Origin of the sequence: Novosphingobium sp. fls2-241-R2A-195 (assembly GCF_030209485.1) — a bacterium.
Taxonomy (GTDB): Bacteria; Pseudomonadota; Alphaproteobacteria; order Sphingomonadales; family Sphingomonadaceae; genus Novosphingobium; species Novosphingobium resinovorum.
Genome location: NZ_JARVRY010000021.1, coordinates 1 through 57671 on the forward strand (window position 1 = coordinate 1; position 57671 = coordinate 57671).

Sequence of the window (57671 nt, forward strand, 5' to 3'; positions counted from 1 at the left end):
CGGGCACCTGACCCTTTCGGACCAGACCGGCACCGTCGCGCTGATCGCCGCGAATACCTACGTCGTGTTCTTCAACGTCAGCTGGGGCCCGGTCATGTGGGTGATGCTGGGGGAGATGTTCCCCAACCAGATTCGCGGCTCGGCCCTGGCCGTCTCGGGCTTCGCGCAGTGGATCGCCAACTTCGGCATCTCGGTCAGCTTCCCGGCGATGGCTGCCGGGCTCGGCCTGCCGCTGACGTACGGGTTCTATGCGCTCAGCGCCTTCCTCTCGTTCTTCTTCGTGCGCGCCATGGTGACCGAGACGCGCGGCCGCACGCTTGAGGAGATGGCGGCTTGATCCAGCTGCGTTCGGGCAGCAGCGAAGCCACGCTGCTGCCGCATCTGGGCGGGTCCATCGGTTCGTTCGCGGTCGGCGGCAGGGACATCCTGCGCCCGACACCGGTGGACGCCGCGAGCCCGCTGGACGCCGCCTGCTTTCCGATGGTTCCTTACGCCAACCGCATTGCCGATGGGCGCTTCTCCTTCGCGGGAAAGGACTATGCCCTCCCCCGCAACGTCGCGGGCTTCGAGCATCCGCTCCATGGCCTCGGCTGGATCATGCCGTGGATGGTGAAAGACGAGCAGGCCGACCGCGCGGTCCTCACCTGCATGCATTCGGCGGACGCGCACTGGCCGTGGGACTGGTCCGCCACGCAGACTTTCGTGCTGGAAGACGGCGCGCTGCAGGTGACGCTGGAGGCCACCAACCGGTCCGACCGCGCCATGCCCTGCGCGCTGGGCCAACACCCCTACTTCGTGCGCGAACCCGATGCGCGGGTGACGTTCGCCGCCGACGGCGTCTGGCTCAGCGACGCCCGGATGATCCCGAGCGAGGCCGCGCTTGCGGATACCTTCGGAGACTTCGCGCGAGGGGCCGTGCCCGACCCGATGACTCTGACCGACAACTGCTGGTTCGGCTGGCAGGGCGAGGCACGGCTTGGGACAGTCAGCGTGACGTCGCCCGAGGCCGGGTTCTTGCACCTCTATGCCCCGCCCGGCGAGGACTTCCTCTGCCTTGAGCCTACGACGGCGATGCCCGATGCGTTCGGACGGGTCAGCAGCGGCATGACGGCACTGGAGCCGGGTGAGACACAGGCGTTACCGATGGTGGTGCGGGCCTGATCCCGGTCAATTACTCCCCCGTCATTCCCGCGAAGGCGGTAACCCATCTCATGTTCCGTCGTGTTGCACGGGCATCAGTTGGGTCCCCGCCTTCGCGGGGATGACGGGGAGCGTTTCAATCACGCCAGGGCGGGCATCGATAGCGCTTCCGGCAAGGCGCCCCGCGGATTTCAAGGCCGTTCGCGGCCAGCGGTCCCGGACAAGTCCGGGACGACGGCTTATCCGAACCCGACCGTCCGCGCCCAAGCGCGCCACATCTCGGGCCAGATCTCGACCGGCTTGCCGATGGCGCGGCGCAGGCCGAAACCGTGGCCGCCATTGGCGAAAAAGTGCGCCTCGACCGGCACCTTGCGGGCTTTCAGCGCCGCGCGCAGGCGTGCGGTGTTCTCCGCCGGAACGACGTCGTCGTCCTCGGCATGAACGAGGAAATGCGGCGGCGCATCGACCGGAACCACGCGGTCGGGCGAATGCGCGGCCTCAAGCTCCGGCGTCGGCGAAGGGCCGAGCAGCAAATTACGCGATCCGGGATGCGCGATGCCTGCGTCCATGCTCACCACCGGATAGATCGGCGCGGCGCAGAATGGCTTTGCGGAGAGCCTGTCCGCCGCGTCCACGGGCTCGTAGACTTTGGCCGCGAAGCGCGCGCCAAGATCGGCGCAAAGGTGTCCTCCGGCAGAGAAGCCCATCGCCGCGACCCGCTCGGGATCGAGGGCGAAGTCCTTCGCGCGGTGGCGGATCAGGCGCATGGCGCGCTGCGCGTCGGCAAGCGGGGTGTCGGGGCCGCTCGACCAGCCCTCGCCCGGCAGGCGATAGAACAGCACGAAGGCGGTGAAGCCGCGCGCCGTCAGCCAGCGGGCGATCTCGTAGCCTTCCTTGTCGACGACGATCCAGCGGTAACCGCCACCCGGCGTGATCATCACCGCCGCGCCGTTGGGCCGGTCGGGACGGAACACCGCCATGCGCGGACGGGTCACGCCGTAGACCGCGCGGTCGGTGACGAGGGCATCGGTGGACCGCTCGTCCACCGTCTCGGTCAGCGGCGCCTTGAGACGTGCGGGCGGCCCCTTGGGCCAGAGGTCGATGGTCTCGGTCGGCTGCGGCAGGCCGGGCGGGAGCGCTTTGGAGGCAGCGGGAGGCGGTGTCTGCGCATTGGCAGGACTTGGGGCCCTTCCGGCCAGTCCCGCAGCGGCAAGAGAGCCTGCGATCAGGGTTCTGCGATCGAAATCCACACCGGGCTCCCTTGGAAAACAAAAAGGAGCGGGGTCCACGAGCCGAAGCCCGCGAACCCCGCGTCAGGGGAGGAGATCAGATCTTCGCGCGCGCGCCGAACAGGATCGTGCGCCCGAAGTGGTTGTTCTCGTAGTTACGGGTCGCGTAGACGTCGTTGAAGCGATAGCGATACTCGTCCGTCAGGTTGTTGCCGTCGATCGACAGCTCCAGCCATTCGGTCGCCTTGTAGCGGATCGCCGCATCGAAGCTGGTGTACGAACCGTACCCTTCGAAGATGTTGTTCGTTGCACTGGCGCCATCCACGAACGGGCCGCGATAGCTCACCGAGCCGCGGATGCTAAACTTGCCGTCGTCATAGTACAGCGTCGCGTTCCACGCGCGCTTCGACACGCCGAACAGGGTATTAGTGTAGGTATCCGGAACACCGACGAGGGAGCAGGCGGTCGTCACACGGGTACAGGCCGTAACCGCTGGACCAGTGATCGTGTAGTCCGCCTTACTCTGGATGAACGTGGCGTTGCCCTGGAAGCCGGTGTGGCTCAGGATGCCCGGCAGGAAGGTGAAGGGCAGCTGCAGCGCCACTTCCACGCCCTTGAGCGTCGCACCCTCACCATTGACCTGCGCCGACACCACGTACTCCTGATTGGGGTCGTAGTTGATGTAGGCAGGCGTGCTGGTGCCCAGGACATCGCGGCCCAGGCCAAGCTGCGGCAGGGTGGCGGTGTACTGCCCGGCGACCGGGAAGCTCTCGATTTTCTTGATGAAGCCCGCCACCGAAAGCAGCGCCTGCGGGGCGAAATACCATTCGATCGATGCGTCGAAATTGGTGGCGCGATAGGGATCGAGGAACGGGTTGCCGAAATTCACACGGTAGTTGAACCCGTCGACCGAGCCGCCCGGATTGAGGTTGCTCAGCGCGGGCCGGGTGATGACCTTGGCGATCGCACCGCGCACGATCACGTCGTGACGCGGGTAGAACGCAAGGTTCATCGACGGCAGCCAATCGTCATACGTGCGCTGCACGGTCGCGGCGACGCCTGCGGAGTAGCCGGTCGACTTCTGGTCGGTATGGGCATAGCGGATACCCGCATTGCCTGCATATTCGAGGCCGAAGAGTTCGCCCTTGACGTCGAACTGCAAATATCCGCCCGAGGTGGTTTCCTGCACGCGGCGGTTGTTGCCGAAGTCCTCCTTGGCGGTGCGGCCATAGAGGTTGGTGTAGTCCGCCGCGTTCGCGATATCGGCGACGATCCACTGGCTCGTGGAGCCGCCGGGCTGGCCGGCATCGCCCAGATCGACGAGCTGCGAGATGCCCGAGGTCACCGGCAAACCGTAGACGCTGGACGAACAGGTCACGGTGCCGAGGATCAGGTCCTGCGTGCCGTTGGCCCCGCATGCGGCGGTATCGCGCATGAACAGCTGGGTCTGGAAGTTGTAGCGCCGCCACACCGCACCGGCCTTGACGGTGAAGCCGTCGGTCAGGTCCCATTCGGTGCGCAGCTGCGCGGTCTTGAACTTGTTCTTCACGTAGGACGGGCGATCGCGGATTTCGGCGAGCTGGAAGTTGGCCGGGTCGGTGACGTCCATGCCATAGCTGAGCACCGGCGACTTCATGTCCGAGTAGTCGTAACTGAAGCCGTCGGCGTTCTTGTTGTCGTAGGCGATCGTGGTTTCGACCGGGATGTCGGCGTTTGACTGCGACATGCCGCCCAGCAGCGTGAAGCGCAGGGTGTCGCTGACGTCCTGGTCCCAGGTCGCGCCGACTTGCCAGAAATCGGTCTTCGACTTGCGCAAGTAGCTTTCGGTGCGGACGTAGGCGTTGTTGAAGGTCGCGCTGACCATGTTGCCCTTGTCGTCGTAGACCGGATCGACGACGTCGAAGCGGCGCTCGTTCGAACGGGCGAGCACTTCGAGCCACTGCTCGGCGCGGGTTTCCTTGAACGACGAATAGAGCCCGTCGATCGAGAACTTGGTCTTGTCGGTGGGTTCGAACTGGATCGAGCCGGTCAGGCCGAGGCGCTTGCGGTCATGCTCGACCACGCCGTAGCGCGGGATACGCGGGTGGAACGCGAGGCTGGCGGCGTCGCACGCCGCCGAGGGGCGATAGCCGCCGCCCGAGCTTACCGGCACGCCGCCGGTCGGCCCGACGTCCGAGTAGTAGCAGGGCGTTCCGTCCACCGAGTTGAAGTAGGCCTGCGCCCAGCGTACGGTGTTGTTGCCGTTCTCGATCGTGTCGGTGTGCGAATAGGCGGCCGAGAGGTTGACGCCGAACGTGCCCGCATCGTTACGCCAGGACAGCAGCCCGGCCATGCGCGGGCCAACGTTCTTCGACAGGTCGTTGTAAGAACCCTGAACGTTGAGCACGCCGGTCAGGCCCGCCTTGGCCGCCAGCGGATTGCCGGTGTTGAGATCGACCACCGCGCCCAGCGAACCTTCGTCGAGGCTTGCTTCGGCGGTCTTGTGGACGACGAGGCTGCTGAACAGCTCCGAAGCGAAGACGTTGAAGTCGAACGAGCGGTCGCGGTTGGCGGAGGCGCCGTCCGAGCTGGTGGCGATCGTCTCCAGCCCGTTGACGCGGACGCGGGTGAACTGCGCGCTGAGGCCGCGCACGGTGATCGCACGGCCTTCGCCGCCGTCCTTCTGGATCGAGATGCCGGGGATGCGCTGCAGCGACTCGGCAAGGTTCTGGTCGGGGAACTTGGCCATGTCCTCGGCCACGACCGCATCGACCGCCGAGATCGATTCGCGCTTCACGTTGAGCGCAGCCTGCAGAGACTGGCGGAAGCCGGTGACGATGATGTCGCCCGCAGTCGCGGTCTCGTCCGCAGGAGCTGCGGTATCCGCCGCGTCCTGCGGCGCGGGCGCCGCGTCCTGCGCCATCGCAGCCGACGACACGAGAGCGCTGCCCGCGCACAGGGCAGCCTTCAAAAGCGAAATTCCGGTAACATGCTGGCGCATGACAACATCCCCTCACGACCCTTGCGGGTCAAAAATGATACCGGTGTCAGAAGGAAGCGCGGCTAACGCGCGCATTGTTCCGGCACCTCTACTCCCGCCCCTTTCGGAGCACCTCGGGCGACCTCCAAAATCGCCCCACCCGTTCCGAAGATCATCCTTGCGATCCTTGGTAACCGGTGTCATCAATATGTGACGCAGGGAGAACGCCCTGTCAATACTCGGAGTCTACAAGCTCCGCCAATGGGAGATCGATAGTGAAAATCCGCAGGCTCGCGAGCCAGATTGTCCTTCCGATTCTGATGGTTGCTTCGACCCCGGCGCTGCTGCACGCAGCCCCGCTAGAGCCCACCCGCGGCGGCGAAGGCGGCCGCATCATCCGCGTCACGACTCTCGCGAAGGACGGTCCCGGATCGCTGAAGGCCGCGGTCGAGGCGAAGGGCAAGCGCATCATCGTCTTCGAGGTCGGCGGGGTCATCGACCTTCAGCGCACGATCCTGAACATCGACGAGCCTTTCCTGACGATCGCCGGGCAGACCGCGCCTTCGCCGGGCATCACGATCGTGCGCGGCGGCATCGATCTCAAGGGCCACGACGTCAAGATCAGCCACATCCGCGTGATGACCGGGGTGGACGGCCAGGCCAAGCTCTCTGGCTGGGAGGCGGATGCCTTCTCCACCGTCGCCGCGCACAACGTGATCGTCGAGCACTGCAGCTTCTTCTGGGCGATCGACGAAAACATGTCGACCTCCGGCCCCCGTTTCAACGGCAAGACCGTCAAGGAATGGCGCGCCGCCACCAGCCACGACGTGCTGTTCCGCGAGAACCTCGCCGCCGAGGGCCTCGCCGACGCCAGCCATCCCAAGGGTGAGCACTCCAAGGGCACGCTGATCCACGACAACGCCACTGCCATCACGCTCTACCGCAACGTCTACGCCCACAACATGGAGCGTTCGCCGCTGGTGAAGGGCGGCGCGCAAGTGCTGATGGTCAACAACATGATCTACGACCCCGGCCACCGTGCAGTGCACTACAACCTGATGAACCTGGAGTGGGCCGGCCACGACTACGTCACCGGCGAGATCACCGCCGTGGGCAACGTCATGCGCGCGGGCAATTCGACCGCGCCCGGGCTGCCGTTCCTGACGCTGGGCGGCGACGGCGATCTTGCGTGGTATTCCAAGGACAACATCAACGTCGATCGCTGGGGCAACCCGGCGCCGATGTTCGGCCGCTACGGCGTGACCAAGGCGAAGCTGATCGAGAAGGATTCGCCGATGGCCAGCCTGGGCGGCCTCGACGTGATGCCCGCCAAGGATCTGGAAACCAGCCTGCTCGCCTCGGTCGGCGCGCGTCCGTGGGACCGTGCGCCCGATGATATCCGCGTACTGTTCTTCGTCGCCGAGGGGCGCGGCGAGATCATCGACGACGAAAAGGTCGTCGGCGGCTACCCGCACCCCAACCCGACCGCCGCGCCGTTCGTGGACAAGGACTGGAACCTCAAGACCATGGAGCCGAAATCCGGCGTTTATCCGGGCCAGAAGGGCGGCGCGCAGGAGAAACTCTCCGCCCGCGACGAAGCCATGCGCGAGAACGCGAAGTGATCGGGGCGGCGCTCCTGCTGCTGGCGGCGGCTCCGGCGATGGCCGTCATCGACGAGCGTGACACCGTGCGCGAGGAAGCCCCTCCGCACGGCGCCATCGGCATGAGCACCGCCTATCGCATTTCCGACGCAGCGCCAGCGCCGCGCACGATGGAATTCCGCCGCCGCGTCCTCCACAAGGGCGCGGCGATCGGCGAGCATCCCATCGCGCACGATGAGGTCTACTACGTGCTCTCGGGCGAGGGCGAAGTGGTCTCGGACGGCAAGCGCGCGCAGCTCACGCCGGGAATGACCGCCTATCTCTACGACGGCGCCGTGGTCGGCATCTGGCAGCGGGGCGAGGAACCGCTTTCGCTGGTAATCGCCTATCCCAACCCGCCCGCCGCCAAGTAGGTTTCGGCACGACGAATTCTGCAAATTCCTCCCCGAGACAAGCTCGGGGAGGAATTTGCGTCACACCCCCGGCTGGACGTAGGGCGCCCTCGCCCACAATTCGCGCTGCCAGCGGCGCGGATCGTTCTCCACGCGCACGGTATCGCCGAACACCATCGTCGCGCGCGCGGGCAGGCGGTACGGCGACCACTCCGCCAGCCCCGGTCGCCTGGTCTTGGCCAGACCGGTGAAGGCGCGCATCATCGCTCCGCTCAGCCTGCGAGCCCCGTCGTCGGTGCCCGAATAGCTGCCCGGCGCGTCCAGCGTGCCGAAGACATAGGGAATGTCGTCCGTATGTGCCGCCCCGCGCAAGGGGTCCGTCGGCGAGGGACGGTCGAGTTGGTACACCCACGTCGATCCCGCCCCGGCCGCCGCCCGCGCATCCGCCTCGATCACTTGCCCCGGCCATGACCGGCCCGCCGTGGTGGCTGCGTAATAGACTTGCTCGGGCGTCCAGCCGGGTTCATGGGCGCGGTACTGCTCGACGACCCAGACAGGGTCGAGGTCGATCTTGATCTCGGGCACGATGCGCGCGGCAAGGTTCTCCCACGACAGCCCCTGCAGCTTCGCCCCGCGCGGATCGAGGAAGGCGCGCGTCTCCTCGCGCACGTTGCCAAGGATCATCGGCACGCCCAGCGACTGCGGCGCGGCATCGGGCCAGAACGGATGCCGCGGCAGGTTGGTCATGTCGAGCACGGGGCCGAAGTAGACCCCGCCGCCCATGATGGGATCAGTGGTGGCAAGACCCTCGACCAGCCGTTCGATCTGCATCGTTCGCAGGCCCTCGACGTCGCCAAGGGCGAGCTTCAGCGCCGCCATAAACGCCTGCGTGCGCGCCCAGGCATGGGCCGGGCCGCTGGCCTGCACCTGCTGCCCGCTCATCGTCGCGGCGACGTGGAACAGGCCCTTCGCGGCGGGCATCGCCATGAGCGTCGCGATCTTGGCGCCGCCGCCCGACTGGCCGAAGACCATGACGCGCGCCGGATCGCCGCCGAACTTGGCGATGTGCTCGCGCACCCATTGCAGTGCAAGGATCAGATCGAGCTGGCCGAGATTGCCGCTATCGGCATAACGCGCACCGAAGGGCCCCAGCCAGGCATAGCCCAGCGCGTTGAGCCGGTGGTTGACGGTGACGACCACGACATCGCCGTCGGCGGCCAGCTTCGCGCCGTGGGTCAGCGGATCGGTGACCGAGCCAGTGGTGTAGGCGCCACCGTGGAAGTAGACCATGACCGCCCGCTTCGCGCGCGGGTCCGCCTCGGGAGTCCAGACGTTGAGGAACAGGCAGTCCTCGGACTGCGCCTCGCCCGCCATGGCGCGCTGCGGGCAGATGGGGCCGAACTTCGCGGCGGTGATCGCGGGGCCTTCGAGCGGCTCGGCGATGGGACGGGCAAAGCGTTCGGCCCGGCCGTAGCGGATGCCCTTGAAGACATGGACGCCGCTTTCCGGGACGGCGGTGTAACGGCCGATGCGGGGCGTCTTCGCTCTACGGGCGAGAGAGGGGAGCGGAACCGTAGCGGCCAACGCCGCTGCCGATTTCACGAGGGTGCGGCGTGAAAGATCGGTCATGTTGCTCTCCCAAGCTGAGGTATGCACTGCCTGCCCCACCCCGCCGAGACTAGGTCGTAAACGACCAAGTCTCGCTCCCCTCCCGCATGCGGGAGGGGCTGGGGGGGTGGGCCTTCTTCTCTTAACGCCTGACGTCGCCGCCGCTGGCCGAGAACGCCTCAAGCTCACCCTGTCCGACCAGACACATGTCGCCCGGCACGGTATGCTTAAGCACGGTGTAGGCCAGCCCCGCCTGCGCGGTGGCGACGAGGTCCGCGCCCTGCAGCCACTTGTGCAACACGCCCGCCGCAAAGGCGTCGCCGGTGCCGATGCGGTCGACGATGCCGGTGACATCGACCTCGCTCGTCTGGTGCGCCGCGTCTCGCGCATCGAGACGCGCGGCGATACGGTGATGGCCGGAGTTCACCACATGCCGCGCGGTCGAGGCGATCAGCTGCAGCTTCGGAAACGCCTCGAAGGCGGCCAGCGCGGCCTCGCGCCGACGGTCGGAGCCATCGCCGGAGAACGCCTTGCCCAGCAGCAACGAAATATCCCGGTGGTTGCCGATCATGACCGTCGCCGACTGCATCAGGTCGGTCAGGATCGCGCGCGGATCGCTGTCCCAAGCATCCCACAGCAGTGCGCGGTAATTGCCGTCGAAACAGACAGGCACGCCGGCGCTGTTGGCCGCGGCGACGGCGGCTTGCGCAAGCGCGACGCCTCCGGGGCCGAGCGCCGGCGTGATGCCCGACAGGTGGAGCAGTCGGGCGCCCTCGAGCGCGGAGGCGAAGTCGAACTGGTCCGCCTTGGAGGTTGCGAACACGGAACCCGCGCGATCGTAAGTGATCGACGAGGGCCTCAGGCCTGCTCCGCTCTCGAGGAAGTAGAGGCCCATGCGGCCGGTATCGCGCCCGACGTGGGCGGTATCGATCCCGGCGGCGGCGAGGGCTGCGCGCGCCTTGTCGCCCAAGGGACTGGACGGCAGGCGCGTCAGCATCTTCACGTCATGGCCCAGTGAGGCGAGCCCCGCCGCGACATTGGCCTCGGCCCCGCCGACGACCATGTCCAGCGCATCGCACTGCACCGTCAGCCGCGCGGCCGGGGTGGCGAAGCGCAGCAGCACTTCGCCGAAACACAGGACATGACCGCTCATCTACCCACCCCTCTCACATTTCCATTCGTCGCCGCAGCGGCTTAGCGAGCCAGCCAGCCGCCGTCGACAGCAAGAATGTGACCGGTAACATAATCCGAGGCTGGAGAGGCCAGGAACACGGCGGCGCCCGCGATATCCTCCGGCTTGCCCCAGCGGCCTGTCGGGATGCGTTCGAGGATCTGGCGGTTGCGCGTCTCGTCGGCGGAAAGCGCGGCAGTGTTGTTGGTGGTGATGTAGCCCGGCGCGATCGCGTTGACCTGCACGCCCTTGGGCGCCAGTTCGTTCGCCATCGCCTTAGTGACGCCCGATACGCCGGACTTCGCCGCCGCATAGCTCGGCACGCGGATGCCGCCCTGGAAGGTCAGCAGCGAGGCGATGTTGACGATCTTGCCGCCGGTTCCCCGCTCGACCATGTCCTTCGCGGCCGCCTGGCTGAGGAAGAACAGGGTCTTGAGGTTGGTGTCGATCACCGCGTCCCAGTCCTCTTCTGAGAACTGCAGCAGGTCGTCGCGGCGGATGATACCGGCGTTGTTGACGAGGATGTCCACCTTGCCCAGCCCTGCCACCGCCTCGTCGATGACGCGCTGCACCGGCTCGATGCTCGACAGGTCGGCCTTGATGTTGACCGCCTTTCGGCCCGTCGCGGCGATCAGCGCCAGCGTCTCGGTCGGCTCCGAGCGGCCCGCGACGGCGACATCGGAGCCCGCCTGTGCCAGCGCGACGGCGATGGCCTGGCCGATGCCGGTGTTGGCGCCGGTGACGAGCGCGGTCTTGCCCGTCAGGTCGAAGGAAATTGCCATGATACCCTCTCTCGTCATTGCGAGCGCAGCGACGCAACCCAAGGCGGTTGCGACGCTGGCTCGATGGATTGCTTCGTCGCTGCGCTCCTCGCAATGACGAGCGTAGGGGGTAAGCGAAGGCTTACTGGAGCTGGCAGATGTCCAGCACGTTCATGTCGGTGTAGTCGAGGTTCTCGCCGCCCATCGCCCAGATGAAGGCGTACTTCTTGGTGCCCGAACCCATGTGGATCGACCACGGCGGGCTGATGACGGCCTCTTCGTTGGCGATGACGATGTGACGCATCTGGTCCGGCTCGCCCATGTAGTGGAAGATGCGGTCGTTCTCTTCGGGCAGCTCGAAATACAGGTAGATTTCCGAGCGGCGGTCGTGGAGGTGCGGCGGCATCGTGTTCCAGACCGAGCCTTCTTCCAGCACGGTCAAGCCGAGCAGCAGCTGCGCGCTCTCGCACACGCCGGGGATCACGAGCTGGTAGATCGTGCGCTGGTTCGAGTTGGCGAGGTCGCCGCGCGCCAGCGGGTTGGCCTGATCGAGCGTGATATGCTTGATCGGCAGCGCCTTGTGAGCGGGAACCGAGGCGATGTAGAAGCGCGCGCCCTCACCCTCGAAGATCACCTCGTTCGTGCCCATGGGGACGTAGAGGCATTCCTTGTTCTTCATCTCGAAGCGCTGGCCGTCGACGGTGATCGCGCCCGGTCCGCCGATGTTGGTGATGCCGGCCTCGCGCCGCTCGAAGAAGGACTTGCCCTCTGCGCTCTTGGGCACGGTCTGCAGCGGCAGGGCAAGCGGCTCAGCGCCCGGAACCGCGCCGCCGATGATGAAGCGCTCGTTGTGCGAGTAGTTGAGGTTGACCTCGCCGGCCTTGAACATGCCGGTGACCAGGTAGCGGTCGCGCAGTTCTTCATTGGAGACACACTCCATCATGTCCGGATGGGTGGCGTGGTACGTCTTGCAGAACACTGTGAACTCTCCCGTTCAGGTCTTGGCGGCATTCGTATCCGCTTTAGGTAACCGGTGTCAACGGGATTGGCGAGCGTTGTAATCATCCCTCACCACATCCCGTCATTGCGAGCGAAGCGAAGCAATCCAAGGCGGCTTGCGTAACCCTGGATTGCTTCGCTGCGCTCGCAATGACGATGTCAGGGTGTCGGGTAGGGCACCGCCGAAGCCCGCCGGATCAGGTCCGAGAGGAAGAACGAAGGCTCCGACGCCGCCGAGGCCGGGCGGATCAGCTTCGCCGCCGCCGTGCTCGCCATCGTGCGGATCGGCCAGCGCACCGTCGTCAGCGGCGGCCAGATGTGCGCGGCGGTGGCGGTATCGTCGAAGCCGATGATCGACAGGTCTTCGGGCACGTTCAGCCCCCGCTCGCGCGCGGCGTGGAGGATGCCCGCCGCCATCTCGTCGTTGCTGGAGAACACGGCGGTGGGCGGCTCGGCGGCCGAGAGCAGCTTTTCGCCCGCCGCCTTGCCCGATTCGAAGCGGTAGGTGCCGCGCGCCGCGATCGCCGGGTCGAGCGTCAGGCCCGCCGCCTCGAGGCCGTCGAGGAAGCCTTGTTCACGCTCATTGGCGGAGCGGAAGCCCTCCGGCCCTGCAACGAAGCCGATTCGCGTGTGGCCCAGTTCCACGAGCCACGCGACCGCCTCGCTCACCGCCTGCCGGTCGTTCGAGGCGACGAGATGTTCGTCGTCGTCGAGCCTCGCCGAGCCCATGCGCACGAGCGTGCAGCCGAGATCGCGGCACAATTCCGCCAAGTCGTCGCGCTCCGACAGCGGTGGCAGGAGCATCACGCCGTAAAGCCGCTGCTGCTCGATGAAGCGGCGGATATCGTCGGCCAGCGTCGGCGAATGGCGGTTCACCGGATGGACGACGAGCGCGAACTCGGTGTCGCGAATGGTGTCGAGAATGCCCTCCTGCACCCCCAGCACCATCTGCGCGTTCGGGTTGTCGTGAATCAGGCCGATCAGGAAATTGCGCCCCATCGCCAGCGCCCGGGCCTGAAGGTTCGGGACGAAACCCAGTTCGGCGATCACCGCCTCCACCTTCTTTCGCGTCGCCTCGCCCAGCAGCGGCGACTTGTTGATGACGCGGCTCACCGTCTTCTTGGACACGCCGGAAATGCGCGCAACGTCGTTGATCGTGGGTTTCTGGCCTTCTGCCATGCGGCGTCCTTATGGTCTTGCGTCGGCGCGTTGGTCGATGGGCCGAATTTTTCCGGCTTGCCTTCAAGCGGGACGAAAGGCAAGATGACACCGGTTACCATTCCATCGCCTGTGCATTTGCATAGGATGGAAAGATGCCGGCACGCTCGCAGGGCGTATCGGCGGGTGACCAATCCGACAGAGCGGACACTCTGTACAGACGGGTCAGGATGGGCGTTTGGATGACACCGGTGTCGCCGGGGATCCAGCGCCGAACTGGCCGAAGCACGGTATTCTTGGGTGTGGGGATTGTTTTGACAGACACGGCAAAGGCAGTCGCCGAAGCATTCGTGACGGCGCGGCGCGAGAAGCGCGCATTGGATTCCTATCCCGGACAAGCCCCCACCGACCTCGGCGGCGGCTATGCGATCCAGGATTTCGCCCTCGCCTTCGACGGGCGCGAGGTCGCCGGTTGGAAGGTCGGCAAGATCAACCCGCCGCTTGACGGACAACTGGGCGCGAACCGTCTGGCCGGGCCGATCTTCACCGACAGCGTGGTGACGGTGGCAGCGGGCGAATCGCCCGAGATGCCCGTCTTCGCCGACGGTTTCGCGGCGGGCGAGGCGGAGTTCCTGCTTCACGTCGCGGCAGGCTGGGACGGCACGGTGCCGCAGGACGACGCGGCCACCCGCGCGGTCCTCGACGCGGTGCACATCGGCATCGAGGTCGCCAGTTCGCCTTACCCGCGCATCAACGCGGACGGGCCGCCGGTGACCGTCTCCGACTACGGCAACAATTACGGCATGGTCATCGGGCCGGTGCTCGAAGGCTGGGAGACGATCGACTTCAACGCGATCACCGTCCGCCTCGACATCGACGGCGAGACGGCGGGCGAGGCCACCACGGCGACGATGCTCGACGGCCCGCTGGGCGCGGTGCGCTTCCTGCTCGGCAACCTTGCCGCGCGCGGGATCGACTGCAGCGGCGGCACCTGGGTCTCGACCGGCGCTGTCACCGGGGTTCACGAGGTCGTGCCCGGCCAGCAGGTACTGGCGACTTTCGCGGGCCACGGTACGGTAGCCTGCGGCATCGTCGCGGCGAAACCCGCCTGACAGAACCAATTAGAGCGGCACACGAACAAGACGGTCGCAAGGGAGTAGGGAAATGGATGCAGGAACCGGCGGTACGGTAGGCCAGACGGCGAAAGTCGGGCGCTATCGCTGGGTCGTGGTGGCGCTGCTGTTCGCGGCAACCGCCATCAACTACGTCGACCGTCAGATGATCGGGGTGCTCAAGCCGACGCTGTCGGCGGAGTTCCACTGGTCCGAGTCCGACTTCGCGGGGATCGTGTTCTGGTTCCAGCTGGCCTACGCGGTCGGCTACCTGTCGTTCGGCAAGATCGTCGACACGCTCGGCGCGCGCCTCGGTTACACCGTCGCCATCGTCATCTGGACGGTGAGCCACATGGCGCACGGCTTCGCCACCGGGCTGTCCTCGTTCGCGATGGCGCGCTTCGGCCTCGGCGTCGGCGAATCGGGCAACTTCCCCGCCGGCATCCGCGCCGTGACCGACTGGTTCCCCCAGAAGGAGCGCGCCTTCGCGATCGGCGTGTTCAACGCGGGCGCCAACGTCGGCGCGATCGTCACCCCGCTGCTCGTGCCGCTGCTGGTACTGTGGTTCGACTGGCGCATGGCGTTCTTCGTCACCGGCCTGTTCGGCATCATCTGGCTCGCCGTGTGGTGGGCGGTCTACCGCCACCCGGACGAGCATCCGCGCGTCACCGCGGCCGAACTCGCCTACATCAAGCAGGACCCCGCCGACCCGGTCGAGAAGATCGGCTGGAGCCGCCTGCTGGTGGTCAAGGAGACCTGGGCCTATGCTCTGGGCAAGTTCCTGATCGACCCGATCTGGTGGTTCTTCCTGTTCTGGCTGCCCGGCTACCTGTTCGAGCGCTACGACCTCGACCTCAAGACCTTCGGCCTGCCGCTCGCCGCGATCTACCTGATCTCGGACGTAGGCAGCATCGCGGGCGGCTGGATGTCCTCGAAGCTCATCAAGGCAGGCCGTACCCCCAACTTCTCGCGTAAGGCGACCATGCTGCTCTCGGCGCTGTGCGTGCTGCCGATCTGGTTCGTGCAGGGCGTCGACAACGTGTGGGTCGCGGTGCTGGTGATCGGCCTTGCCACGGCGGCGCACCAGGCGTTCTCGGCCAACCTCTACACCCTGCCGTCCGACGTGTTCCCGCGCGGCGCGGTGGGCTCGGTGGTCGGCATCGGCGGCACCGTGGGCGCCTTCGGCGGCATGGGCATGGCGCTGTTCGCGGGCTACATCCTCGACGCCACGCACAGCTACGAGGTGCTCTTCGCGATCTGCGCGAGCGCCTACCTGATCGCGCTGCTGGCGGTCCACGTCCTCAGCCCGCGTCTGGCGCAGGCACGGGTCTGACCATGGAAATCGACCGCAGGGCTCTGTTCGCCGGAGCCCTCGCGGCTTCGGTGATCCGCACGATACCGGCGGCGGGGGCGGCAACGCCCCCGCCGCGTCCGTTTCATGAAACCGGCGAGGTCATCGACCTCTGGCCCGGCACCCCGCCGGGAGCACCCTCCCCGCTGCCGGTGGAGATCGCGACCGAGCGCTCCGCCAACCCCGCCCAGCCCGACCGCGTGATCGCGGGGATCGCCCGGCCGCGCATCACTGCTTTCCGCCCGAAGTATCCCAACGGCGCGGCGCTGCTGGTGATCCCCGGCGGCGGCTACCGCGAGGAATCGCTCGACAAGGGCGGCATCCAGGTCGCGCAGTGGCTGACCGAGCACGGCTACACCGCATTCGTTCTCACCTACCGCCTGCCCGGCGAGGGCTGGAAGGATCGGTCCAACACTCCGCTCGCCGATGCCCAGCGCGCCATGCGGTTGATCCGCGCGAAGGCGGCGACTTACGGGATCGTGCCGGAGCGGGTGGCGGTGATGGGATCGTCGGCGGGCGGGCATTTGTGCGCCGACCTCGCCAGCCGGTTTGCGTTTCCCGCTTATGCTCCGGTGGATGCAGCGGACAAGCTCTCCGCCCGGCCTTTCTGCGCCGCGCCGCTCTATCCGGTGGTGAGCATGGACCCGGCCATCACACACGCCGGATCGCGCGAGAAGCTGCTCGGCCCGAACCCGACGCCCGCGCTCGAGGCGGCGCATTCGGTGGATCGCAACGTGACGCCCGAAAGCCCGCCGCACTTCATCGTCCATGCCGAGGACGATGCCACCGTACCGGTCGAGAACTCGCTGCGGCTGCGCGCGGCGCTGAGAAAGGCGGGGGTGAGCGTGGACCTGCACCTCTTCGCCGAGGGCGGGCACGGGTTCAACTTGTGGAACATCGCGGGCAAGCCGGTGGCCGCATGGCCGGGCCTCTGGCTCGACTGGGCGAGCCGCGTGGGGCTGGGCTGACGCTATCCCTTCGTCATTGCGAGCGTAGCGAAGCAATCCAGGGCAGAGCAAACCGCCCTGGATTGCTTCGCTACGCTCGCAATGACGAAGTCTGATGAAGAATGACGCGGGCTTGGGACAAAAAAACAGGGATGAACCGGCTCCCGGAGGGGTGGGAGCGAGTTCATCCCTGCGTCACGGCGCGGGCGTTTGGAGCCACCCGCGCCCTGTATCAGCACATCAGGGGGTGAGTACCGTCAGGCCGTCTCGCGCAGCGAGGCCTGGGCCTTCTCGACGAGCGCGGCGAGCATCGCCTGCTCTTCTGCGGAGAGATCGGTCAGCGGCGAGCGGACCGGACCCGCCGGGCGGCCGATCACGTTCATGCCCGCCTTGACGATCGACACCGCATAGCCGGTGCCGCGGTTGCGGATGGCGATGTAGGGCAGCACGAAGTCGGTCAGGCCCGCCAGGATCGCCGCCTTGTCGCGCGCGCGGACCGACTTGTAGAAAGCCAGCGCCCATTCCGGCATGAAGTTGAAGATCGCCGAGGAATACGTCGTCACGCCCATCTCCAGATAGGCGGGGGCGAAGGTCTCGGCGGTGGGCAGACCGCCGATGTAGGTCAGGCGGTCACCCAGCTTCGCGTAGATGCGCATCATCAGTTCGACGTCGCCGACGCCGTCCTTGTAGCCGATGAGATTGGGGTTGCGCTCGGCAAGACCGGCCAGCGTGTCCTCGGTGACGATCGCGTTGTCGCGGTTGTAGACGATGACGCCCAGCGAAGTCGCCTTGCACACCGCCTCGATGTGGGCGGCAAGGCCCTCCTGAGTCGAATTGACGAGGTAGGGCGGCAGCAGCAACAGCCCGTTGGCGCCCGCCTTCTCTACGTTCTGCGCCATTTCCACCGCGATCGCGGTGCCGTAGCCGCAGCCCGAGAGCACGGGCACCTTGCCCGCCGCTTCCTCGACCGCCGCCTTGACGATTCCCGGGACTTCAGCCGGGGTAAGCGAGAAGAACTCGCCGGTGCCGCCCGCCGCGAACAGGCCGGCCACGTCGTAGTCCGACAGCCAGCCGAGATGGTCGCGATAGGCCGCCTCGTCGAACTTCAGGTCGGCGTCGAAATGCGTGACCGGAAACGAGAGGAGACCCCCGCCGATACGGGCGGCCAAATCCTGAGGCGACATCGCTTAATGCTCCAATTGATCCTGTAGAGCCTTTGCTACCTGCGCGGGGCGGCCGCGCCCATCGCTGGGACTGGATCGATTTATGTCGCAGCGGCATCGATCAGCGCCCATCGATGCATCGCGCGCTTTTCCTCCGGCCTCATGCGCGGTAGGCATGGACGATGTTCGAACTCACGCACTTGCGCTGCTTCGTCGTCCTCGCCGAGGAACTGCACTTCGGCCGCGCCGCCGAGCGGCTGCACATGACCCAGTCGCCGCTCAGCCGCCAGATCCAGGTGCTCGAACGCATCCTCGGCGTCGAGCTGTTCAACCGCACCAGCCGCCGGGTGACGCTGACGCTGGCGGGCGAGACCTTCCTTCACGAAGCGCGGCGCATCGTGCGCCTGTCCGAAAGCGCGGCGCTGGCGGCGCGGCGGGTGTGGAAGGGGGAGACCGGGCGCATCTCGATCGGCTTTACGGCGGTCTCGGGCTATGTCCTGCTGCCGCGCATCGTCAAGCGCGCGGCGGTGGAACTGCCGGGGCTGGAACTGCAATTGCACGAACTGGTCTCGGGCGATCAGTTCGAGGCGCTGCATACGGGCATGATCGACCTCGCGCTGGTGCGCCCGCCGGTGGACAAGGTGCAGTTCGATTCGGCGCCGCTGCTGCTGGAAAGCCTGCTGGTGGCGCTGCACGAGGACGATCCGCGCGCGGGGCAGGAGCGTTTCGCGCCGGGGGATTTCGACGGGCAGGATCTCGTCATGTATGCCCAGCGCGGGGCCGGGTACTTCAACCTGCTGCTGTCCAGCCTGTTCGAGCGGGCCGGGGCAGCGCCCAGCTACGTGCAGTACGTGACGCAGATCCACTCACTGCTGGGGCTGGTCGGCGCGGGGCTCGCGCCGGGGATCGTGCCAGAGGCGGCGGCGGGGCTGCACCCGCGCGGGGTGGTGTTCCGGCCCTTCGAGAGCGAGCCCGCCGCGCCGGTGGAACTGCATCTGGCGTGGCGGCGGGAGAGCGAGAACCCGGCGCTGCCGGCGTTCAGGGAACTGTGTCTGAAGGCGATGACGGAAGGCTGAAACCCCCGATCGTCATTGCGAGCGCAGCGAAGCAATCCAGGGCGGTTCTACGCTGCCCTGGATTGCTTCGCTGCGCTCGCAATGACGAACGATGGGTGCCGGAACCGGCTCACCCCATCTGCGGCCACGCCAGCGTCGGCGGCTGACTGAACCGGCTCATCTCCAGCACAACCCTTGCGCCCGCGCCCGGCTCCAGCCTGACCGCCACGTCGCGATCGCCAACCGCCATGCGCCTGTCGCCGATCCGCACGGCCTCGATGCGGTGCTCGCCATAGCCGCCGCCGCGGATCACCAGCCGCCGCGCCAGCGCAGGGTTGAGGTTCACCAGCGAGAGCGTCGTCGTGCCCGCGTCCATCTTCTCGACCAGCGCCGCCACGTCTTCGGGCAGGCCCGGACGCTTGCGGTCGGCGTCGAAGTGCCGCAGCCGCGCGAAGAGCAGCGTGCCGCCCTGGTTGGGAGAGGTCTTCGACCATGGCGGCCGCGCGACGTGGATCGCGCCCATGGTCTGGTGCAGCAGCGCCGTCACCGAGACCGGATTACGCTCGATCGGGTTGTCGGCGAGGCGGGTCGCAGCAGTCGTCCTGTCCTCGTGGACGCGGACCATCTGGGTGCGTACGCGCTCCATGTCGTCGAGCAGCGCCTGTTCGGCCCAGCCGTCCTGCTTGCCCTCAAGGAACTGCGTCCACGGTGTCGGCTCCATCGCCGCGCGATCGGCCTCGCGTTGGGAGAGATACCAGATCTCGCCGGTGTTGAAGCGGTAGGGACCGGGCTTGAAGCTGTACCACCCCTGCGCGCCGTGCATCGTAGGCGCGGAGAGCACCCCGTCCACCTTGCGCGCATGTGCGTTGATCGCCGCGTTCTGGTCGCGCCAGACCTGCAGGTAGCGGTCGTCGCCGGTCGCCATGTAGGCGTTCATGAAGCCCATGATCGCGCGCGGGATGCGGTTGCGGTCCTCGCGCTTGCCGGTGACGGGGTTGATCGGGCTGAACCCCCAGCCGTAGGTGCCGCCCCACCAGTGACCGCCCGCGCCGCCGCCGACCTTGCCGTCCGGCCCGATATTGCTGGGCAGGATGCCGTGGTTGGCCTTTGCCCGCGCCGCCCATGCCTCGACATACTCCAGCATCCAGTCGCGGAAGCGCGCCTCGCCGGTCAGCATCCAGGCGTTGAAGCCCAGCGCGGTCGAATGCAGGTTCAGCGGGTTGTCGCCAACCGTCTCGGTATATTCGCGGTAGTGCTCCAGCGTGTCCTTGTAGCTCGATTCGCCGTGGACCATCTCGAACGGCGCGGTGTCGAAGGGGTCGCCCGCCCAGTCGAGCATCGTCGCCGGGCGCATCAGCGGGCCGATGCTGCCGTTGAACATCGAACGGATGAGCCTCAGCTTCGGATCGTAGTTGCGCGCGATGGGATCGCGGCCGGTGTAGAAATCGGCGAAGCGGCGGGCGCGCTCGATCAGCTTGCGGTCGTCCGGGTTGCACAGGCCGAGCTGGTTGAAGGTCGTCAGGCCCTCGCTGATGTGTTGCCAGTCCATCTGCGGCGGGAATTCGCGCACGTACATGCCGTTCCGGCCCATCAGCACGTCTTTGGTGCGGGCGCGGGAGTATTGCGCGAAGTGGGCTTCCTGCACCTTTTGTGCGAGGTCGAGCAGGCCCGCCTCGCCGCCGATAAGGTAGAGGTAGGGCCAGTCGTTGATCGCCTCGATGGCGTCGTCGGGGCCGTCGTTGGCGCCCCAGCGCAGGAACGCCTCGATCTCGTGCTTCGCGTTGAAGTAGCGGTCGTGGAAGGCGCGGGCGGCGTCGCCCTGCATGGCGATGAGGTGGCGCTGGAGCACCGCCCAGCGCGGCGCGGCCATCGGCGTGTCGATGGCGATCTCGGCCGATCCGGCGCGGGCTATGGCCGGAACCAGCATCAACGCGCCGGTGGCCAGCAGTACGGTACGACGGTCGAGATTCATGCGGCAAGCTCCAGTCGCTCGAGCTTCTGCACGACGACGAAATAGGCAACGATGGTCAAGAGGCAATGCGCGCCGACGAAGACGAGCGCGGTGTCGAACGATCCCGCCTGCGCGACGAGGATGCCCACGACGATGGGCGTGACGATCCCGGCGGCATTGCCGAAGGTGTTGAACACGCCGCCCGCCAGACCCGCCAGCTTGCGCGGCGCCACGTCGGACATCACCGCCCAGCCGAGCGAGGCGACGCCCTTGCCGAAGAACGCGACCGACATCAGCAGCACCACGCCGACCTGGCTCTCCACTTTGGCGGCGACCATGATGAGGCTGGCGAGCAGCATCCCCGCCAGCAGCGGCGCCTTGCGCGCCAGCGTGATCGAGCCGGTGCGCGCCAATAGCATGTCCGACATCACGCCGCCCGCCACGCCACCGACGAAGCCGCACAGCGCGGGCAACGCGGCGACGAAGCCGGCCTCCATGATGTTGAAGCCGCGATCCTTGACCAGATAGATCGGGAACCACGTCACGAAGAAATAGGTCAGCACGTTGATGCAGTACTGGCCGAGGTAGACGCCGATCATCATGCGGCTGGTCAGCAGCTGGCGCACGTTGCTCCAGGTGAAGGTCGGTTCGGCGCTCTTGTCCTTGCGGCCTTCCGGTTCGACAAGGCCGCCGCCTTCGCGGATCAGTTCGACTTCGGCGGCGTTGGCCCACTTGTGGCGGGTCGGCTCGCGGATGAAGGCGGCGAAGGCGCACATCGCCATCAGGCCCAGCGCGCCCATCACGAAGAACACCGCGCGCCAGCCGAATTCATGGACCACCCAGCCCATCAGCGGCGCGAAGGCGACCAGCGAGAAATACTGCGCCGAATTGAAGATCGCCGAGGCCGTCCCGCGCTCGCGCGCCGGGAACCATGCGGCGACGATGCGCGCATTGCCGGGGAACGAGGGCGCCTCGCACAAGCCTACGAGGAAGCGCAGCAGGAACAGCTGCGTCACCACCGTCGCGCCGAGGATGAAGCCCGCGAAGCCCTGCAGCACGGTAAAGAACGACCATGTCCCGATCGCGGCGATATAGATCGGCCGCGTCCCGAACCGGTCGAGCAGCGCGCCGCCGGGGATCTGCGCCAGCGAATAGGCCCAGGCGAAGGCGGAGAGGATGAACCCGGTCTGCACCGCATCCAGCCCCAGCTCCGCCGAGGCCGAAGCCCCCGCGATCGAGAAGGTAGAACGGTCCGCATAGTTCAGCGAGGTGATGACGAAGATCAGCGCGATGATGAGAAAACGCACCTTCGTCGGGCGCGTACCCGTCGGGGTGGCCGCTTCTATCGAACCTGACAAATCCATCTCTCCATCGCCCCACATCCGCCGCACTGGTTTGCGGCTTTTTCCGTGCCTTCAGACTTACGCGCGCGGCGTCCACTCCATCCATGCCGCTGTGCAGCTTGATCGATGTGCGCTGTGCATCGGCGCCGTCACTTCGTCATTGCGAGCGTAGCGAAGCAATCCAGGGCGGGGTGGAATTGCCCTGGATTGCTTCGCTACGCTCGCAATGACGGGACGGAGGTTCGGCATTCGACAATCCCGCTTTCTCCCCGAACCGATGCACCGACTGCATCGATCAAGCCCCTTTTCGCGCACGAAGCAATGAAGCGCCGGGCGTATCAATCTGCGTGTTGTTCGTAGTCTCTGACACCGGTATCAAGCTCGACCATAAAAGGGAGGCTGGGCCGGTCAAGGCGAGGACGGGAAAGTCCCGCGTCGCCGGTCTACAAATGGGGAGGAAATCAGGGTGCGCAGTTCCGCAATTCTTCGTCGTCGCCTGGTGCGCGGTGCGTCCGCGACCGTTCTGGCCGTCGCCTGCATCTCGCCGGTCTATGCGCAGGACGCGCAGACTTCCGAGATCGATGGCGCGACGCCCGCCGACATCATCGTCACCGGCTTCCGCAACTCGGTGCAGACCGCGCAGGCCGAAAAGCGCCAGTCCACCGCAGCGGTAGACGTGATCAAGGCCGAGGACGTCGCCAAGTTCCCCGACAACAACCTGGCGGAATCGCTCCAGCGCATTCCCGGCGTCGCGATCAGCCGCGAAGGCGGTGAAGGGCGCGCGATCTCGGTGCGCGGCCTCGGCCCCGAATATACCCGCGTGCGCATCAACGGCATGGAAGCGGTGGCGACCACCGGCGGTTCGGATGCAGGCGGCGGCGTCAACCGCGGCCGCGGTTTCGACTTCAACATCTTCGCCTCGGAACTGTTCAACTCGCTGACCGTGCGCAAGACCGCCTCGGCCTCGGTCGAGGAAGGCTCGCTCGGCGCCACGGTGGACCTGCAGGCCGCCCGCCCGCTGGACTTCAAGGACAACTTCGTCGTCGCCGGGTCCGCCCGCGCAGGCTACAACGACCTGTCGAAGGCATGGGACCCGCGCCTTGCGGGCCTCGTCAGCTGGCAGAACGATTCGGGCACCTTCGGCGTCCTCGCCTCGGCCGCTTATTCCACCCGCACCATCGAGGAGGAAGGCCACTCGACCGTGCGCTGGAGCCCGGCGGGCGTGAACGGCGGCTTCAACGCGGCCTCCACCCTGCCCGGCTACACCGCCGCCCAGATCAACCAGGCCCCCGCCGCCGACGGTTCGAACTGGGGCGACCTGATCTATCACCCGCGCATTCCCCGCTACGACACCTGGAAGAACGACATCAAGCGCTTGGGTCTCACCGGCGCCGTCCAGTGGAAGCCCTCGGATCGCACCGAAATCGTCGTCGAGGGGCTCTATGCGAAGTCCAAGACACAGCGCTGGGAAAACTACATCGAGGCACTCTCGTTCAGCCGCTCGGGCGGCTCGGGCAAGTCGCAGACGATCATCCGCGACGGCGTGGTCGATGCCAACAACTCGCTGGTCTACGGCGTATTCGACGACGTCGACATGCGCATCGAATCGCGCCACGACCGCTTCAGCACCACCTTCTATCAGTACAACACCGTGGTGAAGCAGGAGCTGAGCGATACCTTCCGCCTCAACGGCTACGCGGGCTACTCCAAGTCCAAGTTCGACAGCCCCGAGCAGACCACCGTGGTCCTCGACCGCGCCAACTCGGACGGCTTCTCGTGGGACTACCGCGACAACAGCCGTGCGCCGACCATCAACTGGGGCTTCGATCCCAGCGACCCGGCCAGCTGGTCGTTCACCAACGGCACCTCGGACGTGCGCATCCGCAGGAACGAGGTCACCAACGACTATCTCTCGACCAAGCTGGGCGCGGAGTGGGACGTGGCCGACGGCTTCAAGCTGTCGTTCGGCGGCGAATACCGCCGCTTCCGCTACGAGACTTTCGAGAGCCGCCGCTTCGTCGCCGAAACCTCCTCGGGCACGCTCACCCCGGCGCAGATCGCCGCGCTGACCAAGCCGCTGAACGGCAAGACCGGCGACCCGAACTATTCGGGCTACGTGATCCCCGACCTGCAGGGCTTCGTCGATACGCTCGACATCTACTGCAACTGCGTGACCACCATCAACGGGCAGCAGGTGGACTTCCGCGTCAACGGACGTGACGTGGCGGGCACCAACCCCAACGCGACGGCGGCCAGCAACACCGGCTCGATCAAGGAAGTCGACAAGGCGGCGTGGTTCCAGATCGATTTCGAGCGCGAGATCGGCGGCATCATGTTCCGCGGCGATGCGGGCGTGCGCTATGTCCGCACCGGCCAGACCTCGTTCGGCTACGGCCTCGCCAGCGGCGTCGCCACCCCGATCACCGTCAAGCGCAGCTACGAGAACTGGCTGCCTTCGATGAACCTCGTCGCCGAGATCACCCCCGACTTCCTGCTGCGCTTCGGCGCCGCGCAAGTGATCACCCGTCCGGGCCTCGGCTCGCTGTCGCCGGGCGGCAGCCTGACGCTGCAGCAGGCGAACCAGGTGTTCAACCAGGGCAACCCGTACCTGAACCCCACCGAAGCCTTCAACCTCGACTTCTCGGCCGAGTGGTACTTCGCACCGGGCTCGCTGCTGGGCGTCAGCCTGTTCCAGAAGGACATCGGCTCGCTCTCGGGCACGCAGATCTCGACGCTGGTGCCGTTCGACCAGCTGGGCTTCCCGCTCAACCTCGCGACCGATCAGGGCCTGCCCGCCAACGTGCCCGTCACCGTGCGCCGCACGATCAACGGCGACGGCGGCAAGCTGCGCGGCTTCGAGCTGAACTACCAGCACCAGCTGGACTTCCTGCCGGGCTTCCTCAGCAACCTCGGCGTCCTGGCGAACTACACCTACGTCAAGGCGGACCTCAAGTACCCCGGCCCCGGCGGCATCGGCACCGTGGTCGGCCCGCTGACCAACCTGTCGAAGCACACCGCCAACGGCACCCTGTTCTACGAGGACAAGCTGCTCTCCCTGCGCGGCTCGGTGTCCTACCGTTCGGGCTACGTCGAAGCGTTCGGCGGCGGCGCGCGGGAACAGAGCACGCAGGAAGGCGTCAACAGCGCGATCAACGTCGATGCCTCGATCGGCGTCAACCTGACCGACAAGATCACCCTCACCATCGAGGGCAACAACCTGACGAACGAGGTCAAGGACATGTACATCGGCGATGCCGACCGCGTCGTCCTCAACCACAGCTTCGGCCGCCAGTTCTACTTCGGCGTCCGCTTCAAGTACTGACGACCTGTCCCGGCCCCCGCATTGCGCGAGGGCCGGGATTTTTTCGTTCGGGACATCGGACAATGACCAAAAACCCCTTCGTCATTGCGAGCGTAGCGAAGCAATCCAGGGCGACGTTCAACTGCCCTGGATTGCTTCGCTACGCTCGCAATGACGAACCGTTGGGGGAACGAACCGATGGAGAGAAATGACGTGACCAAGGGCTTCGAACTGAGCCGCCGCGCGGTGGTTGCCGGCAGCCTCGCACTGCTGGGCACGCGCCCCTCGCCCGGCCTTGCCGCCGAGCCGCCGAAGCGCCCGCCCTTCCCGGTCGAGGACGACAACGGCCGTCCGATCGCCCCACCGCCTGCGGGCTACTACGACGTCGCCACGCGCAGCGGTCCCGGCCTTCCGGTCACTCCCGAAACCGAGCGCGGCGGCTGGGTCACCAGCGAGGCGGCGGTGGACCGCAAGGGCGTGCGCTTCAAAGGCCCCGGCGCGCCGCCGAAGAACGCGCTGCCGTGGAACGATTCCGACTCCGGCCGCGTCGTCACGCAGGGCCTGATCCCGCCGGTGAAGCCGCTGATCCACGTCCACTTGCGCGACACCATCGTATGCCTCGGCGGTGACGGTTTCTACTACATGACCGGCTCCACCGGCGACGACATCTGGAAGGCCAACGACGGCGTCGAACTCTGGCGCTCGGCCGACCTTGAACAGTGGGACTACCTCGGCCTCGTCTGGAGCATCGAGAAGGACGGCGGCTGGGAAAAGCAGTGGACCGTGCGCAAGGGCGACTACTTCCGCGCGATCTGGGCGCCGGAGATCCACTACATCAACGGCAACTACTACATCTGCCATTCGGTCAGCCGCTCCGGCATCGCGGTGCTGCGCAGCACCACCGGCAAGGCGACCGGCCCTTACGTCCACGCCTTCTCGCCCGACAAGCCGCTGCGCAACGGCATCGACGCCACCCTGTTCGGCGACGACGACGGCGCGGTCTACCTGACCTACGGCGGCGCCTTCGAAATGGTGCGCCTGAAGCCCGACCTCTCCGGCTACGACGGCGAATGGACCCCGATCACGCTGGAAACGCCCGATCCCGACCCGCTGCACCACAATAAAAAGTGCGTCCACCGCGGCTTCAAGGACATCGGCTTCGAGGGCGCGACGATGTTCAAGCATGACGGCAAATACTACCTCGGCGCCGTCGATCGCTTCCACCCCAACCGCTATTCCTTCGCGCTGGCGACCTCGGACACGCCGTTCGGCCCGTACCGCGATCGCTACGAGAGCGTGCCCTGCGGCGGTGGCGGCAACATCTTCAAGGACAAGGAAGGCCGCTGGTGGTGCACCATCTTCGGCAACGACGACGAAGCGCCGTTCCGCGAGAAGCCGGGCATCGTACCGGCGCGGATGGACGAGAAGGGCCATCTGGTGCCGGACTTCACGCCGCGCGCCTGAGGCTCGGCTCCGACCCCTTCGCTAACCCACCACACTTCGTCATTGCGAGCGCAGCGAAGCAATCCAGGGCCGCGTAAACCGCCCTGGATTGCTTCGCTGCGCTCGCAATGACGAACGGGTGCGGCTGGATTTTACTGCACCGAGGGATGCGGGTCCATTTCCAGCCGCCCCCCCGGCAGCGCCGTGTCGGGCGTGATCCCTCCCTGCTCCAGAACGTGCCGCAGATAACGCGCGTATTCCGACTTGCCGAGCCGCGAAATAGCGCGTTCCAGCCCCGCCTCGCTGATGAAGCCCCGGCGATAGGCGACTTCCTCGGGGCTGGCGATCTTGGTGCTCTGCCGCTTCTCGAGGATGCGCACGAATTCAGCTGCGTCCATCAGGCTGTCGGGCGTCCCGGTATCGAGCCAGGCATAGCCGCGCCCCATCATCTCCACCGACAGTTGCCCGCGCTCCAGATAGGCGCGGTTGACGTCGGTGATCTCCAGTTCGCCGCGCGGCGAAGGAGCGAGGTTGGCGGCGATCTCCACCACTTGCGCGTCGTAGAAGTAGAGCCCGGTCACCGCCCAGTTGGAACGCGGCAGGCTCGGCTTCTCCTCGATCGAGATGGCGCGCGCCCGACTGTCGAACTCGACCACGCCGTAACGCTCGGGGTCCTGCACGTGATAGGCGAAGACGCTCGCCCCGCGCTTGCGCTCCCCCGCGCGGGCGAGCAGGTCGGGCAGGCCGTGGCCGTGGAAGATGTTGTCGCCCAGGATCAGCGCCGATGGCTGAGAGCCCACGAAATCCGCACCGATCACGTAAGCCTGCGCCAGCCCGTCCGGGCGCGGCTGGGCCGCGTACTCCAGTTCGAGCCCCCATTGCGATCCGTCACCCAGCAGCTCGCGGAAGGAAGGAAGGTCGCGCGGGGTGGAGATGATCAGGATCTGCCGGATGCCCGCAAGCATCAGGGTACTGAGCGGATAATAGATCATCGGCTTGTCGTAGACCGGCATCAGCTGCTTGGAAGTCGATAGCGTCATCGGATAAAGCCGGGTACCGCTGCCTCCAGCAAGAATGATACCCTTCATGCGCGGACTCCCGAAGACTGGTTCACGGATTGGTGCCGGGCGATGGCCCGGTCGTGGGCATTCTCCCCGCAGCTGCGGACAGGCGAACCGATCAGGCGCATTCGGCAAGCTCCTCGAAGATGAAATGGGCAGGCCGCTCGCAGACCAGCGGCTGCGCGCGGTCCTTGGGCGAGAGGCTCGCCGGATTGACAAGCTCGGGCCAGGCGATCGCCAGCACCGGATCGTTCCAGCGCATGCCAAGGTCGCACTCGGCGCAGTGATAGTCCGTGACCTTGCAGGCGACCACGGTGTCGGGAAGCAATGTGCAGAAGCCATGCGCGAAGCCGGGCGGTATCCAGAGCTGCGTGCCGTTGTCAGGCGTCAGCGTCTCCGCGATCCAGTGCCCATAGGTGGGCGAGCCTGCACGGATGTCGACCGCCACGTCGAGAATCGCCCCGGCAGTGCAGCGCACCAGCTTGCCCTGCGCATGCGGCGGGCGCTGATAGTGCAGGCCCCGCACGGTGCCGACGGCCAAGCTGCGGGATTCGTTGTCCTGCACGAAGATCGCCTCCCCGCAGTACCTTGCGAACAGGTCATGTCGGAAAGTCTCGGCGCACCAGCCGCGCATGTCTGCAATCCGACTGGGCACGAAGGCGCAGGGGCCGGCTATTTCATACGACTTGACGATCATTATCGAGGCTCCCGCTCCTCCTGCCGGGCGAGAAATGTCTTCATTCGCGTATTCGCATGAACGCACGACCGGCAGGCCCCGCTAGAGACAGGAAGCCAGTTTTGCCGGGAACCTGCTATTCGGCGATGACCGGCCCGAGTATCCTATTCCGACTTGGGCCCTATGAATTTTACGTATCCCAAAAGAGTCGAACGCACATCTGGCGACCTTTCGACGATACGATGAAATGAAGACCGGGATGATAACTTCTCAGAAACACCGCCGATCATTAATAATGACCATGTGACTTGAGCCTATGTTGCAACATATCAGCAACAATCCTTACTCTTCTGAGCACTGATTTTTACGGCATTGTCAAACTATTAATCATCATCCATGGTGCCCGCCACGCATGGGGGCGAAAATGCGAAGAGGGGCATACGAACCGACATGCCGGCATCCATTTCCATTGCGATCACGAACTCGATCATCCGCGAAGGCCTTCGACGCATCTTCACCGATGCGTCTTTCGAGGTGGCGGAATCGGTATCCGCGCTCGAAGAACTGACCCTTGGGGGCCATGCTGAAGACATTCAGCAGATCATCGTCGTCGAGCGCGAATTGCTGCAGGACAACTGTACCCACACCATCGAGACCATGCAGCGCGATGATCCGGACATGCGGATCATCGTCCTCACCGGTGCTTTCGACTTCGACGAGATGGTCGCGCTCTATGCGGCGGGAGCCTATGCCTATTTTCCCGACAACGTGCCTTATCTTTCGCTGGTCGCGATCCTGCAGATGGTCTCGAACGGGCAGAAAGTGGCGCCCCCGGAAGTGATCGACTTCCTCGTCAGCCTGCCTGCAGCCACCCGCCATGCCGCCCCCGCCCCGGCGATCGAGGCGTTCGGATTCCGCGACAGGGAAGTCCGGGTGCTGGAACATCTGGCGCTCGGCCAGCCGAACAAGGCGATCTCACGCGAGATGGGGATCAACGAGACCGCAGTAAAAGCCGCAGTTAAGGCCATCCTGCGCAAACTTGGCGTCGAAAACCGCACCCAGGCCGCGGTGATGGCTCGCGAATTAATTAACCGTCCATCCAGCCTCGTCGGACAGGAGGCCGTGGAGGGAAACGTCGAGGTTCCCCAGACGAGCCATCCGCCGCTAGCGAGTCGGTTCGATCTTGGTTCGATCTCTTCCGATTCAAGCATTAGGCATTTTTCCGGTCCCCGCCTGCCTGAAACGACTCTTGCACCCAAGAGCAGGAACACGTTGTTGCAATAGGTGATTTAGAGTCATCTAACTGCATTTGTTAGGCGATCGCGTTCCAGATGACGTACCTATCCTGAATTTTCAGAGTCCCATTGTAGTACTGATTAGTGCCTCAAGAGGATGATGAAGTAGGTATATTCCCCCAAAATATTGCGTGACTCTCCGGAAGAGCGATGCGACATTGGGTTTATGGGGTTAACTGACTCCATTTGAATCAACGGGGGTTTAAATGTACAGAATTGAAGGAACCGAGAACGTCCAGCTCACTTCGCGCGAACTCGACGTACTGCAGTTTGTCGCCATGGGACGTTCGGCGAAAGAAACCGCGATCGAACTCAACATCGCACCCTGCACCGTCGAGCGCCACGTGGAAAACGTGCGCCTCAAGACCCGCACGCGCAACCGCGCGCACATGATCGCCTACGTCATCCGCGAAGGCCTTCTTCAGTCGCAGGCTAACTAAGAGCAGAGAAAAGCAAGAATGTCGGTTAGTACCAGGGAACTAACACTGGCCTCGTACGGCCCAAGACATCAGCACACCGCCCTTCGGGTCGACAACATCGCTTTCCACCACTTCTCCATCGACAAGCACGTTCCTCGGGCCGCAGCCCACTCCGCACTCGAACGATGACGGGGCAATCGAAAGACCCCTCCCGAGTGCCTTCGAACACGCTTCCTTCCTGACCCAGACCGTCAGGAATTCATGGTCGGAAAACGCACCCGGCCCTTCATTCAGCTGCATTAATTCGCGATCGGTATAGTACATCGCAGCCAGTCCGGCCGCGTCATCGACAGGGCGCACCCGCTCAAGGTCGATGCCGATCTCCACGCCCCGCGCCAGGGCGACCATCGCGAAATCGCCGCTGTAACTCACATTGCACTGCACATCCGGCTCATCGAGCAGATGCGGCTTGCCGAATTCATTGGCTCCGTAGCGCTGCCGCGCCGCCGCGATTCCGAACTCCGCCTCGACCAGCAGCCGCAGCGCGCCATGCGCCGCCCGGTAACGCCGCGCGAGAGCGTCGATCCTGAACCGCCCCGCCCGCTCTGCCTCCGCATCGCTCAGGAGCGCCGACACTGCGGCCTGGTCGCCCGTGTCAGGGCGCACCAGCCAGAGCACGAACGGCGCCGCGATCCGCTCGCCGATAATCCCGTGGCGGGCCAGCGTGGCGATGAAGTCCTCTCCCATGGCCTTCATCGCCTCAACGCCGTTCGGGTGCGAGCATCCCGAACCAGACGAAATCGCTCAGCAGCCGCGGCGGGTCTTCGCGCGGCTTGCGGCGCAGCTGCTGCTTGACGAGGTGGAGACAGTGCCCCGCCACCCAGGCAAGATCGGCCGCCAGCGCATAAGCCCAGCCGTGGTTCTTGCGAAAGTAGCGCCTCCGCGAGGCGAACCAGTATTGCGGCACCCGCCGCGCATGAGCATCCGCGGCGGTAAGTCCGGTGCTTTGGCCCGCGACGTGCAGCACGGTCGGCCGGGGCGCATACCAGCACTGCCACCCGCGTGCCTTGGCTTCGCGGCAGAAGTCGGTCTCCTCATAATAGAGGAAGTAGTCCTCGTCGAACCGCAGCCCCTGCTGCAAGGCCTCGCGACGCACGGCCATGCTGGCGCCGGAGACCCAGTCCATCTGCTGCGCGCGCCCGTCCATCCGCCGCGCGGTCATGTGCCCGGCCAGCAGGCGTGTGGCGGGCCCCCAGCGCAAGGCGCGCTCCAGTTCGCCGAGCACGGTGGGAAAGCGGAAGGCGTAAGGCCATGGCGACCCGTCGCCCAGCAGCAATGCGGTGCCGACGATCCCGGCGCGCGGCGTCGCCGCCATGAAGCTCGCCAGCGCATTGACGGCACCGGGCATCACCCGCGTATCGGGATTGAGCAGCCAGACACCCCGCGCCTCGCTGTCACGTAGGGCATGCTCGATGCCGATGTTGCAGCCGGTGCCGAACCCGCCGTTGGTCGGCGAGCGCACCAGCGTCGTCCAGTCCCAGCCCTCGCGCGCGATCGTCGCCTGCAGCAGTTCGGCCGAACCGTCGCGCGAATCGTTGTCGACCACGATCGCCCGCAGCCGCGCGCCCGAGCGGCGCTCGGCATCGAGGCTGGACAGGCACTCGACCACCAGCGGCCCGGTCCGGTAATTGACGATGACCACGTCGATCGGGAAATCCGGCTCCCTGCGGAAATTGCGCCCGCTGATCCCCCCGCTCATGGCCTCTGTCATGCCTCCGCTCATTCTGCGGCCTCCTCGAAGAAGTCGATCGGTTCTCCGTGCGCCGTCGCCGGGCGGCTCCACGGACCATGCTCGGACACGGCATCGTCGAGGGCGTTCTGGAACAGCGGCGCCAACGTGGCGACGTGCGGCTCCTGCAGGTTCGACATGTGGCCGCCGGGAATGTCGAGGATCACGATGTCCTCGCGCACCCGCTTGCCCCAGCCGAGCGCATAGTCGCGATAGACCGCGCGGTAGGGGGTATCGTCGGCAAGGTCGGTATCGTCGCTGGCCTTGAACAGCGCCACGCTGGTCGATTGCAGGATGCCGATCGGGCGGTGCTCCTTGTGCGCCGCTTCGTAGAGCCTGAGGAACGGGATCGCGGGGGAGCCCGCCTCCTCCATCCTGGCGCCCGCATCGGCGGTGCGCAGGGCATCGACGGTGCGGCGGTCCTCGGCCCGTCGCATCCGCGATTCGACCTCCCAGCGCGCGAGGTTCCAGGCGCGGCGGCCGAGGTCGGGCAAGATCTGCAGCGGATTGCCGGACTTCAGCACGCCCAGCACGCGGCCAAGGCGGGCGCGGCTCTCGCCGAAGCGGTGCTTGCGCGCCTCGACGTCGGCGGCGTCGATCACGCCGACGAAGGCCACCTGCTCGCCCATCCCCTGAAGCTGCTGCGCCATCTCGAAGGCGATCACGCCCCCGGCGCAGAGCCCGGCGAGGAGGTACGGGCCTTGCGGCTGAACGCTGCGCACCTTGCCGATGTAGTACGTCGCCATCTCGTCGATGCGGGTGTGGGCATAGTTGCCGTCCGCCTTGCGCAGCGGCTCGATCCCCAGCACCGGCCGCGCGCCATCCAGTCGCAGCGCCAGGCCGCGATAGAGCAGCGTCTCGCCGAGCCCGTCGTGGATCAGGAACAGTGGCGTGGCCGGGCCGCCCTTGCGGATGGTGACGATGCCCTGAGCCAAGCCAAGACCCGGTGCATCCGCCTCGGCGGCGGCGGGCATATCGGGCGCGCGGCTGTCCGGGTCGATCACGGCGGCAAGCCCCGCGACGGTCGGCTGGCCGAGCATCGCCGCGAGCGGCAGGGTGCGGCCGGTCTTCTTGCGCAGCCGGTTGGTGAACTGCACCGCCAGCAGCGAATGGCCGCCGAGGTCGAAGAAGTTGTCGTGCCGCCCGACCGCCTCCATGCCCAGCAGGTCGCACCACAAGTCGGCGATGACCTGTTCGGCCGGGGTCGCGGGCAGGTCCGCCGGATCGCCGCTCGCCGCCTCGCGGCGGCTGGCGCGCGGCGGGCTGCGCAGGCGCGCGAGCACCGGCGCGAGGTCGTAGGGCGAGATCACCGTATGCGGGCGGCACCGGCCCGAGAGCAGGCGCGCGATCACTTCGGTGCCCTCTTCGGGCAGGATGCCCTCGGAGCTTGCCGCGATCTCGCCGGTGGCGGCCTTCGCGGCGCGCGGCGGCGTCGCGGAGGCGCGGGCGAGCAGCGCCGCGTCGCCCATGTGCATCATCGTGAATTCGCGCACTTCGGCGACGACGAGGCCGTCGGCGTCGGTGATCGTCACGTTGAATACCGCCGTCTGGCCATCGGAGGAGACCAGCCGGATGTGGCTCCACGCGAGCGCGGGCAGCGGGGCGTGGAGCAGGAAGCGGCGATAGGTGAACGGCGCGTAGAAATCACGGCTCCGGTCGCGCCCGGGAATCAGCGTCTGTGCGCCCGCCGTCGCGAAGTCGAGTAGCGCCGGGTGCAGGCCCATCGCCACGGCCTCGGCGGCGTAGGGCGCGGGGAGTTCCAGCTGGAGCAGCGCCTCGCCGTGAGGGGACGCAAGCGCCTGCACGAGCGTATCCCAGCGGGGGCCGAAGTTCATCATCGGCTGGTCGGCGCCGCCGCAGATCGCGGGGCTGCAGCGCTCGGCGATGGCGCCGAGGTCAAGCGTGGAGCGCAGCGGCGTCAGCGTGTGCGGGCGCACCACGCCGTGTGCGTGCTCGGTCCATTCGCCGCCCTGTTCGGGGCGGCCGAGGATGGTGACCTTCCACCCGCTCGCGCCCCGCCGACGGACATGGACCCGCAGCGCGCGCGCCTCTCCATCCGGCACCGCGAAGGGCTTGAGGAAGGTGAAGTCGGACAGTTCCAGCGCGCCCTGGTGGACCAGCGCAACTGCTGCCCGAGACATCTCCAGGAAAGATGTCCCAGGCAACAGCGCACCGGCATCAACGACTCGGTGCTCGTCGAGCACCCAATGCCGCACGGGGGTTAGGATGCCGGTGACCACAAACTCATCGTCGGAAATGGTGCAGAGCCGTTCGAGGAAGGGATGCTCGATCGCCTTCCCTGCCCCGAGGTCGTCGGGCAGCGCGCCCATCCCTCCTTCAGGCGCTCCGCCCTCGCGCCCGCCGAGCGCGGCGGCCATGCCGACTTCGGCCCACTGGCTCCAGCCGACCGACTGCACCCGCGTGCGCGGATCGCTGCGCCGCGATTGCGCATAGGCGTCGAGGAAGGCGTTGGCGGCGGCGTAGTCCACCTGCCCCGGCAGCCCTGCGAAGGCGCTGACCGAGGAAAACAGCAGCAGGAAGCCCGGCGCCTGGCCCTTGAGCGCCTCCTCCAGTGCAAGGGTGCCCGCGATCTTGGGTCGCAGCACGGCGTCCACCGCCTTGCGGCTACGGGTCTCGATCAGCCCGTCGTCGAGCGCACCGGCGGCATGGAACACCCCGTCGATCGGGCCGAAGCGGGAGACCGCCTTGCGCACGCCCTTCGCCAACGCCTTCGCATCGGCGACGTCGGCGACGATCAGCTCCACGTCCGCCCCCGCCGCTTCGAGCGCGAGCAGCTTGCGCACTTTGTCCTCGACGCCCAGCGGCAGGTCGCCGCTTGCGAGGCGCTGCGCCCACTCCCCGCGCGGCGGCAAGGCGCTGCGCCCGACGAGAGCGAGGCGCGCCTTGTATCCGCGCGCAAGGTGGTCGGCGATGGACAGGCCCAGCCCGCCCAGCCCGCCGGTGACGAGATAGACACCGCCCTCGCGCAGCCATGTCGGCTGTCCCTCGGCCAGCGGCTCGCGCGCGTTGCGGTAGGCGAGCGTCCAGCGCTCGCCCGCGCGCAAAGCGACGTCGCCGGAAGCACGGGGGCCGGAAACCTCGGCGATCACCGCGTCGGCAAGATCGGCGGCGTTCACGGCGGCAAGATCGATGTCGATCGCGCGCACCTCGAGTCCCGGATACTCGGCCGAGACGGTGCGCGCGGCGCCGATCGCCGTGGCCTTGAGCGGCATGAGGTCCGCATCGCCCGCCACGCGCTGCGCCTTGTCGGTGACGAGCGCAACGACCACCGGCCCCTCGTCCACCTGAGCGGCGAGTTCTGGCACCATCGCGATCAGCGCATGCAGCCCCCGGTCGAGGATCGCCGCATCCCTGCGCTTGCGCGCAGCTACCCCGCCCGCCAGCCAGCAATGATAGACCTGACGCGGCATCCGCCCGTCTCGGCCCAGCCGGACGAACAGCCGCGCCCAGTCCTCGCGCATGTCGGGCCGCAGCGCGAAGGCGCCTGCAGCACTGGCGGAAAAGCGCGTCGCCGCGTGGACGGTTACGGTCTCCACCCCCGCCCTGCGCAGCCGCGCGGCAAGGCTGGCGCCGAACCCGTCGTCATCGCAGAGCACCAGAGCCGGACCGCCTGCAGCCCCGCCCACGGCTTCTCCCGCCACCGGATCCTCGCGGCTCCACACCGGCTCGTAGCCCCAGTCGCCCAGCGCGAGGCGGGTATCGGCATCGCCCCCGGAGGCCGCCGTGTGCAGGCTCACACCCGGCTCGATCCAGTGCCGTTCGCGCTCGAAGCGATAAGTCGGCAGCGGCACGCGCAGGCGCCGCTCCTCGCCCCACCAAGCGGTCCAGTCTATCTCGACGCCCAGCGCCCAGAGTTCGCCGAGCGCTTCGAGCAACCGCTGGTCGTCGGCAACCTCCTCGCCCGCATGGCGCATCGAGGCGACCACCGGCTGGCTGGCCTTGCGCGCCGGATGCTGGCGGGCGAGGCTGGTCATGGCGCGGCCGGGGCCGACTTCCAGAAGCACCTGATCCGCCTCGCCCAGCAGGCATTCGAGGCCGTCGGTATAGCGCACCGGCTCACGCAAGTGCCGCACCCAGTATTCGGGATCGGTCGCCTCCGCCGCGCTCACCCAGCGCCCGGTCAAGTTCGAGGCGAAGGGGATTTGCGGCGCGCGCAGCGTGATCGTCTTCAGCAGGGCGCGGAATTCGGGCAGGATCGGGTCGAGCATCGCCGAATGCGCGGCGACCTCGATGGGGATCGGCTGCGCCTCGATCTCACGCGCGCGCAAGTCGTCGAGGAAGGCCGCCACCGCGTCCGCCGCGCCCGATACGACGCACAGGGACGGGGCGTTGATCGTCGCGATCGAAACCCCGGGCGGCAGCATCGGCGCAAGTTCCGCCTCGGAAAGCGGCACGCTTATCATGCCGCCTTTCGCGGTCGTCTCGAACAGGCGGCCGCGCGCGTGGACGATGCGCAGGCCCGCTTCGAGGTCCACCACGCCCGCAACATGCGCCGCAGCATACTCGCCGCAGCTGTGGCCGATCATCGCGGCCGGCGCGATCCCCAGCGCCATCCAGAAACGGGCGAGCGCGGTCTGGACGATGAACAGCGCGGGCAGCGCGTTGGAGGGACGTTCCAGCTCGGCGGCCGCGGCGTCGCGGTCGGCCTCGACCGGGAACAGCCAGCGCTTGAGGTCCGGCACGCCGATGCGCGCAAGCACGGCGAGGCCCTTGTCCACGTCGGCGCGGAACGTGGCCTCGGTCTGATAGAGACCCAGCGCCATGTCGACATGCTGCAGCCCGCCGCCGCAGAACTGGAAGGCGACCGGGCGGCCGGGCACGCAAACCTGCTTCGCGGACGACTGGCGACTTGCGGTTTCGAGCGCAGCGGCGGCTTCAGCCCCGTCCTGCCCTACGGCGAACCGGCGCCATGCCAGCGCGCGACGGCCGGTGTTGAGGGTGAAGGCCGCATCGGCGAGGACACAGCCCTCCTCCCCTGCTTCGTCATTGCGAGCCCCGAAGGGGCGCGGCAATCCAGAGGCGGCGTCAACGGCCCTGGATTGCTTCGCTTCGCTCGCAATGACGGAGGGGGTTGCCGCAGAATGCTGCGCCCCAAAATACGCGGACAGCGCCGCAGCATTGGCATCCGCCGCACCTTGCGTGGCGCCCGAGGTCATCAGCAGCTGGCGACGGCGGCTCGGCCCGCTGGGCGCGCGCGGCGGCGCTTCCTCCATGACGATGTGGGCATTGGTGCCTCCCACGCCGAGTGAGCTGACCCCGGCGCGACGGGGGCGATCGTCGCGCCGGAGCCAGGGCGCGCTGGTGGCCTGTACGCGGAAAAGGCCAGTATCCAGCGCGCATTCGGGATTTGCGGCCCCGAAATGCGGAACAGGGGGAAGCTCGGCGTGGCGCATCGCCAGCGCCACCTTGATGACGCCCGCCGCGCCTGCGGCGGTGTCGGTGTGGCCGATGTTGGCCTTCACCGAACCCAGCGCGCAGGGCTCTGGCCTTGCACCAGACTGGGCGAAGACCTGCCGCAGCGCCGCCACTTCGATCGGGTCGCCGATCGGCGTGCCGGTGCCGTGCGCCTCGACATAGTCGATGGCCGAAGGCGCGATGCCGGACACCGCGAGGGCCTCGGCGATCACCGCCGCCTGCCCGTCCACGCTGGGGGCGAGGTAGCCGACCTTGCCCGCGCCGTCGTTGTTGATCGCCGAGCCCCGGATCACCGCATGGATGTGGTCGCCGGCGGCCATGGCATCCTCCAGTCGGCGCAGCGCCACCACGGCGACGCCGCTGCCGAACACGGTGCCCTTGGAGTCCGCGTCGAAGGGACGGCACAGGCCGTCGGGGGAAAGGATCTCGCCCTGCTCGTAGAGGTAGCCCCGGCGGTGCGGCAGTTCGATCGAGGTTCCGCCCGCGAGCGCCATGTCGCACTCGCCCGACAGCAGGCTCTGCGCCGCCATGTGGATCGAGACGAGCGAGGTCGAGCACGCGGTCTGGACGTTGATGCTCGGCCCCTTGAGGTCGAACAGGTACGACACCCGCGTCGTCAGGAAGTCCTTGTCGTTGCTGGTATGGCGCAGCAGGAACAGGCCGACCTCGTTCACCAGCTTGCCGTTGGTAAGCAGGTTGTAGGGCATGTAGGCGTTGTGGCCCGATCCCGCGAAGACGCCGATCACCCCGCCTGTTCCCTCGGCAAAGCCCTGCGGCGTATGGCCTGCGTCCTCCAGCGCCTCCCACGAGCATTCGAGGAAGTGGCGATGCTGCGGGTCCATGACTGCAGCATCGCGCTTCGACAGGCCGAACAGCGCGGCGTCGAAGCACTCCATGTCGGCGAGCGGCGCGCCGCGGCGCACGTAGTCGGGGTTGCGCAACAGGGCGGGCGAGACTCCGGCGGCGAGCAGTTCCTCTTCGGAATAGGTCTCGATCCCGTCGCGGCCTTCGCTCAGCAGCGACCAGAATTCCTCCGGGCCGCGCGCCCCGGCGAAGCGGCACGCCATGCCGACGATGGCGACCGCGCTGGAGGTGTCGAGCGAGGGGTCGAACGGTTCTTCGATGGGCTGGTGCATGGTCTAGACCCTCACGCCGATGCGGGCGGTAGCGCGACGATTACGTGCCTGGTTGCGCATTTCGGCGCGGTTCTGACCGGCGAGCGCGGCGGCATCGTCCTGCCCGCCCGACAAGTGCGCGCCGAGCGCGGCGATGGTCGGGAAGCGGAAGATGTCGGTCAGCGCGACCGGCTGCGTCAGTTCGGCGGACAAGCGGCGGTGGACCTGGATGGCGAGCAGCGAGTGGCCGCCGATGTCGAAGAAGTTCTCCGTCAGGCGCACTTGCGGCAGCTTGAGCACGTCGCACCAGATCGCCTGGATCTGGGCCTCCACGCCGGTCGCCGGGGCGGCGCTGTCATCCATGTTGTCGACGACCACGCTGACCGGCTCGGGCAGGGCATTGCGGTCGATCTTGCCGTTGGGCGTGCGCGGCAGGGCTTCGAGCAGGACGAAGTTGCCGGGGACCATGAAGTCGGGCAGCCGCTCCCGCAGATGCGCGCGCAAGTCCTCGACCGCCGGGGCATCGGTGCGCGGGGCGAGGTAGGCGACGAGGCGGGTGGCGACGCCTTCCTTGCGGGCGACGACGACGGCCTCGGTGACGTCCGGGTACGCGGTGAGCGCGGCCTCGATCTCGCCCAGTTCGATGCGGTAGCCGCGGATCTTCACCTGATGGTCGAGGCGGCCGAGGAATTCGAGCGTCCCGTCCTCGCGCTGGCGGGCGAGGTCGCCGGTCCGGTAGACGCGCGCGCCCGGATTGAACGGGTCGGCGACGAAGCGTTCGGCGGTCAGCTCGGGCCGGTCGTGGTAGCCGCGCACGACCCCGGCGCCGCCGATGACCAGCTCGCCCGGCGTGCCCTGCCGCACCGGCTGCAGCCGCCGGTCGAGGATGTAGATCTGCTGGTTGAGCAGCGGCCTGCCGAGCGGCGGCGCCCCCCCTTCATCGAGCGCGTGGACGGCGGACCACACGGTCGTCTCGGTCGGCCCGTACATGTTCATGACGGTGCCGGAAACGAGGCCGGTCATGTCGGTCGCCAGCTGCGGCGGGAACGCCTCGCCGCCGACCATGAGGTGCTGGAGCGCCTGCAGGCGCGGGCGGGCAGCCGGGTCGCTCGCGAGCACCTGAAGCAGGGACGGCGTACACTGCAGGTGCGTCACCCCGTGGCGCGCCATCAGGTCGTGAAGCGGGCGTTCTGCGGCGTTATGGTCCTGTTGAGTGCCGTTGAGTGCCAGTGTGCGCAACTGCGCGATTTGCGGCAAATGTTCAATAACCGTCTGGGAATCCACGCCAAAATCGACAAGGCAGCCGATCTCGTCGACGCCGATCGCCGACAGGCGGTGGACCAGTCCGACGTTGTCCTCAGGCGTGCCGAACAAGCCGCTGGTCTCGAAGTAGCGCTCGAAGGCATGGTCGAGCAGGGCGTCGGTCTCTTCCTCGGAAATGTCGGAAAGTTCCAGTCTTTCAGCACCTTGCGGCGTCTTGAAAGCCGGGAACGACCAGGCGTACTGCTTGAGCAGATTGGTCGAGGTGCGCAGGTACTCGATGAGCGCAGGCTTGACGGCCGCACGCACCGCATCTTCGCTTTCTCCAAGAAAAGTGTGCAACATCAAGGTGATGCGCCCTTCTCCCGAATGCCCGGCCTCGTGCCAGGCGCTACGATAGGCGGCGATCTTGGTCGCCACCTCCTCGATCGACTGCCCCAAAAGGTGCGTCAGCACATTGGCGCCGACGCGCCCTGCCTCGCGGAAAGTCTCTGAATTTCCAGCGGAAGTTATCCAGACCGGCAGCTCCGGCTGGACCGGGCGCGGGTACGTGCGCACCGAAACGTCATGCCCCAACGGCCCCGGATAGGCCCGCGCCTCGCCCCGCCACAGGCCCCGGACATCCTCGACACACCGCTTGAGAACGCCCGCACGATCGGCATAAGCCCCTGGATTCAGGACGAAATCGTCCGGTTGCCAGCCGGAGGCGAAAGCAATCCCTACACGCCCGCCCGACAGGTTATCAACCAGCGCCCACTCCTCGGCGATACGCAGCGGATGGTGCAAAGTCCCCACCACGCTCCCGGCACGGATCTGCACCCGCGACGTGATCGCCGCGATGGCCGCCGCGGCGACGGCGGGATTCGGGTAAGGCCCTCCAAAGTCATGGAAATGTCGCTCCGGCGTCCAGATCGCCTCGAAGCCCTCGGCATCGGCGAAGCGGGCGCCTTCCAGAAGGAGGTTGTACTGCTCGGCCGCGCTGCCCGCGCTGGAACTGGCGAAGTAGAACAGGCTGAAACCGACCGGCCGCGCATCGGCGACAGCCACTTCCGGCACATCGCCGCGCACTTCGCGCTCGCTGGCGATGACGATGTGATAGCCGTGCATCAACGGCCACATCAGCTCCAGCGTGGAGATGTCGAAACTGAGGCTGGTGACGGCCAGCCACGTCCCGTCCGGCTCGATCTTGCGGTCCATTCCTGCATAGAAATTCAACAGGTTACGGTGCTCGACCATGACACCTTTGGGCAGCCCGGTCGAACCCGAGGTGTAGATCATGTAGGCGAGATTCGCGCCTTCCGCGCCGCCGTCGAAGGGGTCCGACGGGCACGCGGCGAAGACCTCGCGCATGGTATCGATAAGGAGGATCGGCGCCTCGGTCTGCGGCAGATCGCCCGCCAGCACAGTTTCGCTCAGAACCAGGCCAAGGCCGGAATCCGCCACCATGTGGGCGATGCGATCCCGCGGATAGGACGGGTCGAGCGGCACGTAGGCGCCCCCCGCCTTGTGCACGCCGATGAGGCAGGCGAGCATCTCGACAGAGCGCGACAGGTGGAGGCCGACGAGCACTTCCGGCCCCACGCCCCGCGCCGCAAGGTCATGCGCGACGCGGTTAGAGAGCGCATCGAGCTGCGCGTAAGTCAGTGAGATGCCGAGCGCCGTCACTGCCAGCTTGTCGGGCGTGCGCACGGCCTGCTCCACGAAGTGGTGGTGCCAGGCCGGACCGGCAGGAACGGGACCTTCGGTGGCGTTCCAGGCACCGACGATCCGCCCATGTTCCTCGGGTTCGAGCAGCGACAGGCGGCCGACCGGTGCGTCCGCAAGGTCCAGGTACATCGCCTCGAAACCGCGCACGAGGTCCTCCGCATCGGCGCGGGAAAGGCGGGTGGCGTCGCAGGTCCAGCGCAGCCTGCCTTCCGAGGTGCAAACGGCCACGTCGAGCACCGCGTCGCTTGCGCGCACCTCGTCGAGCCGCTTCACCACCTGCACGCTGACGGGATGGTCGCCCCCCGCGCGACCGCGCAGTTCGGGGCTGCGGGCGACGAGATCGGCGCAGATGGCCACGCGGCGGTGCATCCCGGCGACTTCACGGTCCAGCGCGTCGCGCAGCACGGCCAGCGGAGCATCGAAATCGACCGCGACCTTCAGCGGCATCTCCGGCGCGAACCAGCCCGCCACGTCGTCCAGCCGCGCACGGCTGACACAGTCGGAATATCCGATCTCGACGCTCGCCCGGTCGGCAGCGCGGGCCAGCCACGCGACCAGCGCGGCCAGAGCGCCGCCGGCATCGAGACCCTGCGGCATTGCCCGGTCCAGCATGAAGGGCTGCGCAGGACCGTCGCCAACACGCGGAGTAAACTGCGGCAACTGCAAGCTCTCGCGCTGCTGCAAGCGACGACGCCACCACGCCTCATAGCGCCCGGCGGCCGCATCGAGGCAATCGAGCTGATCGCGCCGGGCATCGTCGAGCACCGTGAAGCCCGCCGCACCGATCAGCAGTTCGCTCACTTGCGCCCCGCCCAGCGCTTCGCCGGAGAGCATGGCGAGACGGTCGAGCCGCACATCAAGATCGCCTGTGGCGACAACCGGCGTGGGGCCGGACACCAGGATCGTGCCCGGCTCGCGGCCCGATACGCTGGACAGCGGCGTGATCTGCTGCACGAGCAACAGCCGATCGCCGAGCAATGCCTTCGGGACTCCGACCGGGTTGGCGTAAGTTCCGAAGTCGAGCGCACGGACCAGACGGGCGATCTCGGCAGCCGGGCGGCTCCAGTCGATCGTGGCGGCGGCCTTCGGGCGGTCGGCGCGGCCGACCATGCGATCGGGTGCACGGTCCTGCAGAACCGCCGCTGCGACCGCGCCGTCGAGATCTGCGACGAGCCCCTCGAAGCAATGCAAGCCCGCCTCGAAGCAGCGGGTGTTGAGCGAAAGCGCGGTTTCCTCTTCGGCGATTTCGAAGCGCTCCGCAGCGAGGATCGCACCTTCGTCCACTGCGCCTGTCATCAGGTGCCAGGTCACGCCATGCCGCGCCGCTCCATCCAGCAGCGCCCAGACGGGCGTATTGAGGCCGGCCAGTTCGGGCAGCGGGCCGTCATGGAAATTGATCGCCGCCCGCGATGCGAGCGCCAGTACCTCCGCCGGCAGAACGCTGAGGTTGGAGATGCTGAAGACGTAGTCGACGCTTTCTACGGCAGCGGCCAGAAGGTCGCGCGGCTTCTCGAACAGCGCAATGCCGAGGCGCCGAGCCCAATCGGCGGCCGGCGAAACCGGCGCCGCCACCACGGCGGCGATCCGGTGCCCACGATCGATCAGCAGCCTGCCACACTCCGCGAGCAGCGTTTCGTTGCCGACGAGAATGCTGCTTGCAACCGGGCAATCAGGAGATTGCCCATTGCCGGCGAAGTCCCGGAAAGACGTCATGCGATGCCCCACGCCTGAATGAATTACCCCAAGTCGACATCGACTGTATTGAGACTGAATTTGGAAAACTATGTCCCAAACCCCGCCCCTGTTTTCACCATGGATGCTTACTTGGGTGTTTTAGGGAGCGAATTACTTATACTCGATCAGACGAGCAGGACGAACGGCGGCGCTACGCGACTTTCGACGACGCCAGTAATCAATCTGCCCCTGCAGATGCGGCAGCTTGCCAAGGATCAGCCAAGTCGCCTGAAGCGCATCCTTGCGCGCACGGATGCGCAGCCACAACACGGGCCAGAGCAGCCACATCGGCGGGAGCGACCAGAGTAGATTGCTGAGCACCTTGCGACGCAGTTCGCGCCCCTTTTGCAGATCTTGCGCGCCGCGCATCGCCAGTGCCTCGGCGGTGGCGTAGCCACTACGGCGGTTGCGCTGCCACCACTGGCCGAGGCGCATCATCGCCGCGTCATGGATGGTCATGTCTCCCTCTATCCGGCGGATGAGCCAGCCACGCCGTCGCATGCGGTAACACATGTCGGGCTCCTCGCCGGCGATCAGATGCTCATCGTAGCCGTCTACCTGGCGCAGTGCGACGACGCGGAACAGTGCGTCGCCGCCGACGCTTTCGGCAAGGCCCACGGGCGTGTTCCACTCGGCCTCGCACAATCGGTTGTAGAGGCTGGCGTCCGGTGCCCTCTCCCGCCGGCGACCGCAAACGGCGGCGAGTTGATCGTCGGCCAGAAATGCGGCGCGGGCCTTGTCAAGCCAACCAGGGATCAGTTCGCAATCGCCATCGATGAAATGGACGAATTCGAGCAGCGGGTCCTTGTCCAGATGCCAGTCAAGCCCGGCATTCCGCGCCCGCGCAGCGGTGAACGGCTGCCCGGGATCGAGTTCGACCACCGACAGGCCCCGCGCCTTCACGCGCGCCACGCTACCGTCGGTGGAGCCGGAATCGACGTAGACGGCGCGCTGGCCGGTCCGCGTCACGCTGTCGATGCACAAATCGAGGCGCCCGCCTTCGTTGCGACCGATAATGACGAAGCCCACCGGCGTCACGGCAGCCGCTCCGTACGGGTCCATTCCCGCTCGCGGCGGGTCACGAACTGGGCGATCAGCGGCAGCTTCCAGACGAAGTAGCCCGGCAGCAGGCGCAGGGACGACAGCGGCAGGGTATCCCGCCCATGCAGCCACCATGCCAGAGATAGCCCGAGCGCCGCTGCGGTCTGGGTCGCCAGCAGGGCGAGGAACGGCGCGGTTGGTCCCGCCAGTGCCAGCACGATCCCCAGCGCGGGTGCCGAGCACAGCGCGAGCAGCACGGTTGGCGGTATCATGAGGTCCAGCGCGACGATCGCAAGCGCGGGCCTTCGCACCGCGCGCGCCAGCAGCCGGGGGACATAGCGCCAGGCGGTCTGCATCATGCCGTGCTCCCATCGGCGGCGCTGGCTGCCGGTGCCCTCGACCGAGCTGGTAGCGCTCAGGATGCGGGCGCCGGACTCGACGATCACGCGCCGGCCTGCGAGCAGGAGGTCGAGCCCCATTTCCAGATCCTCGACCAGCGACCCGCCCGGCCAGCGCATCTCGAGATACATGGAGCGCGGGAAGGCCATGCCCGATCCCTGCAGCAGCGCCATTCCGGACAGGCGCCCCAGCCCCTGAAGCCGCACGAGGTTCTTGATCAGGAAGGCGAAACTGGACACCCGCACGACCGCGCCCGCATCATCCGGGGCGGCAAGCAGGAAGATTCCCTGCACCGCCGCATCGCGCCGGACCGCCGCCTCAGCCAACGCAGGCAGGGAACCGGGCATCGCGCGGCAATCGGCGTCGAGTACCAGCACCGCCTCCGCTCGCAGCAGATGGTCGGCAATGAAGGCGCGGGCGTATTCCAGCGCGTGGCCCTTTCCGCGCAAGTGCGGATTGGACCTTTCGATGACCGTCGCGCCCAGAGCCCGCGCCCTTGCGGCCGTATCATCGGTGCAGTTGTCCGCGACGACCAGCAGTTCGTCCCCATCGCGCAGCAACCCCAGCGCCGCGCGCACGCTCGTGTCGATTCCGGCCGCTTCGTCGTGGGCGGGCATGACGACGACAAAAGGCGGCGCCTCACCGGCTTCGCCGGAAACATGCCTCCGCGCGCCGACGACGCATTCGAGCGCAAGCATCGCCGTCGGCAATCCGGCCGCCACGGCCATCCACCATGCGAAGCCCAGCACGATGCGGTCGGCAAGCACCAGCAAGTCCATCCGGTTCCCCTCTTGCGCCCCGCGACGCCAGCTTCACCCGGCAAGAGGATAAGGGGGCAGCCAAGGCCCGGGCAGACCTGAAACTCCCTTGGAAGTTCTCATGATCGACACCGGGCGGCGGCGCCCAATAGACTTGGACGCAAAGCGTCTCGCGAAATTTCCAAGGAGAGTTGCTGCATGTACATCGGGCTCCGTTCACGCCGCAGGCCAAGTCTGTCGGCATCGTCAGGAAGGTGGACGACAGAATGCGCCCCGCCTTTCCTGCCATGAACGCCGCGATGCCGCCCTGCACGGCCGCCGGTACTGCAGGTCAAAGGGGGGCGGCCGCGGCTACCTTGCTGCTCAGCGCTCCGGCGCCTGTCCAGGTAGCTGCGGATGGGTATCGCCTGGACACCAAGTTCGTCGAAGGCATGCGCGCGCATGTCGCAGACTGGGGTGGGAAAATCCGCTGCATAATCTGGGAAAGCGACGACACCATCCCCTTCGGCCGTGTCTACAGACCCGATGAACTCGACTTCGAGATGGTTGTGCTGGGCAAGGGCGCACCTGTACCGCCCGCTGCACTGACGGGAATCTCGATCGCGCTGGTATCTGCCGACATGCCGGGCTTCCCGGCCATCTGCCAGAGCATCGCCTCAGCCGGTATCCCATACGCGGTGGGGGTGGAATATACGCTGGAGACCCGGTTACGCACCCTCTGGCTGGATCGCGAGGTGTCGGGAATGCGCAAGATGCGCAGTAGTCTCTGGCTCCTGCGCAACGAACGGCAGGTGCGATCGCGGCTGAAGGCCGCCGTCGGTGCACAGTTCAACGGGTATCCGGCTTTCAGCGCCTATTCCCGGCTCGCAGACGATGCGCATCTCTATTTCGACAACAGGATGGGTCCGGAGATGATGGCGACGCCGGCCGAAGTGGCCGTGCGCAATGAACGGCTGCTGGCAGGATATCCTTTGCGACTGATCCATTCGGGACGCCTGGAGCCGATGAAGGGTAGCCAGGACCTGCTTCCCGTGATGCGCGCCTTGGCGGCAATGGGCGTACCAGCGACCCTGGACATCTACGGCGCGGGAAGTCTCGAACAGGAAATTCGCGATGGGCTCGGCGAATTCGACGGTGCGGTCCGCCTGCATGCGCCCGTCGATTTCAAGACGAAGCTGGTGCCGCTCAGCCGGACTCAGGCCGATGTATTCCTGTCTTGCCACCGACAGTCCGACCCCTCATGCACTTACCTTGAAGCGATGGGCTGCGGTCTTGCCATAGCTGGCTACAGCAATCGCATGTGGTGCCGTTTGAGCAGGGAATCGGGCGGCGGCCTCGCAGTGCCGCTGGGCTCGACGAAGCAGCTTGCAGAGGCGATCGGGCGGTGGAACCTTGATCGCCCCGCCATCGCCGAAAGCGCACGATCCGGCCTCGCCTTCGCCCGCCGGCATGATTTCGGCCAGGAATTCGCAGGCAGGATGGCGCATCTGCGCGCGCTGATCCCATAAGCGCCTGTCGTACCAGAGCACGTCCGATCAGGTGGAACCACCGATGACCCGGAAAACGTTTTAAACCAAAGAAAACTGGAGCAGTCGTGCCGTCGAGGCGCAAACTGCTCCAGGGTCGATCGGCGGGCTGCGGACGGTTGCCCCGCTCGTTATGCGTGCAGCGGCGCTCGCAACGGAGCCGGCGCCCTATTGCTACGCCACATCTGGTGGATCCGGAAAATCTGCGGCCCCTCGATCAGATAGCGCCGCCACAACCGCTGGGGGTTGGAGCACAGCCGGAAGGCCCACTCCATCGACATTTGCTGGATCACCGCCGGCGCGCGCTCCTGCTCGCCGGAGAGGAATTCGAGGCTGGCGCCGATGCAGAAGCCGATACCCTGGCCGCCGCGCGCCTTGGCGACGCGACGCGCGATGATCTCCTGCTGCGGCGAACCCACCGCCAGGAATGAGTATCGCGCCTTGGCCTCGACAAGAAAGCGTACTGCTCGCGCCACTTCGCGCGGATCCTTGATGAAGCCCATCGGCGGATTGTAGTGACGCACGTTGCGCAGCCCGTAGAGTTCGCTGATGCGCGCCACTGTAGCGTCGCTGCCGCCCAGGATCGCGACGGCATCGTCGGCGGCAATGCCCTCCTCGAACAGGCGCAGCGTCAGGTCGCTGCCCGTCACCACCGGCAACTCGCGCCCGTCGCCGCGTGCCAGGCGCGCAAGGATACGGCTGTCGCACAAGGTCATCCAGGCATCACGATAGGCCGGCCACAAGTCGGAGCGCCGCCGCAGCAACCGCACGACATGGTCGACGTTGGGCGTGACGATATACGTAAATGGCGCCGAGGGAGGCCGCTTGCACACTGCATTCATCGCTGTCGGCAAGTCGATCGGCGTAAAATCGAGGTCGAGGAACTCGACATCGTCCCGATGGCCGGCCTGATGCCCGGCATTCAGGTCGGCGATGACCGGCAGCGGCAGATCCAGCGGCAGATCCAGCACGGGTGCCGAAATCTCGCGGCCGATAAGGTTCAGGTGTTCAAGCGACATAAAGCGTACCTCCCCGTGCGCGATTATGCCGCCACGCCGTTCCGGGGTCTTCTCCAGCAACTGCGCCCGACGAACTGGGAGGCGTATTCCTCGTTCTGAAAAACCTCTCCATAAATCCCGGAGGGCTGTTCAAAACGAGCCGATGCGTGTTTCTCCCCACGGATAAGCACGCCCTCCAATGGGAGAATTTTCGGCAAGTACCGCACGAGGTTAGCCTTTTCCGCAGATCGACATTCCATGCCGACTGTGGGGGTAGACATGCTTCAATCGAACGACGCTTATCGGTCGCGCGCTGCGCACCGATCAACCCGGACCGTTGCGGCGGCCGTTTCCTTCCTCGCCATGGGCCTTGCGGTCCATCCCGTCTCGGCACAGGTCAGGGCCGCCACTCCCGGCACCCAGGCCATCGCGCCCGTCGTGTCCGGTGCGCAATCGGCCGCCAGCATGCCCGATGCCGCCTCGGCCTCGCGTTACACGGTGAGGGCGGGCGACCAGCTCGACGTCTTCGTCTGGGGAGAGGAGCGCATGCAGCGCCAGGTTCTCGTCCAGCCAGACGGCACTTTCGCCTTTCCGTTGGCGGGTACGATCCGCGCCGACGGGCGCAACGTCACCGACATCGCCGACGAGATTCGCGGCCGCATCGCGCTCAACTACACGGCCGGCCCGCCGGACGTGACCGTGACCGTGCGCGAGACCGACGGCACGCGTTTCTACGTACTCGGCAAAGTGCGGACGCCTGGAAGCTATACCAGTCGCTCGGCGCCCAATATCCTTCAGGCACTCAGCATGGCCGGTGGCACCGCCGACTTCGCCGACACCGGAGGCGCGGTGATCCTGCGCCAGACCCGCGCCGGTCAGGTGGTGGAGCGCATCAAGCTGAGCAAGCTTTTGAAAGGCGCCCGCTCGCTCAATTCCGGTGCCCTTGGCACGGCACTGCCGACGCTTCAGAGCGGCGACGTCCTGCTGATCCCGTGACGGCGGCACATCGTGGCACCCTGCTCCTCCTGGCAGTCGCCCCGCCGACGCTGGGGCTTGTTCCCGCCAATGCGGCCGCACAGGAGCAGCCGCCCTACATCGAGTTCGACATGACGGGGTTCACGGGGCGCAACCTGTTCCTCCTCACGGACGACCGCAAGATGAATTCGGGCGGGGAAGTCTCCGCACAGGCAGGTGCGACCCTCGGCGTCGATGCCGGGACCACGCTCGACCTCGAGGGCAGAATCGCATACCGCCGCTACAGTCGGCGCTATGGCGATTTCGTCACGGGTTATGGCAAGCTCGCGCTGGATCACCGTGGCAGCGAGCGCCTATCGGCTCGCACCGAAGCCTCTTTCGAACGCCTCCTGCCACTCGAAGGCACCAATGGCACGATCGATGCCGCAATCGATCCGGTAAGCCTCCAGGATCGCTACGAACTCAAGCAGAGCCTGCGCTGGCGCCCCGACCAATACCTGACGATCAGCGGAGAGGGGGCCTGGAGCCGGTTGTCGCCGCGCGGCTCGCAACTGCTGCGCCGTACCGATGCGGCCAACTTCGATCTCGGCGCAGAACGCCGGTTGTCGCCCTTTTCATGGATCGGCCTCGGAGGCTCGGCAACCTTCAGCAAGGCATCCGACGGATCACGCTCGGATGCGGCTCTGTTCGTGCTCAAGGCTGGAACGCGCGTCGCTCCTCATTTGTCCGTACAGGCTGAAGCGGGGGCGTCCCGGACTTCCCGAAGCGGGCCTGGTGCGCCGACCGACCGGACCCCGCTCCAACTCGCGACTTCGGTATCGCTATGCTACGATCCACGACGCTTGCGGGTGTGTCTTGCGGGGCAGATCAGGCCGGCGGTCACCGGCTTCGGCGGCATCCAGCGCGAAAAAGTGCTGACCGCCACTTTCGATTTCCAGACAAGCGAACGCGGCACCTTGAGCGCCCTTGGCGAGTATCGCTCCGTTCCCAGTCCCACATTCGGATCGGACGCGAAGATCGTCAGCCTCTCCACGACTTACGAGCATCGCCTCGACGACCGATTCCGCCTTCATGTCGGTGCGGACTATGACCGCCGCACCGGCCTGTCCAGCCAGACGCAGAGTTCCTGGACCATCCGGGCCGGCGTCACTTTCCGGATACCCAGCCGATGAACAATAACAGCCAGACACCCATGACGCCCTCGTCTTCGCCCACTGCGGCGCCCGGATCAGACCCTGCCAATGCCGATCCCCTCGGCATCTATCCGGTCGAGATCCTTGCGATGCTGCGCCGCCGCTGGCGCTGGCTGATCGCGCCGACCCTGCTTGGCGGCGTTGCTGCCGCAGCCTCGGTCGCCACGCACGAGCCGGTCTACCGTTCCTCCACGACGCTACTGATCGATTCCCCGCGAATCCCGCCCAGCCTGATTTCCTCGCCGCTGACGGACGTGGCGGACGAGCGGATCGCCAAGATTCGCCAGCAGGTCGTCAGCCGCGAAAGCCTGACCAGGCTGATCGAGCAGAACCGGCTCTATCAGCGGGAGCGGGCGGTGATGGACTATCCCAGGTTGCTCGAAATCATGCGTACGAAAGTCGGCGTGAACCTCGTCGCTGCGGATCCGACGCGGGGTCGCGGCGGCACGATCGCCTTCAACCTCTCGTTCGACTATCGCGATCCTCGCGGCGCGCAGGCGGTGACCGAGCAGTTGACCCAGATGTTCCTCGTCGAAGACAAGCGCTTCCGCACCGAACAGGCCACCGGCACCGCTGCCTTCCTCGCCAAGCGCTCCGACGAGTTGCGTCGCCAGCTGCGCGACCTTGCCGAGAAGCGCCGCAGCGTAGAGGCCCGTTATGCCGGCTCGCTGCCCACCGATGTCGCGCTGAGTTCGCAGTCCAGCTCGGCGATGCGCGCCGAGATTTCTCGCACCGACGCCGAGACTCAGGGGCTGATCCAGCAGTCCAGCCTGCTCGCCGCGCGTCAGCAGGAACTGGAACGGACCCCACCCGGCGTCGAAGGGCTCCAGCGCGCGGAAGAGCGCCTGTCCGCACTGCTTTCCACGCATTCGGAACGCTTCCCCGACGTCGTCGCCGCCCGCGCGGAAGTGCAGCGTCAGCGAAGCCTGATCGCGCAGGAACCGGGTCGCGGTGAGACGCTGATCGAGGCCGAGATCGCCGCAGGCCGCGAACGCATCTCCACCCTTGCCTCCCGTCGCGCCGAACTCGTGCGGACGATGTCCGATATCGATCACCGCGTCGCCCAGGCGCCGCAGTCGGCCTACGAACTCAGTACGATCGAACGCGAATACGACAACATCAAGCGTCAGTACGATTCCCTGCGGGAAAAGCAGCTCGACGCGCAAGTCGCCGCCAATCTCCAATCGGAGGACAAGGGCGAACGCTTCACCGTCGTCGACCCGCCCAACCTGCCGCTGCACCCGCTGGGCCGAAACGCATGGATGGTCATGTTGATGGGCCTCGCTGCCGGCTTCGGCCTCGGCCTGGCGCTCATCATCGCGCGCGAGATACTGACCGGTACGATCCACGGCACCGAAAGCCTGCGCCATGCGGTTCGTGCGCCCTTGTTCGGTGCCATACCGACAAGCCGAGATCCCAACTTCCTCGACAGGCTCGCACGCTGGCTGCCGGGCCGGGCGCGCAGTGCGCCGAGCTACTCGCCAGCCCATTCGCCAGCATAGTCGCCAGACAGAACCCGGAGCAGGCCCATGAACGCTGAAGTGCCATTCATTCCGCAGGGCGGCATCGAAGTCCCCGCCGTCGCCGGCATCACCTTCGCACCCGATGCCGGGCACCTTTCAGAGAATCACATAGTCGGGCTTGCACCGCCCAGTAACGAACTGCGGCAGTTCACGATGATCCGCTCGGCGTTGCTCGACCATGCCCGCGCCACCGGTTCCCGCGTCTTCGCGGTAACCTCGGCCGAGCCCGGCAACGGCAAGACCCACATCACCGCCAATCTCGCCATGGCAATGGCCAGGATTCACCCAACCGTCCTGGTCGAACTGGACTTGCGCCGTCCCGCGATGGGCAACCGGCTGGGCTTGCCGGACGACTATGCCGGGGTCGAGGACTATCTTGCCGGGGAGTGCCCCTGGAGCGCCACGCAGGCGCGCATCGAGGGACTGGACCTCACCGTCCATCGGGTGCGCCGCGCGCGTGCCGACGCCGAAGCGCTCCTCGCCTCCAATGCGCTGGCACTGGCGTTGCACAACCGGCATTCGATCGAGGACGGCACGATCTGCCTCGTCGATACCCCGCCCGCGATCCTCAGCGACGACCTAGCGCTGATCGCGCGCAACGTCGACGGTATCCTGATCGTCGCGGAAGAGGGCAGGACCGCGCGGGCAGCGCTTCAGGACGTCGCCCGAACCGTCAGTCCGACGCCCATCGTCGGCACCGTGCTCAACCGGTCCATCTCGCCGACCGCACGCCGGGTGGATTACGGGTACTACAAAAGTGGAGCCAGACAGGCCTGACCCACACATACCGGAGGATGCTATGACGATCCTGAAGCTGAAAGGGCGCGCCAGATGGCTGCGCGATCTGCCCTCGCAGGCGGCGCTCGCGGTACTCAACGAAAGGCGGGTGCGGCTGTGGCTCGGCAAGCGGCACCGCGCCGCCGTGACCCGGCATGCCCACAGGCTGCCGGACCTCGACGCAATCGGCAACGACGTAGTCGCACAGCTCAACCGCAAGGGCGTATGCGTCACCACGCTCGATGCCCTGCGTATCCACGGCGCCGCCGAAGTGGTCGACGCGGCATGGCAACTGTCGAGCCACTTCGCCCCCGAGGCTCGGGCACTGGCCCGGGACGGGAGACAATTCATCATAGTCCCCCCCCTCCAGATCGTCCGCAACCCGGACATCTACCGGTTGGGCCTTCATGAGCGCCTGCTCGACATCGTAGAGAGCTACATCGGTCTACCCGTGGCATACGACGGGGTGGCGATTAACTACACCGTGGCCGACGGGCTGGAAATCGCCACCCGCAAGTGGCATCGCGACCGCGAAGACCGGCGCATGCTCAAGGTCGCGATCTACCTCCATGACGTCGATGAGGAAGGCGGCCCGTTCCAGTGCATCGCCCGGCAGGACACGGTGCGCAGCGATATAGACGGTTACCACTACGAATTCGGCGAAGACCCGCTGCTCAAGGCACGGCTCGGACCGGACTATGCCGACGACGTGGTGAGTTGCACCGGGCTCAAGGGCACCGTGGTCTTCTGCGACACCGCACGCTTCTTCCATCGCGGCAAACCCGCCACCGGGCGTGACCGGGCAGCCCTGTTCTACAGCTACTTCGCGAACCCGCCTCGCCACCCCTTCCTGTGCGAGCGCAGCGGCATAGACCGCTCCGAGGCACTGCAGATGATCGAGGGCCTGCCCGACCGCCAGCGCCGCGCCGCCCTGTGGCGCCGCCGGCTCTCCCCGGTGATGCGAATGATCCCGCCCGCGAGCGTCTGATCCGCCACCCTCCCCGGACGACCGAGATGCCGTCCGGGGACATTCGCCCTGCGGCGTATCTGCAAACGACCTCAGCGCACCAGCGGTACCAACAGATCGACCATCCGGCCCGCACAACGCTCGGGATCATGCCGGTCGAGAACGCGGGCTCGGGCACGCTCTCCCATTGCCTCCAGTTCCTCCGGCCAGGCATCGAGCGCAGCGTCGAGCGCACCCTCGATAGCATCCACCGAGCCGGAGGGCACCAGCCAGCCGACATCCCCGTCGACCAGTTCCGGTATCCCGGCAATGGCCGTGGCGATCACCGGGCGGCGCAGCGCCATGGCCTCCATCAGCACGACAGGAAGCCCCTCGGCGAAGCTGGGCAGCACCAGCGCCCGCGCCCTACGCAGCGCACCGCGGATCGTTTGCGGGCTCGCCCAGCCATGCAGAGTGACGACCTCGCGCATTCCCAGCCGCGCGATCTGGGCCGCGATGATCGCCTCGTCTTCTCCCCCGCCGATAAGGTCGAGCCGGATCGGGCGCCGCACGGCGACGCGGGCGAAGGCTTCCAGCAGCAGCGGCAGCCCCTTCTGGGCGCTGAGACGGGCGACGCAGACGAAGCGCGTATCCTCTCCGTCCGGCCCGCCCTCCCGTTCATCCTCGACCATGGCTCCACCCTGCGAGAGCCCTGCGAAGAACGCCGGGTCCGGGGCACAGTGGACGACGTGGATACGTGACCAGTGGTCAGGATGCGACCAGCGCATCAACTGCCCGCGTCCGAAGCTGGAGACGCCGACCACAAAGGCCGCCTCGGCGATCTTGCCGGGCAGATCGAGGGCGCGCGGTGCGTCGAATTCATCCGGTCCGTGCGCGGTGAAACTGTAGGTAACCGGCGCCAACCGCGCCACGAGACGTGCCACCATCGCCGGGTTCGTGCCGAAATGGGCATGGAGGTGCGAGACCCCCGCTGCTTCCAGCCGCCGCGCCAGCAGCGCGGCCTCGGCGAAGTAGGCCAACGCCCGGATACGGTTGCCCCTCCCGCCCGTCCGCCACGCCAGCTGCAGCGCGCGCAGCGCGGCAAGCGGCTGCCGCGCCAGACAAGCCAGCGTCGCAGACGCAAGAGCGCCACGATCTTCCAGCAGCGCCGTGGTGCGGCCCGCCTCCGCGCGCTCGGCCGTATCGGCAGGAGTTTCACCCGCCCGACGCACGGTGAAGCGGTGGATTTCGAACCCCTGCCGCTCCAGTGCCGCGATCTCGGTCTGGATGAAGCTGTGGCTGATCTTGGGGTAGACGTTGCTGAGATAGGCGATCGCGCCCCGCGACCGGACGGGTCTGGCCTGGCGTACAATGCCGGACCACGCGGTCCCCGATTCATGCCTGAAGGCGAGCGGTTCGGCGGCGGTTCCGGTGATCTCCATAATCGCCGCATTATGCGCGCTGAGGCAGGCGCGCGGCATTCCGGGTTTTGCTTGGGAAATCGACGGAGGGATCCCCGGGAGCATGATCCCCCGGATGCCGCTTGAACGCGCGCCGTGGGATGAATCGCTGTCACTGCGGGAGACCCGTCTTGTCGGCATTTGCCGCCCTTCGTTCCAGATTGCCGGGCAAGCATCGGAACCGCGAGCAGCCGCCAGCGGGGCATGGGAGGACGGTCATGCGCCGGGTCAGAACAGGGCTCGGCGCATGTCTGGCCCTCGTCGCGATCGCGACCGTTCCAGCCCAGCGCCCCGTCGCCAGCCCGTTGCCCAAATTCACCGCGCCGCCGATCGTGCGTGGGGCTTTCGACGCGCCGGAGGATGTACTGCTGCCCCCTGCCGATCCGCAGTCGCAGCTGGCCCGCGCATTCAACGCCGGCGTGCCGCTGGCGAGGGGCGTCCTCGTCGCAGCCCAGCCCTTCTACCTGCGCGCCGCGCCGCCGGACCTGGCACGGGCCACCGACTGCCTCGCCGCTGCGGACTATTACGAGGCGGGTCTGGGCATCGCCGACCAGCGCGCGGTCGCGCAAGTCGTGCTCAACCGGGTGCGCCACCGCGCATTCCCGGCCAGCGTCTGCGGCGTGGTGTTCCAGGGTTCGGAGCGGCGCACCGGCTGCCAGTTCACCTTCACCTGCGACGGCTCGATGCTGCGCCGCACGCCGTCGGCGGAAGCATGGCAGGCGGCCCGCCGCGTCGCCACCGAAATGCTGCTCGGACAGGTCGATCCGACCGTCGGCCTTGCCACGCATTACCACACCGACTGGGTCAGCCCGGCCTGGGACCGCTCGATGGACAAGGTAGCGGTCGTGCGCACCCACCTGTTCTACCGCTGGCGCGGCACCCAGGTGTTCGAGATGCGCCACACCGGCAGCGAGCCGGACATTCCGATGCTTTCACGTATCTCGGAAGCGCATCGCGGATTAACCGCAGGCACGAGCGAAAGCGCAGAAGCGCCGCAGTTGCAGTTCCTGCCGATCATTCCGTCCGGACAGCCTGCCGCCGCGGCGGCGGCGCCAGCCGCACCGAGGACGGAGATCAGCAATGTCGCTGTCGCACCGCCGCCGAACATCTTCCTCGTGACCCTGCCCGCAGGCGGCACGCCCGCCAGCTTCCGCGCCCTTGCCGAACAGCGCTGCGCCGGAGTGAGCCGGTGCCGCTTCATCGGCTGGACCGACGCCTCCCGCACGCCCCGCGCCCTGCCGATGCCCGGCAGTTCGATCGACGCCATTTCCTTCATCTTCGAGCGCCGCAGCACCGCCGCCGCGCCGGAGAACTTGCGTTGGGACTGCACCCGCTTCGCGTCCGAAGGGCAGGGACATTGCATCTGACATTCCGGGCATGCCCCGTTCCGAAAAATTCTACCGCCCTTTGCCGAATTTCGCGGGGGTCGGCCTCGACTTAGACTTTCAGGGGATTGCGCCCCCGGTTGCGGCCGGACGGCAACGGAAGGAAACGCGACGTGCCGGCACCGCAGCATGCACCCTATCGCCGGGAGATAGACGGACTGCGCGCCATCGCGGTGCTGGCGGTGGTGCTCTATCATTTCGCGGTGCCGGGCCTGAAGGCGGGCTTCGTCGGTGTCGACGTGTTCTTCGTCATCTCCGGCTTCCTGATCGGCGGGATGCTCTGGTCCGAATTGCTGGAGGCGGGCAGGATCGATCTCGGCCAGTTCTACCTGCGACGCATTCGCCGCCTGGCGCCTGCGTTCTTCGCGATGGGCGCCGCCTGTGCGGTGATCGGCTGGTTTGTCCTCCTGCCCTATGAGTTCCGCAACTTCGGCAAGGAACTGATCGCCTCCAGCCTGTGGATGTCCAACGTCCTGTTCTACCGCGAGGCGGGCTATTTCGACTTCGGCGCCGACAGCCGGGTGCTGCTGCATACCTGGTCGCTTTCCGTGGAAGAGCAGTTCTACCTCTTCCTGCCGCTGCTGCTGAGCGCACTCGCGCTGGCGCGGGTCGGCCCGAAGGTGATCCTGGGTATCCTGATCGCAGTCTGGGCCGGATCGCTGCTCGCCTGCGTGGCCCTGACCGCCGGTTATCCGGTGATGACCTTTTACCTCTTCCCCTTCCGCGCCTGGGAGATGCTCTCCGGCGTGCTGCTGGCGATCTGGCTGCGCGATGCCGCCCTGACCCCGCGCCTGCAGGCGGTGCTGGCAAGCGCAGGGTTCCTGCTGCTGGCCGCGTCCTTCCTGCTGATCAGGAACGCGAGCTTTCCCGGCTGGCAGGCCATGCTCCCGGTGGCAGGCAGCGCCGCGCTGCTGGCAGGCGCGAAGGGGGACAGGGGCAATCCGGGCGCCGTGCTTTCGCACCCTGCCATGGTCTTCATCGGGCTGATCTCCTACTCGCTCTACCTCTGGCACTGGCCGCTTCTGATCTTCTCGCGCTACTGGCGCGGGCACTATGCCTCGCCGCTGGAAACCGCCGGATGGCTGGCGCTGGTATTCGTGGTCGCGGCGCTGAGCTGGCGCTTCGTCGAGCAGCCCTTCCGCCGCAACCGCCGGATCACTGCGCCCGTGCTGCTGAGCAGCGCCGCCGTGGCCGCCTGCGCCACCCTCTCGGTGGGAGCGGCCACGTTCCTCGCCGATGGCCTGCCAGACCGTTTCTCGCGCGATACGCAAGTCTACATCGCGGCGTCGGCCGGCTTCCTGCAGGACACCAGCCGCTGCCGCCGGCCGGAGGACGGTCCCCTCGCCGGAATCAGGACATGCGCGATCGGTCCCGACGGCCGGCCCGAATTCCTGATCTGGGGCGACAGCCACTTGCGTGCGCAAATGGATGGCCTCGCCATGGCCGCCCGCGAGGCGGGGCGACCGGGCATGATCATCTGGCACGCCGGATGCCCGCCGCTCTTCGGCCTCGCC

General features: G+C 66.9%; 40 protein-coding genes (1 of these 40 running past the window's edge). 20 read left to right on the forward strand and 20 right to left on the reverse strand.

What is annotated here, in order from left to right; genetic code table 11:
• Together QRN25_RS15260 and QRN25_RS15265 are read left to right on the forward strand one after the other, a co-directional pair.
• On the forward strand, window positions 1-337 hold a 337-nt coding region (locus QRN25_RS15260), incomplete at its 5' end, for an MFS transporter (protein WP_285020165.1).
• On the forward strand, window positions 334-1161 hold the full coding sequence (locus QRN25_RS15265; protein ID WP_285020166.1) for an aldose 1-epimerase: 828 nt from the start codon (window positions 334-336) through the stop codon (window positions 1159-1161). The genes QRN25_RS15260 and QRN25_RS15265, both read left to right, overlap by 4 nt.
• 218 nt (window positions 1162-1379) lie before the next feature.
• Here QRN25_RS15265 and QRN25_RS15270 read toward each other — a convergent pair whose 3' ends face one another.
• Both QRN25_RS15270 and QRN25_RS15275 read right to left on the reverse strand, forming a co-directional pair.
• A complete protein-coding gene (locus tag QRN25_RS15270) occupies window positions 1380-2390 on the reverse strand; it encodes an alpha/beta hydrolase (protein WP_285020167.1) in 1011 nt (336 codons plus the stop codon).
• 76 nt (window positions 2391-2466) lie between these two features.
• Window positions 2467-5349, reverse strand: coding sequence for a TonB-dependent receptor (locus tag QRN25_RS15275; protein WP_285020168.1), 2883 nt, complete (start codon window positions 5347-5349; stop codon window positions 2467-2469).
• Window positions 5350-5603: 254 nt separating this feature from the next.
• Here QRN25_RS15275 and QRN25_RS15280 point away from each other — a divergent pair, with 254 nt between their 5' ends.
• Both QRN25_RS15280 and QRN25_RS15285 read left to right on the forward strand, forming a co-directional pair.
• On the forward strand, window positions 5604-6950 hold the full coding sequence (locus tag QRN25_RS15280; protein WP_502910472.1) for a pectate lyase family protein: 1347 nt from the start codon (window positions 5604-5606) through the stop codon (window positions 6948-6950).
• Between the two features lie 38 nt (window positions 6951-6988).
• A complete protein-coding gene (locus tag QRN25_RS15285) occupies window positions 6989-7342 on the forward strand; it encodes a cupin domain-containing protein (protein ID WP_036530740.1) in 354 nt (117 codons plus the stop codon).
• A 60-nt stretch (window positions 7343-7402) separates the two neighbouring features.
• Here QRN25_RS15285 and QRN25_RS15290 read toward each other — a convergent pair whose 3' ends face one another.
• From QRN25_RS15290 to QRN25_RS15310, 5 genes are all read right to left on the reverse strand, one after another.
• Window positions 7403-8950, reverse strand: a complete 1548-nt coding sequence (locus tag QRN25_RS15290; RefSeq protein ID WP_285020169.1) for a carboxylesterase/lipase family protein — start codon at window positions 8948-8950, stop codon at window positions 7403-7405.
• Window positions 8951-9071: 121 nt separating this feature from the next.
• A complete protein-coding gene (locus QRN25_RS15295) occupies window positions 9072-10082 on the reverse strand; it encodes a sugar kinase (RefSeq protein WP_285020170.1) in 1011 nt (336 codons plus the stop codon).
• A 41-nt stretch (window positions 10083-10123) separates the two neighbouring features.
• A complete protein-coding gene (kduD, locus tag QRN25_RS15300; protein ID WP_285020171.1) occupies window positions 10124-10882 on the reverse strand; it encodes a 2-dehydro-3-deoxy-D-gluconate 5-dehydrogenase KduD in 759 nt (252 codons plus the stop codon).
• 121 nt (window positions 10883-11003) lie between these two features.
• A complete protein-coding gene (gene kduI / locus QRN25_RS15305; RefSeq protein ID WP_008831744.1) occupies window positions 11004-11840 on the reverse strand; it encodes a 5-dehydro-4-deoxy-D-glucuronate isomerase in 837 nt (278 codons plus the stop codon).
• A 179-nt stretch (window positions 11841-12019) separates the two neighbouring features.
• A complete protein-coding gene (locus QRN25_RS15310; protein ID WP_285020173.1) occupies window positions 12020-13039 on the reverse strand; it encodes a LacI family DNA-binding transcriptional regulator in 1020 nt (339 codons plus the stop codon).
• 293 nt (window positions 13040-13332) lie between these two features.
• Here QRN25_RS15310 and QRN25_RS15315 point away from each other — a divergent pair, with 293 nt between their 5' ends.
• From QRN25_RS15315 to QRN25_RS15325, 3 genes are read left to right on the forward strand one after another with little or no spacing between them, the layout of a single operon-like run.
• On the forward strand, window positions 13333-14130 hold the full coding sequence (locus tag QRN25_RS15315; RefSeq protein WP_285020174.1) for a 2-keto-4-pentenoate hydratase: 798 nt from the start codon (window positions 13333-13335) through the stop codon (window positions 14128-14130).
• Window positions 14131-14182: 52 nt separating this feature from the next.
• Window positions 14183-15463 carry an MFS transporter gene (locus tag QRN25_RS15320; protein WP_285020175.1) on the forward strand — a complete coding sequence of 427 codons (1281 nt, stop codon included), beginning with the start codon at window positions 14183-14185 and terminating at the stop codon, window positions 15461-15463.
• Window positions 15464-15465: 2 nt separating this feature from the next.
• Complete coding sequence (locus QRN25_RS15325; RefSeq protein WP_285020176.1) at window positions 15466-16449, forward strand: alpha/beta hydrolase; 984 nt, start codon at window positions 15466-15468, stop codon at window positions 16447-16449.
• Between the two features lie 236 nt (window positions 16450-16685).
• Here QRN25_RS15325 and kdgD read toward each other — a convergent pair whose 3' ends face one another.
• Entirely contained in the window at window positions 16686-17612 is a 927-nt protein-coding gene (gene kdgD, locus QRN25_RS15330; protein ID WP_008830133.1) for a 5-dehydro-4-deoxyglucarate dehydratase, read from the reverse strand.
• 161 nt (window positions 17613-17773) lie between these two features.
• Here kdgD and QRN25_RS15335 point away from each other — a divergent pair, with 161 nt between their 5' ends.
• The gene (locus tag QRN25_RS15335; protein ID WP_285020177.1) at window positions 17774-18667 is read left to right on the forward strand and encodes a LysR family transcriptional regulator; all 894 of its coding nucleotides are present in this window, start codon (window positions 17774-17776) and stop codon (window positions 18665-18667) included.
• A gap of 109 nt (window positions 18668-18776) precedes the next feature.
• Here QRN25_RS15335 and QRN25_RS15340 read toward each other — a convergent pair whose 3' ends face one another.
• Together QRN25_RS15340 and QRN25_RS15345 are read right to left on the reverse strand one after the other, a co-directional pair.
• Window positions 18777-20618 (reverse strand): DUF8034 domain-containing protein, encoded by a 1842-nt coding sequence (locus QRN25_RS15340; protein ID WP_285020178.1) that lies wholly within the window; start codon window positions 20616-20618, stop codon window positions 18777-18779.
• Window positions 20615-21961: an MFS transporter gene (locus QRN25_RS15345; RefSeq protein WP_285020179.1), complete on the reverse strand. Its 1347-nt coding sequence runs from the start codon at window positions 21959-21961 to the stop codon at window positions 20615-20617. Before QRN25_RS15345 ends, QRN25_RS15340 begins: the two co-directional genes overlap by 4 nt.
• Window positions 21962-22406: 445 nt before the next feature.
• On the opposite strand from QRN25_RS15345, the gene QRN25_RS15350 reads away from it, so the two are divergent.
• Complete coding sequence (locus QRN25_RS15350) at window positions 22407-25262, forward strand: TonB-dependent receptor (protein WP_285020180.1); 2856 nt, start codon at window positions 22407-22409, stop codon at window positions 25260-25262.
• A 177-nt stretch (window positions 25263-25439) separates the two neighbouring features.
• On the forward strand, window positions 25440-26705 hold the full coding sequence (locus QRN25_RS15355; RefSeq protein ID WP_285020181.1) for a family 43 glycosylhydrolase: 1266 nt from the start codon (window positions 25440-25442) through the stop codon (window positions 26703-26705).
• Between the two features lie 131 nt (window positions 26706-26836).
• Here QRN25_RS15355 and rfbA read toward each other — a convergent pair whose 3' ends face one another.
• Window positions 26837-27772 carry a glucose-1-phosphate thymidylyltransferase RfbA gene (rfbA, locus tag QRN25_RS15360; protein ID WP_271181363.1) on the reverse strand — a complete coding sequence of 312 codons (936 nt, stop codon included), beginning with the start codon at window positions 27770-27772 and terminating at the stop codon, window positions 26837-26839.
• Between the two features lie 91 nt (window positions 27773-27863).
• Window positions 27864-28442, reverse strand: a complete 579-nt coding sequence (rfbC, locus tag QRN25_RS15365) for a dTDP-4-dehydrorhamnose 3,5-epimerase (RefSeq protein WP_271181364.1) — start codon at window positions 28440-28442, stop codon at window positions 27864-27866.
• Between the two features lie 429 nt (window positions 28443-28871).
• Here rfbC and QRN25_RS15370 point away from each other — a divergent pair, with 429 nt between their 5' ends.
• Window positions 28872-29705 (forward strand): response regulator transcription factor, encoded by an 834-nt coding sequence (locus tag QRN25_RS15370; protein ID WP_271181365.1) that lies wholly within the window; start codon window positions 28872-28874, stop codon window positions 29703-29705.
• Window positions 29706-29922: 217 nt separating this feature from the next.
• Entirely contained in the window at window positions 29923-30156 is a 234-nt protein-coding gene (locus QRN25_RS15375) for a response regulator transcription factor (protein ID WP_008830144.1), read from the forward strand.
• Window positions 30157-30195: 39 nt separating this feature from the next.
• Here QRN25_RS15375 and QRN25_RS15380 read toward each other — a convergent pair whose 3' ends face one another.
• The 6 genes from QRN25_RS15380 to QRN25_RS15405 all read right to left on the reverse strand — a co-directional run bounded on the left by QRN25_RS15380 (window position 30196) and on the right by QRN25_RS15405 (window position 45395).
• Complete coding sequence (locus QRN25_RS15380) at window positions 30196-30891, reverse strand: 4'-phosphopantetheinyl transferase family protein (RefSeq protein ID WP_285020182.1); 696 nt, start codon at window positions 30889-30891, stop codon at window positions 30196-30198.
• A gap of 4 nt (window positions 30892-30895) precedes the next feature.
• Window positions 30896-31918 (reverse strand): glycosyltransferase family 2 protein, encoded by a 1023-nt coding sequence (locus QRN25_RS15385; RefSeq protein WP_285020183.1) that lies wholly within the window; start codon window positions 31916-31918, stop codon window positions 30896-30898.
• Window positions 31915-38496 carry a type I polyketide synthase gene (locus QRN25_RS15390; protein ID WP_285020184.1) on the reverse strand — a complete coding sequence of 2194 codons (6582 nt, stop codon included), beginning with the start codon at window positions 38494-38496 and terminating at the stop codon, window positions 31915-31917. The genes QRN25_RS15385 and QRN25_RS15390 overlap by 4 nt, the downstream gene beginning before the upstream one ends.
• 3 nt (window positions 38497-38499) lie before the next feature.
• Window positions 38500-43155, reverse strand: a complete 4656-nt coding sequence (locus tag QRN25_RS15395; protein WP_271181369.1) for a MupA/Atu3671 family FMN-dependent luciferase-like monooxygenase — start codon at window positions 43153-43155, stop codon at window positions 38500-38502.
• Window positions 43156-43287: 132 nt separating this feature from the next.
• A complete protein-coding gene (locus tag QRN25_RS15400; protein WP_285020185.1) occupies window positions 43288-44238 on the reverse strand; it encodes a glycosyltransferase family 2 protein in 951 nt (316 codons plus the stop codon).
• Window positions 44211-45395 carry a glycosyltransferase family 2 protein gene (locus QRN25_RS15405; protein ID WP_271181371.1) on the reverse strand — a complete coding sequence of 395 codons (1185 nt, stop codon included), beginning with the start codon at window positions 45393-45395 and terminating at the stop codon, window positions 44211-44213. Before QRN25_RS15405 ends, QRN25_RS15400 begins: the two co-directional genes overlap by 28 nt.
• Window positions 45396-45661: 266 nt before the next feature.
• Between QRN25_RS15405 and QRN25_RS15410 the strand changes: the two genes are divergently transcribed.
• Window positions 45662-46882, forward strand: coding sequence for a glycosyltransferase (locus QRN25_RS15410; protein ID WP_285020186.1), 1221 nt, complete (start codon window positions 45662-45664; stop codon window positions 46880-46882).
• A gap of 149 nt (window positions 46883-47031) precedes the next feature.
• On the opposite strand, the gene QRN25_RS15415 is transcribed toward QRN25_RS15410, so the two are convergent.
• Window positions 47032-47979, reverse strand: coding sequence for a WecB/TagA/CpsF family glycosyltransferase (locus tag QRN25_RS15415; RefSeq protein WP_271181373.1), 948 nt, complete (start codon window positions 47977-47979; stop codon window positions 47032-47034).
• A 198-nt stretch (window positions 47980-48177) separates the two neighbouring features.
• Here QRN25_RS15415 and QRN25_RS15420 point away from each other — a divergent pair, with 198 nt between their 5' ends.
• The 5 genes from QRN25_RS15420 to QRN25_RS15440 are packed head-to-tail and all read left to right on the forward strand — an operon-like array spanning window position 48178 to window position 53354.
• Entirely contained in the window at window positions 48178-48894 is a 717-nt protein-coding gene (locus QRN25_RS15420; protein ID WP_285020188.1) for a polysaccharide biosynthesis/export family protein, read from the forward strand.
• On the forward strand, window positions 48891-50045 hold the full coding sequence (locus tag QRN25_RS15425) for a putative outer membrane beta-barrel protein (RefSeq protein ID WP_271181375.1): 1155 nt from the start codon (window positions 48891-48893) through the stop codon (window positions 50043-50045). Before QRN25_RS15420 ends, QRN25_RS15425 begins: the two co-directional genes overlap by 4 nt.
• Window positions 50042-51568: a GumC family protein gene (locus tag QRN25_RS15430; RefSeq protein ID WP_271181376.1), complete on the forward strand. Its 1527-nt coding sequence runs from the start codon at window positions 50042-50044 to the stop codon at window positions 51566-51568. Before QRN25_RS15425 ends, QRN25_RS15430 begins: the two co-directional genes overlap by 4 nt.
• A 27-nt stretch (window positions 51569-51595) precedes the next feature.
• Window positions 51596-52366 carry a P-loop NTPase family protein gene (locus tag QRN25_RS15435; protein ID WP_271181377.1) on the forward strand — a complete coding sequence of 257 codons (771 nt, stop codon included), beginning with the start codon at window positions 51596-51598 and terminating at the stop codon, window positions 52364-52366.
• 22 nt (window positions 52367-52388) lie between these two features.
• The gene (locus QRN25_RS15440) at window positions 52389-53354 is read left to right on the forward strand and encodes a phytanoyl-CoA dioxygenase family protein (protein ID WP_271181378.1); all 966 of its coding nucleotides are present in this window, start codon (window positions 52389-52391) and stop codon (window positions 53352-53354) included.
• Between the two features lie 71 nt (window positions 53355-53425).
• Here QRN25_RS15440 and QRN25_RS15445 read toward each other — a convergent pair whose 3' ends face one another.
• Window positions 53426-54793, reverse strand: coding sequence for a glycosyltransferase (locus QRN25_RS15445; RefSeq protein ID WP_285020189.1), 1368 nt, complete (start codon window positions 54791-54793; stop codon window positions 53426-53428).
• Window positions 54794-54990: 197 nt separating this feature from the next.
• Here QRN25_RS15445 and QRN25_RS15450 point away from each other — a divergent pair, with 197 nt between their 5' ends.
• Together QRN25_RS15450 and QRN25_RS15455 are read left to right on the forward strand one after the other, a co-directional pair.
• Window positions 54991-56139 carry a cell wall hydrolase gene (locus tag QRN25_RS15450; protein WP_271181380.1) on the forward strand — a complete coding sequence of 383 codons (1149 nt, stop codon included), beginning with the start codon at window positions 54991-54993 and terminating at the stop codon, window positions 56137-56139.
• Between the two features lie 131 nt (window positions 56140-56270).
• A protein-coding gene (locus QRN25_RS15455) for an acyltransferase family protein (RefSeq protein ID WP_271181381.1) crosses the window boundary here: on the forward strand, window positions 56271-57671 show its 5' portion. The gene runs 651 nt beyond the window's last position; 1401 of the gene's 2052 nt are visible here — the first part of the coding sequence; its start codon is at window positions 56271-56273; its stop codon lies beyond the right edge, outside the window.

Excerpts from the sequence above, each read along its gene's own strand:
- QRN25_RS15275 (WP_285020168.1), bottom strand. The coding sequence starts at position 5,349 with ATGCGCCAGCATGTTACCGGAATTTCGCTTTTGAAGGCTGCCCTGTGC.
- QRN25_RS15285 (WP_036530740.1), top strand. The coding sequence starts at position 6,989 with ATGGCCGTCATCGACGAGCGTGACACCGTGCGCGAGGAAGCCCCTCCG.
- QRN25_RS15290 (WP_285020169.1), bottom strand. The coding sequence starts at position 8,950 with ATGACCGATCTTTCACGCCGCACCCTCGTGAAATCGGCAGCGGCGTTG.
- QRN25_RS15295 (WP_285020170.1), bottom strand. The coding sequence starts at position 10,082 with ATGAGCGGTCATGTCCTGTGTTTCGGCGAAGTGCTGCTGCGCTTCGCC.
- kduD (WP_285020171.1), bottom strand. The coding sequence starts at position 10,882 with ATGGCAATTTCCTTCGACCTGACGGGCAAGACCGCGCTCGTCACCGGC.
- QRN25_RS15310 (WP_285020173.1), bottom strand. The coding sequence starts at position 13,039 with ATGGCAGAAGGCCAGAAACCCACGATCAACGACGTTGCGCGCATTTCC.
- QRN25_RS15320 (WP_285020175.1), top strand. The coding sequence starts at position 14,183 with ATGGATGCAGGAACCGGCGGTACGGTAGGCCAGACGGCGAAAGTCGGG.
- QRN25_RS15325 (WP_285020176.1), top strand. The coding sequence starts at position 15,466 with ATGGAAATCGACCGCAGGGCTCTGTTCGCCGGAGCCCTCGCGGCTTCG.
- kdgD (WP_008830133.1), bottom strand. The coding sequence starts at position 17,612 with ATGTCGCCTCAGGATTTGGCCGCCCGTATCGGCGGGGGTCTCCTCTCG.
- QRN25_RS15335 (WP_285020177.1), top strand. The coding sequence starts at position 17,774 with ATGTTCGAACTCACGCACTTGCGCTGCTTCGTCGTCCTCGCCGAGGAA.
- QRN25_RS15340 (WP_285020178.1), bottom strand. The coding sequence starts at position 20,618 with ATGAATCTCGACCGTCGTACCGTACTGCTGGCCACCGGCGCGTTGATG.
- QRN25_RS15345 (WP_285020179.1), bottom strand. The coding sequence starts at position 21,961 with ATGGATTTGTCAGGTTCGATAGAAGCGGCCACCCCGACGGGTACGCGC.
- QRN25_RS15355 (WP_285020181.1), top strand. The coding sequence starts at position 25,440 with ATGGAGAGAAATGACGTGACCAAGGGCTTCGAACTGAGCCGCCGCGCG.
- rfbA (WP_271181363.1), bottom strand. The coding sequence starts at position 27,772 with ATGAAGGGTATCATTCTTGCTGGAGGCAGCGGTACCCGGCTTTATCCG.
- rfbC (WP_271181364.1), bottom strand. The coding sequence starts at position 28,442 with ATGATCGTCAAGTCGTATGAAATAGCCGGCCCCTGCGCCTTCGTGCCC.
- QRN25_RS15370 (WP_271181365.1), top strand. The coding sequence starts at position 28,872 with ATGCCGGCATCCATTTCCATTGCGATCACGAACTCGATCATCCGCGAA.
- QRN25_RS15375 (WP_008830144.1), top strand. The coding sequence starts at position 29,923 with ATGTACAGAATTGAAGGAACCGAGAACGTCCAGCTCACTTCGCGCGAA.
- QRN25_RS15380 (WP_285020182.1), bottom strand. The coding sequence starts at position 30,891 with ATGAAGGCCATGGGAGAGGACTTCATCGCCACGCTGGCCCGCCACGGG.
- QRN25_RS15385 (WP_285020183.1), bottom strand. The coding sequence starts at position 31,918 with ATGAGCGGAGGCATGACAGAGGCCATGAGCGGGGGGATCAGCGGGCGC.
- QRN25_RS15390 (WP_285020184.1), bottom strand. The coding sequence starts at position 38,496 with ATGCACCAGCCCATCGAAGAACCGTTCGACCCCTCGCTCGACACCTCC.
- QRN25_RS15395 (WP_271181369.1), bottom strand. The coding sequence starts at position 43,155 with ATGACGTCTTTCCGGGACTTCGCCGGCAATGGGCAATCTCCTGATTGC.
- QRN25_RS15400 (WP_285020185.1), bottom strand. The coding sequence starts at position 44,238 with ATGGACCCGTACGGAGCGGCTGCCGTGACGCCGGTGGGCTTCGTCATT.
- QRN25_RS15405 (WP_271181371.1), bottom strand. The coding sequence starts at position 45,395 with ATGGACTTGCTGGTGCTTGCCGACCGCATCGTGCTGGGCTTCGCATGG.
- QRN25_RS15410 (WP_285020186.1), top strand. The coding sequence starts at position 45,662 with ATGAACGCCGCGATGCCGCCCTGCACGGCCGCCGGTACTGCAGGTCAA.
- QRN25_RS15420 (WP_285020188.1), top strand. The coding sequence starts at position 48,178 with ATGCTTCAATCGAACGACGCTTATCGGTCGCGCGCTGCGCACCGATCA.
- QRN25_RS15430 (WP_271181376.1), top strand. The coding sequence starts at position 50,042 with ATGAACAATAACAGCCAGACACCCATGACGCCCTCGTCTTCGCCCACT.
- QRN25_RS15435 (WP_271181377.1), top strand. The coding sequence starts at position 51,596 with ATGAACGCTGAAGTGCCATTCATTCCGCAGGGCGGCATCGAAGTCCCC.
- QRN25_RS15440 (WP_271181378.1), top strand. The coding sequence starts at position 52,389 with ATGACGATCCTGAAGCTGAAAGGGCGCGCCAGATGGCTGCGCGATCTG.
- QRN25_RS15445 (WP_285020189.1), bottom strand. The coding sequence starts at position 54,793 with ATGCCGCGCGCCTGCCTCAGCGCGCATAATGCGGCGATTATGGAGATC.
- QRN25_RS15450 (WP_271181380.1), top strand. The coding sequence starts at position 54,991 with ATGCGCCGGGTCAGAACAGGGCTCGGCGCATGTCTGGCCCTCGTCGCG.